This is a genomic window from Chryseobacterium sp. MA9 (assembly GCF_024399315.1).
Lineage (GTDB): Bacteria > Bacteroidota > Bacteroidia > Flavobacteriales > Weeksellaceae > Chryseobacterium.
This window is the reverse complement of sequence record NZ_CP075170.1, coordinates 3,114,263-3,171,933: the sequence shown is the minus strand read 5'-3', so window position 1 is coordinate 3,171,933 and position 57,671 is coordinate 3,114,263. Positions and strand designations below refer to the sequence as shown.

The window sequence follows — 57,671 nt, the reverse complement described above, 5'->3', positions numbered from 1 at the left end:
GAAAATCTTCGATATCATTGTAAAACATTATAAAAAAGAAAAATACAGCACAATTGATGCATTTAAAAATATAGGTTAAGCCATGATCAACATACATAATTTATCCAAAACATACGGAGCAGCAACTGTTCTTAATATTGAACATCTTGAAATTCCAAACGGAGAAACATTTGGTCTCGTAGGAAACAACGGTGCAGGAAAAACAACTCTTTTCAGCCTGATGCTGGATTTGATTCAGGCTACTACAGGATTTGTAAGCATTGACGGAATTAAAGTCAATGAATCTGAAGCCTGGAAAAACAAAGTTTCCGCTTTTGTAGACGATACCTTTCTCATTGGTTATCTCACTCCGGAAGAATACTTTTACTTTATCGGAGAGCTGAGAGGTCAGAATAAAGCTTCTGTAGATGAATTCCTGAAGCCTTTTCACGATTTTTTCAATGGTGAAATCCTGAAGTCCGGGAAATATATCCGTGATCTTTCAAAAGGAAATCAGAAAAAAGTAGGAATTGTAGGGGCTATCATTGGAAACCCTGAGATTATTATCCTGGATGAACCTTTTGCCAACCTGGATCCTTCCACACAGATCAAACTTAAAAACCTGATCAAGGAATTGTCCAAACAGGATGGTGTTACTTTCCTTATTTCCAGTCATGATCTTTCCCATACCACGGAAGTCTGCAACAGAATCGTGGTGGTGAACAAAGGTCTTTTGGTAAAAGATATTCAGACCAACCCGGAAACTTTGAAAGATCTGGAACAATATTTTGCAGATCAGGTTTCAATTTCGGATATTTAATACGTTAAAAGAAGACGTATATGAATTCGATAGAGTCACAGAATGTAACTGATTATCCAAACAGCAATACTATTTTCATGGTTTGGAAACTTAATGACAGTCCGCAATTGAAAGATATTTTTCAGGAACTATGCGCTCTGGTGTTAAATCTTAATAATTCGGTGTTTAACCGTTTTCCAGATAGTAGAGCAAGTTGTGTAATGGGAATTGGTGCAGAAGCATGGAGAAAACTTGAACTTCCAAAACCTCTGCCAAAAGAATTAGTTAATTTTGAAGAAATAAAAGGAATAAAACATACCGCTGTTTCCACTCCCGGAGATCTTCATTTTCATCTGAGAGCAGACAATAAAAGCCTTATTTTCGATATGGCTGTGGAAATATCCAAACTATTGAGTTCGGTGGCCGAAAGCATTTTGGAGATTCATGGATTTAAATATTGGGATGCACGTTCTATTCTTGGATTTGTAGACGGAACGGAGAATCCGCATGGAGACGACCGTGATTATTTTGCAAAAATAGGAGATGAAGATCTTCAGTATAAAGGAGGAAGCTACCTTTTCGTTCAGAAATATCTTCATAATATGGATGCCTGGAAAGGTTTGTCAACAGAAGATCAGGAGAAAGTTATCGGGAGATCAAAAGAAAATGATATTGAAATGTCTGATGATGTAAAACCTTCCAACTCACACATTGCTTTAGCCAATATTGAAGGAGAAAATGGGGAAGAATTGAAAATTGTCAGAGATAATATGCCTTTTGGGAATCCTTCTACTAATGAGTTTGGAACCTATTTTATTGCCTATTCAAGTACATTTACAACAACAAAAAAGATGTTGACCAATATGTTTATAGGCGATCCTTCGGGAAATTATGACAGAATTTTAGATTTCAGCACAGCAGTTACCGGAACGCTTTTCTTTGTTCCTACCAGAAATATGCTTGATGAATTCTCTGGATAAAACAATAAAAAAGGCTGTCTCATAAGTAAGGCAGCCTTTTATCAATTACTTTTACAGAAATTATACCGGATTTCCAGAATTGTATGAATCACACATTCCGTTTTCCACCATACACTCTCTTTTTTTCAATTCACAGGGATTGGTTGTAGGTACGCTGCAACATGCATAATATCCGTTGTATTGTACCAAATACATATCGCAAAGTGGTGTATTTCCTCCCTTAATTGTTTTTAGATTTTCTCTTTTTAATTTTTTCAGATGTTTCATAGTCCTGTTTTAACCTGTTTCAGAACTAAGCCGGAATACCAGTGTCACACATACCGACAGGAGTCAGACACATTGCAGAAGAGTTACAAGGATCTACATTAGGTTTTGTACAACAGGCATAATAACCATTGGCTTCTATTAAATAAAGATTACCAAGACATATAAAGTCTCCTCCTAATACTGCTTTTAAATTTTCTCTGTCTAATTTCTTTAGATTTTTCATGGATTTAGTTTTAAATTAATTATATCTCCAATATAGGAAAAAAAGAAACATGAAATATATCTGACTAAAAAATTGTTTTTCAGTTTCTTATCCTGAATTTTTTTCTTGTTTTTCAGAAATAAAAAAGACTAAACGGTTTGTAACTCTGAGCAAAAAATATCAACTTATTGTATTAAATAGTAAAATATTTTTTTCAAGTTGTAACCTTTTTTTGTTTTGATTGTCTTTAAAGTAGAAACAGTATAAGCATGAAACTTTTGTTCGGAAATAAAAAACCTGATTTGTTGAGCCTCCTGAAGAAACAGGATCCGGCTGCACAGAAGATTTTCTATGAACAGAATGTCAAGAGATTCCTGAGTGTAAGCAAAAGCTATGTGAGCGATTTGTATCAGGCGGAAGATTGTCTCATTAAAGCATTCTGTAAAATTTTTAAGCATATAGAAAGCTTCAGAGGAGAGTCGAATCTGGATAGCTGGGCGAGAAGAATTGTCGTTAACGAATGCCTGAATTTTATCAAAAGCCATAAAACAGTTTTCTATCTGGATGAGATCAATCAATCTTTTCACGAAGATATTCATGAGCCTGAAATTGATTGTGATTTTAATGCTCAGGACCTTTTGGATCAGCTTCCTGATGCCTACAGAATGGTTTTTAACCTCTATGTATTGGAAGGATATTCTCATCAGGAAATTGCTGATACTTTGCAGATTTCAATGGCTGTCAGCAAGACACAGCTGTTCAGAGCAAAAGAAAAATTAAGAAAGATCTACTTTCAACAACAAAAAAAAGTGAAAAATGAAAACGTTTACAGATAATATTGAACATCAGATCAAACATCAGATTGAGGAAAGAGAGATTACTCCATCCCGTGATCTGTGGTCTGAAATAGAGCTTCAAAACAGAAATAATACTCGTCCCAAATCAAAAGTGAACTGGTTTTTAGTAGCGGCATGTTTACTATTATTATTCAGTTTGGGAAGTGTTCTGTTTTTTCTTAATCAGCCTTCAGAGATCCAACCGGAAATGGTAAAGAAAACAGAAAAGAGTGCTACAAAAGAAATCGTAAAAGATCCGATTCAGAATACTGTTCCGCTGGCAGTTGAGAATAATGATAAAAAGGAAATAAAGAAAACGCTTTCCCAAGATAAGGAAGAAGTGATTTCCCCTGTGGCAATAGGGCAGAATAAACTTATTCCCAAAGAAACTCTTCCTCTGAAGAAGCTGGAACTTCCTCAGTTTTCAAATCCTAAACTGATGGCAAAGGCTGATTCTTTAAAAACTCCGGTTAAAAAGAAAAAATATGTAGATCCTTCCACACTTCTTTTCTCAGTAGAACATAAAGATGTTATCGAAAAAACAAAGGATGGAAGTAATGTGGCTACCACTATTGATTTGAATGCCAGATAATTTACCCGCAAAAAAATAAAAATTAATAATATGATCAAGAAATTAATCGTAATGGGGTTGCTATGCTCTATTTCAGCATCATTCCATGCACAAAAAGCTTTGAATATTAACCTTTCTTCTAAAAAAGACACAGAGGTAAGCCCTATTGTAAAAGAGAAAGTGGAAGAATATGCCACGAAAATCAATACCATTATTCAGGAAGAAAAAAAACTGATGGAAGAAGAATTGGTGGTTTTGCAGGCAAGAAACCTTGATAAAGCAGATTTTGACAGAGAAAAAGCTCAGATTGCAGACCGTTATTCTGAGAAAATGGACAAAAGAATAGAGGAACTTGGATTTGATCTGGATGACGTTATTCAGAAACAAGTAAGATATTCACTTCTGAATACAGATGTTACTTCCAAAGAAGAGCTTAAAGAAAAGCTGTTGAAAAAATTCCGTCCCAGCAGAAGCTTTACAGGATATTTCTCTTACGGAATTATGACTTTGACAAATAGCTCTCCGGATAATGAACTGGATAAAAACATAGGATATGCGAATAACCTGGAATTTGGTCTGAAACTGAATTACCAGCTTAGCAGAACAAGCCCGTGGGCGGTTATTTCCGGATTAGGATTCTCGTGGAGAACAGTAAGAGCAGATAACAATATGCTTTTTACAAGAAGTGCAGATCAGGGAGTGGCTTTGGCTCAGTATAACGGGAACCTTGATAAAAGTAAGCTGAGAACAGGATATATCATTGTTCCTCTTGGTATGCAGTATAATTTTTCCAAACTTAAAAATGCAGGAATGGATATCCAGTACAGAAGTTATTACACAGGATTTAAAATAGGAGCCAATGTATATGGAGGTGTGAAAATGTCTACCAACAATATTGTAAAAGGAAATGACGGTGAGACAAGAGACCGCGGAAACTACCAGGTGAATCCTTTTGTGTATGGGGCACAGATTACATTCTCATACAACAGTTTCAGTCTGTTTGTTAAAAAAGATTTCAGCAATTTCTTTAAAGACAGTTATTTCAAAAATGATAAAGCGCTGATATTTGGCTTGGCCATCGGATTAGATTAAATACATTTTGATAACAAAGCGAAAAACTCCGGGAAAAGCTCCCGGAGTTTTTGCATTGTATCAGTTATAGAATCATTATTTTAAACTTCCTACCATATCTTCAGGCTTTACCCACTCGTCAAACTGCTCAGCAGTTAGCAAACCAAGATTGATGGCTTCTTCTTTCAACGTTGTTCCGTTTTTATGGGCTGTTTTAGCAATTTTAGCCGCATTTTCATATCCGATATGAGTATTTAAAGCCGTAACAAGCATTAAGGATTTGTCTACAAGTTCTTTAATTCTCTCATGATTCGGTTCAATACCTACAGCACAGTGATCATTGAAGGAAATACATGCATCAGCAATCAATTGGGCAGATTGCAGGAAATTGTAAGCCATTACCGGTTTGAAAACATTCAGTTCATAATTCCCCTGAGTTCCTGCAAACGAAATTGTCATATCATTTCCTAAAACCTGAGCGCAAACCATTGTTAAAGCTTCATTCTGAGTCGGGTTTACTTTCCCTGGCATAATAGACGATCCCGGTTCATTTTCAGGAATATGAATTTCCCCGATTCCGGAACGTGGACCTGATGCAAGTAATCTCACATCCTGAGCAATTTTATATAAAGAAACAGCCAGTTGCTTTAAAGCTCCGTGAGATTCTACAATCGCATCATGAGCAGCAAGAGCTTCAAATTTATTTTCTGCAGTAATGAAAGGATGATTGGTAAACTGAGCAATATATTCCGCTACTTTTACATCATAACCGTTAGGGGTATTCAATCCTGTGCCTACAGCTGTTCCTCCCAAAGCCAGTTCAGAAAGGTGAGGTAATGTATTTTTTAAAGCTCTCAACCCGAATTCCAATTGAGCCACATATCCGGAAAATTCCTGCCCAAGAGTAAGTGGAGTAGCATCCATCAGGTGGGTTCTCCCAATTTTTACTACATCTTTGAAGGCTTTTGACTTTTCAGCCAACGTATTTTTTAGTTTTTCTACGGCCGGAATAGTTACTTCCACTACCTTTGTATACGCAGCAATGTGCATAGCAGTTGGATAAGTGTCATTAGAAGACTGTGATTTATTCACATCATCATTTGGATGAATTTCAGATTTTTCGCCTAAAGTTCCTCCGTTATTCACATGAGCTCTGTTGGAAACTACTTCATTCACATTCATATTCGACTGTGTTCCGGAACCTGTCTGCCAGATTACCAATGGAAACTGGTCATTAAGTTTTCCCTCCAGAATTTCATCACATACTTTAGCAATCATATCTCTTTTTTCTGCAGAAAGGACTCCCAGATCAGTGTTTGTATAAGCGGCAGCCTTCTTCAGATAAGCAAAAGCTTCAATGATTTCGTGCGGCATTGAACCTTCAGGTCCTATTTTGAAATTGTTTCTTGAACGTTCCGTCTGTGCACCCCAAAGTTTATCTGCAGGTACCTGCACTTCTCCCATGGTGTCTTTTTCAATTCTGTAATTCATATTATTTATTTGATTTTTCTTTTGTTAAAATGAGATCCTTAATGTCATTCATATTGACTAGTACGTCATAGCTTATAAAACATGTAGGGCCAACTGATCTTAAATTTAATTTCATGTTGTCATGCGATGCATCAGATAGAGTTATAGTTCCTGTGGAAAAGATGCAGTCTTCGTAGCGTTGTGAAGAAAATTTAGCCTCTTTAATAGAAATAACAAACTCATTTTTTTCTTTAGTTGTTATATCAGATTTTAAAATTGTAAACCTCTCATTTTGAAAATTAATGAATGAAAATGTAAACGAATTAGGTGTTTTATCCAAAATCTCAAACTTCATTGGTTGGCCTTCAGCTTTTCCGATCCAAATTCCTGAAAGTTGGGATAGGCTTTCTTGCTTTTCCTGAGCAAAACTGTTATTGCTCATAATAAGACATAAAACCAGGACTAAGATATTTTTCATTGAATTAAGAGATACAATTTTAAAACATTTTATTATTAATATTAACGTTCTATAAAGTTAGTTATAAATGAAAAACCCTGCAATTTATAATCATTATAAATATCAATTTAAATGACTGATTTTACTCATATTTTTTTAATGAGACGTATTTTTGCACAAACAAAAATTGAATGGACTTTAGATATCAGGATCCGTATCCAATTCAGAAAGATGATACGGCGTATAAGAAGCTTACATCAGATTATGTAAAGGTTGAAAAGCTGGGTGACAGAGAAATTTTAACAGTTGATCCAAAAGGACTGGAATTATTAGCTGAAGAAGCTATGGCAGACGTTTCTTTCATGCTTCGTTCTTCACACCTGGAAAGCCTTAGAAGAATCATTGATGATCCTGAAGCTACAGATAATGACAGATTCGTTGCTTACAACCTTTTGCAAAACGCTGCAGTAGCCGTGGAAGGAGCTCTTCCTTCTTGTCAGGATACAGGAACAGCTATCGTAATGGGAAAGAAAGGAGAAAATGTATACACAGGAGTAGATGACGGAGAATACTTGAGCAAGGGAATTTTCAATACTTATCAAAAAAGAAACTTAAGATATTCTCAGGTGGTTCCTTTGACAATGTTTGACGAGAAGAATTCAGGGTCTAACCTTCCCGCACAGATTGATATCTATGCTAAAAAAGGAGATTATTATGAATTCTTATTCTTAACAAAAGGAGGAGGTTCAGCCAATAAAACATTTTTATATCAAAAGACGAAATCTTTATTGAACGAAAAATCTCTTGAAGAATTCGTTAAAGAAAGAATCTCTGATCTTGGAACAGCTGCCTGTCCGCCTTACCACTTAGCGTTGGTAATTGGAGGAACTTCAGCAGAAGCCAACCTTGCTGCAGTGAAAAAAGCTTCAGCAAAATATTATGATCATCTTCCAACAGAAGGAAATGAAGCCGGCCAGGCATTCAGAGACCTTGAATGGGAAGCAAAAGTTCAGAAAATCTGCCAGGAAAGTGCAATCGGAGCTCAGTTCGGAGGAAAATACCTTACGCATGACGTAAGAGTAATCAGACTTCCGAGACACGCGGCATCTTGTCCGGTAGGAATGGGGGTTTCTTGTTCTGCAGACAGAAACATTAAAGGGAAAATCACAAAAGAAGGGATCTTCCTTGAGCAATTGGAACAAGACCCAAAAAGATTCTTGCCTGATACACCTCCACACCTGGAAGAAGCAGTTGAGATTAATCTAAATAAGCCAATGCCTGAAATTCTTGCTGAGTTATCCAAATATCCGATCAAAACAAGATTGAAATTGAATGGAACATTAATCGTAGCAAGAGATATCGCTCACGCAAAAATCAAAGAAATTATCGACAGCGGGAAACCAATGCCTGAATATTTCAAAAACCACCCGATCTATTATGCAGGACCTGCAAAAACTCCGGAAGGAATGGCTTCAGGAAGTTTTGGGCCTACCACTGCTGGAAGAATGGATGTTTATGTGGATGAGTTCCAAAGCCACGGAGGAAGTATGATCATGCTGGCAAAAGGAAACAGAAGTAAAGATGTTACCAATGCTTGTCATAAGTACGGAGGTTTTTACCTTGGATCTATCGGAGGACCTGCCGCTATTCTTGCTAAAGACAATATTGTGTCTGTAGATGTAGTAGACTTCCCGGAATTAGGAATGGAAGCGGTAAGAAAAATCGAAGTAAAAGACTTCCCTGCATTCATTATTTCCGATGATAAAGGCAACGATTTCTTCGCAAATCTTGCTCACTAATTAGTTTAAAATTAAAATAAATAATAAAATAGAGCACTGATCTTTTGTGTAAAAAAGAAAAAAGCTTTATTTTTGCCTAAAATCTTTAAGAGAATGATAACGATATTATCAGCATTTTGGCCGTTCTACCAGTTCCTTTGGACTATATTCTTCATTACTATGTTCTTAGTAGGATTCTGGTGTATTTTTATGTTCTTCGGACTAGTAATCCCAATGTGGCTAACTGAAGGTTTGAAAGAGTATTTCGGAAAAGTAAAGCCTTTCGATCCTGAAGACATCAGAAGAAAGCTTATCTCTGAGCAGGAAGGTGTAGAAGTTATCTATAGCGAGCCTAAAGGAAACGGACCTTTCCTTCACGATCACGGACATCATCATTAATTGATTGTCATTGCTTTTTCACCTGAATTCTGAAAAAGTAATATCAAAGCAAAACAACATATATAAAACCGCTTAATTAGTTAGGCGGTTTTTCTATTTATTATTCCTAAGGCTTTCCGGGGACATTCCAAATTTCTTTTTAAAAGCCCGTGTAAAGTTCTGAAGATACTCATAACCACATTCAATAGCTATTTCTTTGATCATAATCTCTTTGTCGGTGATCAGTTTTCTCGCTTTCAGCATTCTGAGTTCCGATATATAATGAGCAATCGTTGTATGATACTGGGCCTTGAATTCCTTTCGGATAATATTCTGATTCATACCAATATACTTTCCGATCTCTTCCGCTTTTATATTTCTGTGGTAATTTTCATCAATGAATTTCCTGATCATTTCAGGAGTCTTTGGAGTGGATTCCAAAATGTTTTTCTCATTAAACTGCTCAAAAATCAAAATCAGAAGCTTAATAATCTTGGCTTCTATAAATAGCTTCTGCATGATTCCTTTCTTGGTGTATCCTAGAATTTCTTTTACAATCATATGCATTTCAACCGTCATGTCCGGCGGTGTTTCTTTATGGAGGAATATGAAATTATTATGAATCATATTTTCCAGAATCTCAGCATTCTCACGATTAAGCTCAGGATTGATGAGGTTAAAAATATATTGATAATTAATCTGAATCTGAAGATACATCAGGATTTCCTGGTTTTCAGTCCATAGCTCAGCAATACTTTCTGTAGGGGAATAATGAAGGATATATTGATTTTTCTTAAATAAAAATTGAGTTCCGCAATCGTGAGCTTTCAAATTAATGCCGTCACTCAGCAGAAAAAGAAGATTAAAGCTGGACTTCCCTTCCAGCATATGAGATTTGAAGGATTGATCAGGACACAGATCTTCCTGTATGATGATTTTGATGTCTTCGGATCTGAACAAAAGTTCACTTTTTGATGGTTTCCTCATACAACACATTTTTACAGCCATGGTACAACTACTTAAAGTAAAAGTTCTTCGCAGGATAACCAAAAGTTCGGAAATGATAACTCAGGGTTAAACAGGAGAGGTACTTTTGCGCAAAATTAAATTAAATTTAGAATAATTAAAAATAATATTTTATATGTTTAAAGATTTACATTTTGCAATACAGAAAATCAGAACGGGATTAACGTTGCTGACTATTGCCGGAAGCTGCGTCTATGCTCAGCAATGGGAAAATGCTGGAGGCATTCAGGATGTATCAGCAGGAGGGAGCAGTTTTAATAATTTAGTTATTGACAACTCAGGAAATTATTATCTGTCATATTATGATGTTTCTGTAGCCAGAGGTTCTGTTCAGAAATTTGACGGGAATTCATGGTCATATTTAGGAGGAAGTGCCGGGGTTACAACTGGAACGGCAACTTACAATTCGTTGTCTATAAGCCCAAATGGAAACAGTCTTTATTATACCAATCAGCTTGGTTATCCAGGCTCAGGAATGGAAGTTCGTCTGTTTACCGGATCGTTATGGTCACAACTTCCGAATGCTACAGACAGTGCTGTAAATTATCAGGCTTCTGCAGTTTCTTCTGATAATATTATATTCACTTATGGATCTTATGGTTCAGGAACGGTAAAAAGATATTTTGGCGGAACTTGGGAGCAGGTAGGAAATGCCGGCTTTTCAGGAGGCGCTGAATTTGCTGAAATGGTCATCGGAACTAATAATATGGTCTATACGTGTAATGTTTCCGGAGGTTTAAAAGTGTATCAAAACAGTACTGATGCAAGCTCAACACAAAACTGGAGTTTGGTAGGCGGAGCTTCTGCAGATGCTTCTTCTTCAGGAGAACAATACAATGCTGATATTGCTTTGGATGGATCTAATACTATTTATGTAGCCTATGTTTCGAACTCAGGAGGAGGCAGAAAAGTGAATGTTAAAAAATTTGACGGAAACTCTTGGGTACAGGTTGGAAATGCTAATTTTTCAGAAGGGAAAGTTCAGCATGTTGCTTTAGCAGTGACGGAATCCGGGAAACCATATGTAGTTGCCAGCCGTTTTGAAAATGATAATTTCCTGAGAAATACAGTTTATAAATTAGATGATTCACAAAACTGGATTGCTTTTGGAGGTGACTTTGTTTCGGATGGTGAAGCAAAATACAACGACCTTGCCATAGATAAAGCGCACAATTATCTTGTTCTTGCTTATTCTGAAAATACCACAAAAGTTAAAAGAATTTCTCTGACAGTAAATCCTCAAACATGCAGCAATACAGACCCCGGAACAAATGTGGGTGATACAGGTTGTGTGAGTTTTATGTATCGTGGTCAGCAGGTTGCTTATTCCACAGTAAGAGGTGCTGACGGAAAAATATGGCTTCAGCAGAATCTTGGAAGCACACAGGTTGCTTCATCTGTGGCTGATGCCAATTCATATGGAGATCTTTTCCAATGGGGAAGATGGGATGACGGTCACCAGCTTAGAAATTCTCAGACAGCACAAGCTCCTTCACCTAATACTCCGGAAGGCATTGGTGCTGCAGGAGGAGTGTATGTTGCGGGGTCTCCGGCATGGTGGGCCGGTTTTGCAAGTTCGGATACATGGGCTGGTGCATCAGTTGCAGATGCTAGTGCATCAGCCGGAGTAGATCCTTGTAAAGCGATAGGAACAGACTGGAAAATGCCTTCTCAGGCAGACTGGACTGCTTTAGTAGGAGCTGAAGGTATTGGTAATCCGGCAACTGCTTACAGCAGCAATCTTAAATTACCGGCAGGAGGATACAGAAGCTCAGGTAATGGCGACTTTAGTTTTGTAGGGCAAAGAGGATATTTCTGGAGTTCTGATACATCAAGTTTAGGCGCGAAATATCTGTATATCGGATCAACTATTGCCAACCCATCAGCAGGAGCAATGAGAGGACAGGGCTCATCAGTAAGATGTATTAAGCCTACATCTTCTTTAAGTACTTCAGAAATTAAGTTGAATAATGCTGTAATAGGAATACATCCGAATCCGACAAAAGGAGTTCTTACTGTTAAATCAGATTCCGTGATTGAAAAAGTAATCGTTATCAATGCAGTAGGACAAAAAATGAACATAGAGTTCTCCGATAATCAGATCAATATGGCTGAACTTCCATCAGGATTATATATCGTAGATTTAAAATTAAAGAATGGACAATCCGTTTCTAAAAAAATTATAAAAGACTAACCGGATTTCAACAGCAAAGATTTTCGTTCAAAAAATAGTTCATTACAATTACTTTTATTGGAGGCTCATGAAATTTTCATGAGCCTTTTTTTAATTTATTTTTTCCTGGAAAATTGAAATATTTGATGAAGACTGCGCAAGAATAGTCGTTATGAAGAAAAATTTATACTATATTCGATAAAAAAATAATAAATGAAAAAGTTTTATTCCGTTGTTTTTGTGCTTGTTACCATGTTTGTTTTTGGGCAGATCAACTATACGATTAGCCCTAATCCGTTCAATGAAACAGATGTTGTTACGCTTACGGTTCCGGGAGATCAGATTGATGAATCCGCCTGGGGAGTTTCCAATAATACCATTTATATCTGGTCATGGTCTTTTGACACTAATTACCAGAACAGTCAGAACTGTCCTACCAATGGTAGCTGGAGTAGCTCCAACGACCTGAATAAACTAAATTATAATGCTGCTACAGATAGCTATTCACTCACTTTTACTCCGACTTCTTTTTTCGGAAGAACAGGAATCGGAAGGTTCGGATTTTTATTAAAAGATAAAACAGGATCCCATCAGACCTCACCGGACATTTTTGTAAATGTGGGTACTTTAAGTTTAAATCTTACCAATCCATTATCCAATAGCCTGACTTCTGTTCCGGCAGGAAACTCTATCATTATTACTGCAACAACAAATACCAACGCAACATTTCAGTTAAAAGCAAACGGAACTGTGGTTAACTCTACAACAACTCCATCACAATCCTATTCTTACAGTTATACAGTTACTCAGGATGCCAGTATGGAACTTATTGCTACAGAAGGAGCTAATTCTAAAACTGCGACATTCATTTTACAGGTTCCCAGAAATGTAATTTCTGAAGCAATACCCAACTGGATAAAACAAGGAATTAATTATCATCCTACAGATCAAACCAAGGTTGGACTTGCTTTATATGCTCCGGGAAAAAGTTTTGTTCATGTCATCGGAAGTTTCAATAACTGGGTGGTGAATGATACCTATTTAATGAAAAAAGATACCACAAATCCTGATCTGTACTGGATAGAATTGATTGGCCTGACTCCTCAGCAACTCTATACTTTCCAGTACAGAACAAATGATCTGAGAAAGGTGGCAGATCCTTATTCGCCACAGATCTTATCTTCTTATGATGATCCGTGGATTTCTGCCTCCACATATCCGAACTTACCTGTATTCCCAGCTGGACAAGGGTTTGAAGTTTCAACGTTTAAAACAGGGCAGGCGGCATATAATTGGCAGGTTACCAATTTTCAGAGACCAGCGAAAGAAGATCTCGTTGTATATGAGTTATTATTAAGAGATTTCACACAGGAAAAGAACTGGCAGTCCCTGATCAATAAAATTTCTTATTTAAAGAATCTAAAAATCAATGCTATAGAATTGCTTCCTATCATGGAATTTGACGGGAATCTTTCATGGGGATACAATACTTCGTTTCATTATGCATTAGACAAAGCGTACGGAACCCCTGAAAAATTCAAAGAATTTGTAGATATCTGCCACCAGAACGGAATTGCAGTGATTCTGGATGTAGCATTTAATCACGCTACAGGGCGCTCTCCTTTAGTAAGACTTTGGAATATAGATCCAGATGGTGACGGTTATGGAAATGTTGCAGCAAACAATCCTTATTTCAATCAGGTTCCGAAACACTCATACAATGTGTTTAACGATTTTAATCATACAAGTCTTTCAACTCAATATTACGTTGAAAGATGTCTTCAGCAGTGGCTGACAGAATATCGAATAGACGGATTCCGTTGGGATTTAACAAAAGGATTTACCCAAAGCTGTTCCGAAAATGACGAAGCATGCACCAATGCCTACCAACAGGACAGAGTGGACATCATGAAGCATTATGCAGACAGACAATGGGCCATTGATCCGAATTCTTATATGATCTTTGAACATCTGGGAACGGATGCAGAAGAACAGCAATGGGCAAACTACAGAGTAGCAGAAGGAAAAGGAGTAATGCTTTGGAATAAACAAACTGATCCCTATAACCAGAATACCATGGGATATAAAGACAACAGTAATTACGACAGAATGAACCATAGTCTTCATGGTTTTACCAATATGCGTGCTGTAGGGTACGGAGAAAGCCATGATGAAGAAAGACTGATGTTTAAAAACCTTGCCTACGGTGCTGCTAACGGAAGTTATGATGTTAAAAACCTTAATACAGCTCTTGAAAGAATGAAAACCTTCGGAGCGACCTTCTTTACCATTCCTGGTCCGAAAATGATCTGGCAGTTCGGTGAATTAGGCTATGAGTTCAGTATCAACAGATGTGCTGACGGCACCATCAATAATGGGTGCAGAACCGATGAAAAACCTGTTGCATTTACCTTGGGATATGATTCCAACGTAAACAGAAAAGCAGTATATGATATATGGGCTAAAATAATCACAATCAGAAATACCCATCAGATTTTTAAAACTAAAACGTACAGTATAGAATCCAATAATCTGACTAATGATCCGGATGGATTGATCACAAGAATTTATCTTTATGATCCGGCTATTACAACCGGAATAAAAAATGTGGTAGTATTGGCCAATTACGCTACATCTGTACAAAACGTTGTTCCTTTCTTTCCTTACACAGGGCAATGGCAGAATCTGATGGATGACACTATTTCGAATGTAGTTTCTACCACGGCCCCGATAACTTTACAGCCGGGAGAATTCAGAATCTTCGGAAATTATGCAGGTGCGCTGTCAACAGCAGATATAAAGACAGTAAATAAACTATCTCTTCAGATTGCAGATAATCCGGTTCAAAACAGAATTGCTAAATTAATTTTTAACAAAGCAAAAAACGGAGAAATTTTGATTTTTGATATGACTGGCAAAAGGCTGGATTCATTTAAACTGAATAAAGAAAACGGTACCTATGAAATGAAGATCACTTATCCGGCAGGAACTTATCTGGTGCAGCTGAAATCGGAAACAGGAACTGCAATTCAAAAGATGATTGTAAAGTAAACGAAAAGGCAGATTTGCAGTATAGCAGATTTGCCTTTTTTGTATATTTAAAAAAATAGTCTACTTTTGCAGTAGATTTATCAAGAAAGGTGGAGGGATTTGGCCCAAAGAAACCTTAGCAACCTGCACGATTCGAGAAGTGTAAAGGTGCTAATTCCAACCCTGAGGGGGGAGATAAGTGAAGTCAATATTCTTATATGAATTCCATTTCTTGAAGTCTTGTATATCTGCGGAAAGATCCGTCAGACTGTTATTATTAATTGGCAAGAACAAAAATGAAAAAATTAAGTACAGCTGTATTATTGCTTGGAGCAATTTTGGTTGCTGCTCAGGAGAATGAGGAAAAAGGAAAACAAATCGAAGATATTATCATCGTTGGAAACCGTAATGTCAAAAGAACCAAACTGGAAACACCGGTTCCTGTAGATGTTATCAATATAGACAAAATCCAAAGGAGTTCTCCACAAATGACTGCTCAGGATCTTCTGAATTATGTTATCCCATCGTTTAATGCAGTGAGACAGTCAGCTTCTGATGGTACCGAACATATTGATCCCGTAACCTTAAGAGGAATGGGACCTGATCAGGTTCTTGTATTGCTGAATGGAAAAAGAAGACACACTACTTCTTTAGTCAATTATCAGAATACAGTAGGAAATGGCTCTGTAGGAACAGATCTGAGTACAATTCCTGTCATTGCTATTGATAGAATAGAAGTCTTAAGAGACGGTGCAGCAGCACAATACGGTTCTGATGCCATTGCGGGAGTGATCAATATTATTCTTAAAAAAAATGCAGGAGCTTCAGCAAGTCTTACGTATGGATTGACTGGGAGAAATGATGGAGATACCTATCAGGCAGGAGCCAACTACGGAACTTCATTAGGAAAGAACAACGGATATCTCAATCTTTCATTACAGTTAAGCCACAGAGGAAAAACCACAAGAACTCAAAATCACGATCTTGATATTTTTGGAAATAATTTTGCTTATGCATTTGCAGATGATCCGGAAGCAGCAAGAGCTGCAGATGATGCGAAGATTAAGGAGCGGGGATTGGCTCGCGATGATTTCAATTTTCAGATCGGAGATGCTCAAATCAGACAGGGACAGCTGTTTTTCAATTCAGAATACCCTTTTAATGATAATTTTAAAGTGTATTCTTTCGGAGGTTTCAGTATCAAAGAAGGAAAAGGATTTGGTTTCAGAAGACTGCCTAGCGAAACATCCAATGTAGTTGCATCCATTTACCCAAACGGATTTCAGGCAGCTCTTGGGTCTCAGGTGTATGATGTTTCTTATGCTGTAGGTGCAAAATATAATGTTAACGATTGGCTATTGGATCTAAGCAATACATTCGGAAGCAATACATTCAATTATAATGTGAGTAATACCAACAATGCTTCTCTCGGGGCAAAATCACCAACACGTTTTTACGCAGGAGCGCATAGCTTCCTTCAAAATGCCATTAATCTTGATGTTTCCAAAAATATAAACCGTTTCAATATCGCATTTGGTGGAGAATTCAGATTTGAACAATACCAGATTAAAGCCGGTGATGAAGCTTCTTATACCCAATATGACATCAATGGAAACGTTGCTACTGAAGGATCAACAGTACTTGGAGCAGGAGGATCTCAGTCCTTTATCGGGTTTTCTCCAAACAATGCATTGAAGAAAGACAGGCACTCCACCGCAGTATATGGCGATGTATCTTATGATTTAGATAAAAAACTGAATATAGATGCCGCTGCAAGATTTGAAAATTATTCAGATTTTGGAAATACCTTGAATGGAAAGCTGGCCATACGATATGAGTTCGTAGAAAATTATGCAGTAAGAGCAGCTGTAGGAACGGGATTCAGAGCACCCTCTCTTCAACAGCAGTATTTTAATAACTCTTATGCCGATATTTCGACCTCTGGTTCCGGAATTGTAACCAAAGGAATTTTCAGAAATGACAGTGATGCTGCAAGAATTCTTGGATTCGATAAACTCAAACAGGAAACTTCTGTCAACGCAAGTGCTGGATTCACTTTAAAACCTGTAAAAGGATTATTTATTACCGTAGATGGATATTGGATAAAGGTAAAAAATAGAATTGTGATTACCAGCAATATCACTGATCCGAAGCTGGATCAGTTTAAGGTCGAAAGCGGAAGATTCTTTGCCAATGCCATTGATACCGAAACAAAAGGAGTAGATGTAGTAGTTTCATATGATTGGATTCTCGGTAACGGAAAAATGAATATTAATCTGGCCGGAAATTATACAGAAACGAAAATCACAGACTTCCATTTTCCGGAAAACTTAGGAACTCCTCAAAATCAATTTTTTGGACCGGATCAGATCAACATCATTGAAACCCTGTCTCCAAAAACAAAAGCCTCATTAGGATTAAATTATGGAATCGGGAAGTTCAATTTTCTCGTGAGAAATACCTATTTTGGTAAAGTAATAAGAGATGGTTATCCATTTGGAGGAGTCCAGGAATTCTCGCCGAAAATAGTGACCGACATCAGTGTTGGGTATGATATCACAAAAAGTATCAACTTTACGGTAGGAGCCAATAACGTATTTGATGTCTTTCCGGATCGTCAGATATATGAAAATTCGTATTATGGTGTATTCAAATATGCACCGGTACAGATGGGAACACTGGGGAATTATTTCTTCGGAAGACTTAATTTTAACTTTTAATCATTAAATGAGCACTGCTTCACATCAGATTGGCTGGAAAACAGCCGCCGCCATCGTTGTTTCCAATATGATCGGAACAGGGATTTTTACAACTCTGGGATTTCAGTTATCCGATATTACCAATACCTACAGTATTTTCCTGTTATGGAGCATTGGAGGAGTTCTCGCTTTGTTCGGAGCTTTTTGCTACGCAGAATTGGGCTCACATTTTAAAGGAAACGGAGGCGATTTTATTTATCTCAAAGAAACCTATCATCCCATATTCGGATATTTGATAAGCTGGGTTTCACTCATCATCGGATTTTCCTCTCCGGTAGCGCTGGCAGCACTGGCAATGTCAAAATACCTTTCCGTATTTGATTATTCCTTTGGAAACGGTTTTGCGATTGCAGCTATTTTCCTGGTTGCGATTGCGTTATCATTTAGTTTAAAAACATCCAGCAGATTTCATAACTTTTTCACTTTCATCAAAATAGCTTTTATTATTGTGTTGGTTATACTTGGTGTTGGACTTTCAGATTCAGCACAGATTGGCAATAGTTTAAACTTCAGTGACAGCTGGAAAAATGAGATCATGCTTCCTGCATTTGCTACGTCTCTGGTATTTGTTACCTATTCCTACACAGGTTGGAATTCGGCTTCTTATATCGCAGGAGAAATAAAAGACGTTCAGAAAAACCTTCCAAAATCTTTGATTATCGGAACTGTTTTTGTGACGGTAAGCTATATTTTGGTGAATTATATTATGCTGAAACATGCTCCTGTGAGCCAGTTGGCAGGAAAAGAAGATGTGATGGGAGAAGCTGCTGTCAATATGTTGGGTCCTGCTTTTGGAAAGATCGTCAATATTTTTATCGCTTTGCAGCTAATTGCAACAATTAGTGGATATTTATGGGTCGGTTCGAGGTTGACCCAGGCTTTTGCAAAACATACGTACATTTGGAAACCATTATCAACGGGCAATACAAAAGGAATTCCTGTAAGAGCTATTTTTGCTCATGCAGTGATTGCTGCCATTATTATTCTAACAGGAAGTTTTAAAGAAATTTTTGTTTATACAGCTTTTATTTTACAGCTTTTTGCAAGCCTGGCCATTTCTACCGTCTTCTTCCTTAAGAAAAAAGACAGGAAAATTTTTAAATCGAATGCTTTCCATATTTTCCCAACTGTTTTTCTATTGTTCAGTATCTATATTCTCTATTTTACATTTGTTCATAATCCTAAAGAAAGCCTTATTGGAGTGGGAATTATAGCCGTAGGAATTGTTTTATATTTAGTTGACAGAAGACTTTCCAGGCAACATCAAAACAAGTCTTAATAGTATAGAAAGGTTAATATATAATTTATAAATTCACCTTTTTACAGTTTTGCTTCCTTTATCCCTAATGCTCAAAAATTTATGATGCTCAGTAATTTTAATTTTGAATTAATAATCCTTATCTTTGCACCCACAAAATTTCTACAATGTCTAAATCATTAATTCCAAAATTAGAAGCTATAAAACAAAGATATAATGAGGTTGCAGACCTTATTATACAGCCTGATGTCATTTCAGACCAAAAAAGATATTCTTCTTTGAACAAAGAATATAGTGATTTGGGGAAAATTGTAAGAGTTTATGATCAGTATAAAGGAGCGCTGGACAGTATTGCAGAATCTGAAGAAATTATCGCAGACGGTTCAGACAGAGATTTGGTAGATCTTGCTAAAGAAGAAAAGCTGGAAGCTCAGGCTAAAATTCCAGGATTGGAAGAAGAGCTGAAAGTATTACTGATTCCTAAAGATCCTGCCGATGACAAAAACGTTATCGTGGAATTACGCGCCGGAACAGGTGGTGATGAAGCAGCTATCTTCGTGGAAGATATCTACAGAATGTATACCATGTATTTCAAAACAAAAGGATGGAGACATGAAGTAACAGATTCTAATGAAGCAGCAAAGGGATACAAGGAATTGATTATGAAAGTGGAAGGAGAAGGTGTTTACGGAATCATGAAATTTGAATCCGGAGTTCACCGTGTACAGCGTGTACCTGAAACAGAATCTCAGGGAAGAGTGCACACCTCTGCCATCACAATTGCTGTTCTTCCGGAAGCTGAAGAAGTAGATTTTGAATTGAATCCGGCTGATATTGAAATGCAGACCTCACGTTCAGGAGGTGCAGGAGGTCAGAACGTAAACAAAGTTGAAACGAAAGTTCAGCTTACCCATAAGCCTTCAGGACTTGTAGTGGTATGTCAGCAGGCTCGTTCTCAGTTAGCTAACCGTGAGTTGGCGATGGAAATGCTAAGAACAAAATTATACGATATCGAATTGCAGAAAGTACAGGGAGATATTGCTGCACAGCGTAAATCTATGGTTTCTACCGGTGACCGTTCTGCAAAAATTAAAACATACAACTATCCTCAGGGAAGAGTTACAGATCATAGAATCAACAAGTCTATGTACAACCTTGATGCTTACATGAATGGAGATATTTCTGAAATGATTGATGCCGTAATCATGGCGGAAAATGCAGAGAAGATGAAGGGGGAAGAAGAAAATTATTAAAATTAAAAGAAATAAAAACTAAGCCTCTGATCCTTCAGGGGCTTTGCTTTTTCAAATAACTAAATATAAAATATACACTATGAAAAACTACAAAATTATTTTGCTGTTGCTGCTTACCATGATGGGGCAGCACCTTATGGCTCAAACTGAAGTAAAGAAACCTAAAGAAGCATTTGAGCTGTTCTTCGGAACTTTTGTGAATAATGACGACGCAGCATTGAATAAGCTGAATGATTATTTAAAACCAACAGTAGAAGGGCAGAATGCTTACCAGGTAGATTTTAAAGAAACTTCAAAAGAAATGATGAACGGCAGTGTAGAGAATTTCCTGTCTGCTTTCCCTAAGGCTACAGCTGCAGCTTGCAAAAAAGAGGCGGAAGAGTACTTCACCGCGATGTTTGGGAATTTTAAAACAGGAAAACTAACTGTTAAAAACGTAAAAGTTGTCCCGAATGAATACGTTGAAGGGCAAAAAATTGCAGAAATAAGTTATTCTGTAAGCTTTCTGGTTCCTTCAAAATTAACCTCCGGGCCAAAGGGTGATATTAGTAAAGTAAAAGCTGAGGATCTGAAAAAATATTTGATTCAGGCGGTTCAGGACTTCAAAAATGCTGATAAAACAGTAACAACCGATCAGAATTTTAATCTTTACGAACTTAAAGAAGGCGATAAAATATACTATTGGAACGGAAGTCCTGATGAGATTGTTACCAATCTTACCGACTTCTATTTTGAAAGCTTCGGAGCAAATGAATAGTTGAAAAACTATCCTGTAAAGAATAAAAAGTCCCAATGTAAAGGGGCTTTTTTTATTTCACATACTTTGCGTATTTTTGAGAAAAACCGATCAGTATGAATTTTAAACCTATATTGTTAACCGCTGGAGTTTTATTTTCAGCATCTTTTTATTCTCAGAAAATGATTTATCCTAAGGCATTAAAAGGAAGCCAGACAGATACCTATTTCGGAAATGCGGTTTCTGATCCTTTCAGAGATTTGGAAAACGATTCGGAACCTACAAAAAAATGGGTAGATGAAGAAGTTGCTTACAGTCAGAATTATCTTTCTAAAATTCCGTTCAGGGATAAAATTAAAAATCAGTTGAAGGAAATCTGGAACTATGAAAAAATTTCAGCCCCTTTCAAAGAGGGAGATTATACCTATTATTATAAAAACGATGGTTTGCAGGCGCAGTCTGTTTTGTACAGAACAAACAACAAGACCAATGCTACAGAAGTATTTTTAGATCCTAATAAATTTTCGGAAAAAGGAACGACTTCTCTTTCCAATCTTTCATTCAATAAAAAAGGGAACCTTGCTGCTTACTCTATTTCTGAAGGAGGAAGTGACTGGAACAAGATTATCATCATTGATGCTGTTACCAAAAAACAGATTGATGAGACTTTACTGGATGTAAAATTCAGTGGAATTTCATGGCAGGGAGATGAAGGATTCTATTATTCAAGCTACGATAAACCGAAAGAGGGAACTGTGCTTTCCGGTATGACAGATAAACACAAAGTATACTTTCATAAATTGGGAACAAAACAATCTGAAGATAAATTGATCTTTGGAGGAGATAAAACACCAAGAAGATACTTAGGTGCAGGTGTTTCTGAAGATCAGAGATATCTGATCATCTCCGCAGCTAATGCTACCAATGGTAATGAATTGTATATCAAAGACCTTCAGAAAGGAGGAGACTTTGTACAGATTGTAAACGGATTTGATATCAATGCCAGTATTGTAGATACACAAGGTGATGATCTTTTCATTTTTACAGACAAAGATGCTCCAAATATGCGTCTTGTAAAAACAACAATAAGCAATCCTGCTCCGGCCACATGGAAGGATGTAATTCCACAAACTGAAAATGTGTTAGGAATTTCTTCAGGCGGTGGATATTTCTTTGCAACCTATATGATTGATGCCATAGATCAGGTAAAACAGTTTGATAAAGCTGGAAAACTGATCAGAGAAATTGCGCTTCCAGGTAAGGGAAATATTTCAGGATTCGGTGGAAAAGAAAAAGAGAAAGATGTTTACTTTTCTTTCAGCAATTATATTACACCGGGAACCACTTATAAATTCAATGTAGACTCAGGAAAATCTGAAGTGTATCAAAAACCTAAAGTGAAGTTTAATCCGGATGATTATGTTTCAGAACAGGTATTCTATACTTCAAAAGACGGTACAAAAGTTCCTATGATGATCAATTATAAAAAAGGAACTAAGCTTGACGGTAAAAATCCTACTATCCTATACTCTTACGGAGGTTTCAACATCAGCTTACAGCCTTCGTTCTCTGTAGTAAATGCTATCTGGATGGAAAATGGCGGTATTTACGCTGTTCCAAACATTCGTGGAGGAGGTGAGTATGGTAAAAAATGGCACGATGCCGGAACAAAACAACAAAAGAAAAATGTTTTTGAAGACTTTATTGCTGCAGGGGAATATCTTCAAAGCAAAGGATATACTTCAAAAGAATACATGGCTCTTTCAGGAAGATCAAATGGAGGATTATTGGTTGGTGCAACAATGACGATGAGACCGGATCTTGCTAAAGTAGCCTTCCCGGGAGTTGGTGTTTTGGATATGTTGAGGTATAATAAATTTACAGCCGGAGCAGGATGGTCTTATGACTATGGTACTGCAGAAGACAGTAAAGAAATGTTTGAATACCTTAAATCCTATTCTCCTGTACACAATGTAAAAGCAGGAACTTGCTACCCATCTACTATGATCATTACCAGTGATCATGACGATAGGGTTGTTCCTGCTCACTCATTCAAATTCGGTGCAGAGCTTCAGGAAAAACAAGGATGCAAAAATCCTATCCTTTTAAGAATTGAAAAGAACGCAGGTCACGGGGCGGGAAGAGCAACAGATCAGGTAATCAGTGAAAATGCAGATCTTATTTCATTTGCTTTATTTGAGATGGGAATAAAGAAATAACTCTAAAAAAATATAGTATTTATAAAGCCAGCTTTTTTGTTGAAAATTAGCTGGCTTTTTTATGGAGTTATTGTTTATATTCCTTATTTTTATGACGGATATTAAAAGTTTATTAATTCTAAATTAATTAAGTAATTATGAAAAAAAGAATTTTACTGGTTTGTGCTTTGGCCGCTGGGCTGTCTAGCTTTAATGCACAGAGGTGGGAGCCGGCTTCACAAAGAACGTCTCAAATCAGAAAAGAAGTGGAAGTACAGTATTCTTACAGATTTGACTTGCAGTCTCTTAGGAATATTTTAAAAGATGCCGTAGAAACAGGAAAAGGAGCTCAGGCTGTTGTAGTTTCTCTACCTACAGCAGAAGGGAAAATTGAAAAGTTTGCAGTATATAGTGATCCTGTTATGGAAAAATCTATGGCAGACAGATATCAGTTAGGATCTTATGTAGGGGTAGGGATAGATGATCCTGGTAAATATGTAAGATTCAGTACTGCGCCTACTGAAATGCAGTCAATGATTATCAAAGACGGAAAGTTTCAGTTCATAGAACCTATTACTACAGATAAACAGATTTATGGTGTTTTCTATAAAACAAACAGAACAGAAAGCGAACACGGATTTGAATGTGCTACAGAAGAAAAGAATTTTAAAGACATAAAAGCATTAGAAGCTAATGGAAAAAAGACTCTTTCTAACGTAGGAATAACCAACAGACCATCAAGTACAAAATTCAGAACTTACAGATTGGCAGTTTCTGTTACAGGAGAGTATACCCAATATTTTATGAATTTGGCAGGTGTACCAGCTACAGCTACAGATGATCAAAAGAGAGCCCCGGCATTGGTTGCTATTAACAATACGATGAGCCGTGTGAATGGAGTATTTCAAAAAGATTTTGGAATAAAATTATTGGTTCAGAATTTCCCAAATATTATCTATACAGATCCAAATACAGACCCTTATTCAATTGCTGATGATGGCGTAGATGGAGCTTGGAATCTGGAACTTCAGAATGCTATGACAGCTGAGGTAACCAATGCAAACTATGATATCGGACACTTATTCGGTGCTTCAGGAGGAGGTGGAAATGCCGGATGTATCGGTTGTATATGTGTCGATCCAACCACTAGTGTACCTGCGGGTAAAGGATCAGGATTTACTTCACCATCTAATAATATTCCAAGTGGAGATTCTTTTGATATTGATTATGTAGCTCATGAAATGGGGCATCAGCTAGGAGGGAATCATACATTTTCAAATAAATCGGAAGGAAGTAATGTTAATGTAGAACCAGGAGGAGGAACTACTATTATGGGATATGCGGGGATTACAAGTGATAATGTTCAAATGTCTTCAGATGCCTATTTCCACTATAAATCCGTGGATCAGATTTTAACGAATTTAGAAGGTAAGCCTGCAACATGTGGTACGTCAGAAAATATTACTAATAATACACCACCTGTAATAGCGGCACTTACGTCATATACAGTTCCTAAAGGAACCGCCTATTATCTTGATGCATCCGCAACAGATGCAGAAGGAGATGCTATTAATTACACATGGGAACAGACAAATAGTGTTACCGCCCTAGCTTCAATTTCCGGAGATACAGGATGGGGATACAATACACAGGGTGCTTTGACAAGATCCCGTTTTGGAACAGCTAGTGGAAGAAGATATTTCCCAAGCCTTCCTCTAGTGATGAATGGAATTCTTACGAATAAAACAGACGCAGCAAATAATCCAAACCCAAACTGGGAAACTGTATCTTATGTTCCTAGAACTTTAAGTTATGCCGTAACTGTTAGAGATCAAAATGCACAAAGACCAATGCTATCTTCTTCAGAGGTTAATACAGTTATTGGTAATGATGGTCCTTTCAAATTTAATGGACTTACTGCATCATCGGTACTGTATAAAAATGCTAATAACGTTATTCAGTGGGAAGTAGCCAATACAAATACAGCTCCTTATAACTCACCTAACGTAAAGATTGATTATACTTCAGATAATGGAGCAACCTGGACAGACTTAGTAGCTTCTACACCTAATACAGGTAGCTTCACAGTGCAGATGCCAAATACAATTACGACACCAATTAAGTTGAGAGTATCATCAATTGGTAACGTTTTCTATGCTGTTTCTCCTCAGGTTACTGTTGCAGATGCACCTACTTCTACAACTGCTGCTCCAACAGGGCTTACAACAATAAGCACAGAGGTGTTTAAGACAACAGCCAGAGCATCTTGGAATAGCGTACCTGGAGCAACTTATTCTGTTAACTATAGAAAACAAGGCGTTTCAAGCTGGTCAAATACAACAAGTACAACGAATTCAGTTGTATTAACAGGTCTTGAAGATGAAACAAATTATGAAGTACAGGTAGCAGCTGTGGTAAATAGTGTTCCTGGTGCATTCTCTAATAATTATGTATTTAAAACAAATGGCTTAAAGACTGGAATAGATTACTGTATAATGAATTCGGGGACATCGTATGTCGGAGCAATCAGAAAAGTAACAATATCAAACCTTGTTTATGATGATCCTTCATTAAGATCATATAAAGATTTATCTGAGGATCCTAGTAAGATTGTTAATTTGGTTCAGGGAACAGCATACGCTATTACACCTGTAGTGAGACAAGCATTTAGTAACTCGAATGTTCCTTTAAATCTTTCTGTTTGGATTGATTATAACAGAAATGGAGTGTTTGAGATATCTGAAAGAGTAATTACTGTTTCAGGAGGAGTTCCTCCAGGTAGTGTAAGTTTTGGAGCACAAAACTTTACAGTGCCTTCAACAACATATGCTGGAGATAAGCTTTTAAGAATGAGAATTGTTACTAAGTATAATACTGCTGCTTTAGCAAGTGCATGTGGAGACATCTCAACTGGAGGAGGTTCAGTAATGGATCTGCCTGTGAAAATTACAGGTACTCTTGCCGTAAACGAAACAAAAGATGTAAAATCAACTGAAATTTCAATTTACCCGAATCCTGCAGATACTTTCGTAGAAGTGAAAAACCTTAAAGGAAAAGCAGATTATAAAATCTATACTGCTGACGGAAGATTAGCTCAGGAAGGACAGATTGATGGACAAAGAATTAATGTTGCTTCATTAATCAAAGGTATGTATGTAATCACTATCAAAGATGATAAAAATACTTACAATACGAAGCTTATCAAAAAATAAGCAGACGATATACCAATAAGAAAGGCCGGGCATTTGCCCGGCCTTTTTCTTTCCCTAAAAACTGGAAAAACAGAACGTTAACAGAAGTTTCATGTTTCGTTCAAAAAAATTAACTTTACGGAGACAAAAATAATTGGAATGCGAAAGACAATTTCTGTGAAAAAACCGGATTTTAGTGTATCACCTCAGGAAAGAGAGATTTACAATTTTGAAAAAGACGGGCTTGAACTCAAATCATCCTATGAGAAAAAAGATGTAAAAGATGAATCCTTAACACAGACTTCTCCAGGAATTGCTCCCTATCTGAGAGGACCGTATTCCACTATGTATGTTCAAAAACCATGGACGGTCCGCCAATATGCAGGGTTTTCTACTGCCGAAGAATCCAACGCTTTTTACAGAAGAAATCTTGCTGCAGGTCAGAAAGGACTTTCAGTAGCATTTGACCTCGCAACACACAGGGGATATGACTCTGACCATTCAAGGGTGGTGGGAGATGTAGGAAAAGCAGGAGTTGCCATCGACTCTGTGGAAGACATGAAAATCCTTTTCAATGAAATTCCACTGGATCAGATTTCAGTATCCATGACAATGAATGGAGCCGTACTTCCCATTTTGTCTTTCTATATCGTAGCCGCAGAAGAACAAGGCGTAAAACAGGATTTGCTTTCGGGAACTATTCAGAATGATATTTTAAAAGAATTCATGGTAAGAAATACTTACATCTATCCGCCTGCACCTTCCATGAAGATCATCGCAGATATTTTTGAATACACTTCGCAAAATATTCCCAAATTCAATTCTATTTCTATTTCAGGATACCATATGCAGGAAGCAGGTGCTACACCAGTACTTGAAATGGCATACACACTGGCAGACGGACTTGAATATGTAAGAACAGGAATAAAAGCAGGAATGAACGTAGACGATTTCGCACCAAGGCTATCTTTCTTCTGGGCAATCGGGATGAATCATTTCATGGAAATTGCTAAAATGCGTGCTGCAAGATATATCTGGGCAACCCTTTTAAAACAGTTTAATCCTCAGAATCCAAAATCTCTTGCATTAAGAACCCACTCCCAGACTTCTGGATGGTCTCTGACAGAGCAGGAACCTTTCAATAATATTACAAGAACAGCTATTGAAGCTTTATCTTCAGCATTAGGAGGAACACAGTCACTGCACACTAATGCACTGGATGAAGCTATTGCCCTTCCTACAGACTATTCTGCAAAAATTGCAAGAAATACACAGATCATTCTTCAGCAGGAAAGCGGAATATGTGATGTGGTAGATCCGATGGGAGGAAGCAACCTTGTAGAAAGCCTTACTCAGCAAATGATCGAAGAAGCGATGAGGTATATTGATGAGGTAGAACAGGAAGGAGGAATGACCAAAGCTATCGAAGCCGGAATTCCAAAAATGAGAATTGAAGAAGCTGCAGCTAAGAAACAAGCGAAAATCGACAGTGGAGAAGAATTCATTATCGGAGTGAATTCATTCAAATCCTCATTAAAACAAGACCAAATAGAAATCTTAGATATTGATAATACAGAAGTCCGCAGAAAACAGATCGAAAGACTGAATACTATCAAAGCTGAAAGAAATACCGATGCTGTTGACCAAATCCTGAATGAAATCCGCGAAAGCGCCAAAACAGGAAAAGGAAACCTTCTAGCATTATGTATCGAAGCAGCAAGAAGAAGAGTTACCCTTGGCGAAATGAGTGATGCCATGGAAGAAACCTTCGGAAGATATAAAGCAAATATTAAAACAATTTCTGGTGTATACGCAATGAATGCCGGTAAAAACGAATATTTTGAAAAAGCCCTTAATCTGACTCAGAAATTTGAAGAAGAAGAAGGACGCCGCCCAAGGCTTATGGTAGCTAAAATGGGACAGGATGGGCATGACAGAGGAGCAAAAGTAGTAGCAACAGCATTTGCCGATATGGGATTTGATGTGGATGTGGCTCCATTGTTCCAGACACCGGAAGAAGTAGCTAAGCAGGCCGTGGAAAATGATATTCATATTTTAGGAGTATCTTCATTAGCGGCCGGGCACAAAACATTAGTTCCGCAGGTAGTGGAAGAATTATCCAAACTGGGAGCAGATGATATTACCATCGTTGTAGGAGGAGTAATTCCCCAACAGGATTATGAATTCCTTTATGCCAATGGTGCTGACTTTATTTTCGGACCTGGAACCAACCTTCCGAAATGTGCAGTGGAAATTCTGGAAAGATTTTTAGAAAAATAAACAGAAAAGTTTTAATTTCAACATAGAAATTAAAACGTAACCTATGAATCTGAAAAATATGTAGCAAGAATAGACTTTTCCGATCATCTGAACTATTGGAATTTTGACTTTCCCGCACTCATGATCACCGATACTTCTTTCTTCAGAAATAAAAACTACCATGAAACCACAGATACTTTGGAAACATTAGATACAAAGAGAATGACAAAAGTGATTGATGCCATTTTTCTCAGCATTATTCACCTTAAGTGAAAAAAATATTTTTGATTTTCAGAAAAATTTATATATTTGCACCTGAAAATCAAGTTTAACCAATTAAAACAACGAAGCAATGTTCAGAACAAATCAGAATTCTACAGTTGGATTGCCACTTATGGTGGTAAGGCTTCGCGGTTTGGTACATTCTTAGAATAACAGTACAATACAATATCAAAACCCGAAGTCGTAGAGATTTCGGGTTTTTTATTGCGCAATATTTCAAACTCCCAGGTTTACCCGAAATCTTTTTTTAGTGTCATTACAGACAAAATAGGATGAGTTATACACCCTCAAAACTATTGCTGTCTATTATTAATCCATTCAACTAGTATTTTAGTTGATTAAAAGTTGTGTGAGATAAAAATGAACTTTTACTATCTCACATCAGACTTCTGTGAACAATGGAAAATGATAACCTTCTGTTTTCCCGGCTGAGAAGCGTGAGAAGCAGAAAAAGAACAATTAGAAAAGATGTAGAAAAGCAGATAAGAAAAAAATATCAACTTAGTGATGAACTTTGGGACATAAGACGAAATACCCCATGGATTCCTTTGGATAAACCTTATCAAAGAGGATTTGTAAGATTCTTTGCGGTAAGGGAAGATGTAATGAGATCTAAAGATGGAGATTTCTTTGAAGAAATTTTGAAGAAGATCAATACTTACATGTATTCTGAAAGCCGTCAGTTTTTGAAAAAGAAAAGAAAATTCGGGCGAAGAATATATGTAGCGAAAGAACAAAAGCTCAAACAGATCTCTTCATATTCCTGGAATGATCCAAAATTTGGTCTTACGCCAAGGGAGAGACAGTATTTTTTGAAACAGGAAGAATACTGTTCTGGCCGGAAGACTTATGTGCCTTACTACGAATTTACCGAATCCTGGAGATTTATCCTGCGTACAAGACCCAATATGATTACCCACTATAAGCCTGTAAACTTTGAATTAGAAAAAGAATGTGCAGAACTGGACGATTATTTGGGGCAGTATAAAATTGTAGGAATTATCCACAAAACAATTTATGGCAGATCATATCCATGGAAAAGGAAAAGAGAAGATATTCCACTTATCAAAAGCAGGAAATATGTTACCTGCACAATGTCTGCAACAGAGATTGCAGAAAGCTTACAGGACTTATAGGTCCAACTGTTATTTAAAACTAAAACAATGGGAAATTTAAAACTAAAAGGAAAAGATATATTAAAACTGGGCTATCCAAATAATCAAAGCGTAAACGTAGCATTGGAAGTCATGAAAAGAAATTTTGCAACGAAAAATATTCATCACGTAAAATCTCTTTTAAAGGAAATCCTGCTGAATCCGGAGAATTTTGAAAAAGATCTCACCTTCGGACAAATTGCAGAAACCCTTCTTTCATCCAAAAAAACAGAAAAAAGAATGCTGAATTCACAGCGTGCTGCATTTCAGATTTTTGGAAACAATATTTCAGAAGAGGCAAAAAATCAGTTATACACTGCTTTGAAACTGCCTATTTCTACTCAGGGAGCATTAATGCCTGATGCCCACAGCGGGTACGGACTTCCAATAGGAGGAGTTCTGGCAGTGGAAAATGCAGTAATCCCTTACGGAGTAGGAATGGATATTGGCTGCAGAATGAGCCTCAGCATTTTGGATACACCCGTTTCATATCTTGAAGGAGCAAGAGATAAATATGAAAAAGCTCTTGCCGAACATACAAAATTTGGAATGTATGAAACGCATAAATCTCACATAGATCATGAGATTTTCGAAAGAGATACATTCGATATGATCCCGATCTTAAGAAGATTAAAGGGAAAAGCAATCAAACAGATGGGATCCTCGGGCGGAGGAAATCATTTTGTAGAATTCGGAGAAGTGGAAATCACCGAAGAAGACGAACAGATTGGCCTGCCGAAAGGAAAATATCTGGGAATCTTATCTCACAGCGGTTCGAGAGGTCTCGGAGCAGAGATCGCACAGTATTACTCAAGAGTGGCAACAGAACAGTGCCCGTTACCAAAAGAAGCTCAAAACTTCGCCTGGTTGGACCTTAGCACACACCTTGGACTGGAATACTGGACAGCGATGAATCTTGCCGGAGATTATGCTTCAGCCTGTCATGACGATATCCACAGAAGGCTGGTAAAAGCAGTCGGTGGAAGAGTAAAAGCCAGAATTGAAAACCATCACAACTTTGCTTGGAAAGAAATCCATAACGGTAAAGAAGTGATTGTTCACCGCAAAGGAGCTACTCCTGCCAATGAAAACGAACTGGGAATGATCCCAGGATCTATGACAGCAAAAGGATTCATTGTTCGCGGAAAAGGAAACCCGGAATCTCTGAATTCAGCATCACATGGCGCCGGAAGAGCCCATTCAAGAGGAGAATGCAGAAGCCTTTTCACTCAGCATGATATTAAAAAAGAATTAAAGCTTAAAAATGTCATACTGATGGGCGGAAATGCAGAAGAAGCACCTATGGCCTATAAAGACATCAACGAAGTGATGAATGCACAGAGCGAATTGGTAGATATTCTGGGAACTTTCCAGCCAAGAATTGTGAGAATGGACAGATAATTAATCTAATATTTTACAGCCTTATAGGTTTCCAAAACCTATAAGGTTTAAAATGTTCAATAAAAAAACAAAAAATGGGAGCACCACATAACATAAAAAGATACGGTGAAATCTGGCCGGAATTCAGAATCCAGTCAGGACTCGAAATTTTAGATAAATTAAAAGAAAAAGTCATCATATCAGGTGGCTGGGCATGGCATTTCATGTCTGAAACAGGACATACAGAATACAAACATGCTCATGACCACAAGGATATTGATGTTTTTGTAAAAAAAGAGAATATAGCAGAAGTAGTTATCATTCTTCAGCAGGAAGGATTCCAGAAAGTCTGGACCCGATATGACCATCTGCCGAGTGAGGAAAACTTTCGCAGGTATGAGAAAACAGTAGAACTGGAAAACGAAAAATTTCACAGAATTACCATAGATTTCTTTGAAAGAGATGACCTTGAAACTATCGAAACCCATGGGTTTACCGTTGTGAAACCTGATATTTTACTTTCATTTTACAGAAATATTCATTCCAGTGACAAATGCTGGGCAGTAATGGCTGCAAAAGATTTATTACAAAAGGGGATAGATCCGGTAGGGCACCCTTTATTAAGCAAAATGCCAACATAAAAAATGGAAAAATTAATACAGATCACTTCAGGAAGAGGTCCTTTAGAATGCCAATGGGTAGTAGCAAAGGTTCTGAAGACCTTTCTTGAAGAGGCAAAACAAAATACAATAGAATACGAAATCATTCATCGTGAAAATGGTGATGAAAACCTGACATTAAAGTCTGTGACCATACTTTTAAAAGGAAAAGACCTAACCTTATTTTTAAAAAACTGGCTGGGAAGCATTTGCTGGACAGGAAAAAGTACATTCAGGAAATTGCACAAAAGAAGCAATTGGTTTATCGGAATCTTTGAACTTGAAGATGTAAAAATGATAGATTTCAATGAAAAAGATATCCGTTTTCAAACAACGAGAAGTCAGGGAAGCGGCGGGCAAAATGTAAACAAGGTGAATACTGCTGTACGCGCCACTCATATCCCTACAAGAGAAACAGTGTTTGTACAGGACTCGCGCTCACAGCTGGAGAATAAAAAATTATCCGTTATCAGACTCAAAGAAAAGGTAATGGCTGGTTATATTCAACAACTGGAAAGAAAGCTGAAAGAAACCTGGTCTCTTCAGATGCAGGTAGAACGTGGAAATCCGGTTCGGACATTTTCAGGAACAGATTTTAAAAAGAATTATGAAGACAGGACGTTCAGAAAACAAAGGAATGTCTTAAAAAATGAACTCAAAAACTACAGAAATGACCTTAACTAAAAGTAAATATTATTTTGAAGCATTAGACTACTTTCCATTCAATCTTTCTGAATGCCTGGATGCGCTTAACTATGCTTTGTCTTATGAACCTGAAGATGCCGACAGCCTTTGTCTGATGGGAAGAGTATATTCAGAAGAATTGAAGGATTATGAAACAGCTAAAAATTACTTTGATGAAGCCATGCAGAGTAACATTGGAAATATCAATACTCCCAAATATTACATTGAATGTCTTTTGAATAATGAAGATTATAAAGAAGCAGAAAAATTAATTGAATTTGCTCTTAAGATAAAAGGAATTGATAAGGCTGAAATCCTGAATTGTAAATCTTTCTTACTGGAAAGAAAAAACGAGTATAAATTAGCCTTGGAAGTGCTTAAAGAAGCCAAACAATTCACTTGCTGCAAAACTACGCTTGAAGTACTTGAAGAACGAGAAAAATTTGTGAGAGCAAAAGCAGCCAGAGCCAGAACAAGAAAAAAGACGGAATAATCTGTTTTAAACCATATTTAAAAAAAATAAGCTTTCGTTAGAAAGCTTATTTTTTATTTACAGAGATCAAATAGTCATACACCATTTGATGCTGGTCATCAGTCAGTTTAGCCTTTGGAGCCATTCTGCTTAAAGTGTTGATCCATCCCTTGTCGTCATGCTTGGTAGGTTCTGGCAGCTTATGACATTTTGCACAGGAGTTTTCAAAAATGGTTTTTCCCTGTGTCAACTGCTCAGATGACGTATACTTTGGCCCTGTTACAGCCACACTTTTTGGTCCGCAGGATACCAGAAATGCTGATGCTGCGATACCAGTTAAGATGAGTTTTTTCATACTATATTTTTGTTTGATGATTACTTCTTCACAGAAACAATATAATCATAAACCCATTGGTGCTGCTCATCCGTCAGTTTTGCCTTTGGAGCCATAGAATTCATGATTCCTACCCATTGTACAGGATTATGTGAAGCAGGATCAGGTAACTTATGACATCTTCCACAAGAGTTTTCGAAAATAGTTTTCCCTTGAGCAATCTGTTCTGCAGTAGATGTTGAAGTTCCTGCAGTAGTAGCGGATGTAGAAGCTTTCGGCGTACAGGAAACCAGCAAAATAGCAGTAAACGAAGCCGCAGCAATGAGTTTTTTCATGTTTCTTCTTTTTGATATATAACAAATGTAATAAATTCCTTAAGCCTTTGATACAGGGCGTTCTAGTTTTAATTTAGAAGAAATAAAAATTAAATTCGTGAAAAATCGGTAATTCAGAATGAAGACAATTTTAAGTCTTTTGCTTCATCATTGTAGGCCAGCTATTGATCATTCCCATTTTAATTATTAATTTTGAATTAATGAAATTTTCTACAGAAGAGCTAATAGAAGGAATACAGTCAGGAAACAAACGCCTGATTGCAAAAGCTATTACATTGGTTGAAAGTAAAAAAGCAGAGCACAGGGTACAGGCAGAAGACCTTTTGAAGAAGATCATGCCCCATACCGGAAACTCTGTGAGAGTGGGAGTAACAGGAGTTCCCGGTGCCGGAAAATCCACTTTTATAGAAAACTTCGGCCGGTTGGTTATTGCACAAGGCAAAAAAGTGGCAGTTTTAGCTATAGATCCAAGTTCTGCAATCAATAAAGGAAGTATTTTAGGAGATAAAACCAGGATGGAAGAACTTGCGAAAGAAGAAAATGCGTTCATACGTCCTTCCCCAAGCTCAGGTTTTCTGGGCGGAGTAGCCAATACTACTTTTGAAACAATGATGATCTGCGAGGCCGCGGGCTACGATTATATTTTAATAGAAACCGTAGGAGTAGGTCAGTCAGAAGTTCTGGTAGCAGATATTACCGATGTTTTCTTATTCCTTAAAATCATTGGAGGAGGAGACGAACTCCAGGGAATAAAACGCGGTATTATGGAAATGGTAGACCTTATTTTCATCAATAAAGTAGATCAGGACAACCTCCAGAAAGCAAAAAATACAAGACTGGAATTGAAAAGAGCGCTGGATTTTATTCCACCGAAAGAAAAAGGCTGGAAAATTCCGGTTTTATTAGGTTCTGCCCTTCATAACGAAGGATTACAGGAAGTTTATGATGCAATTTTCGAATTTATTGATCTGAAAAAGAAAAGCGGTCGTTTTGAAGAAATCCGTGTTCAGCAGGCTGAGAAACGGTTTGAATATTGGGTTCAGGAATATATTTTATCCCTGATGAAGAAGAGCGATGCCGTGGAAGAAGCTTATCATATGCACAAAAAAAATGCTTCAGCTATGGTTTCCAATCCAAGTACTGAAGCAAAATTATTTGTTGAAAAATTTCTATCTAATGAAAACAGAGATTAAGGTTTCTCTTTTTCCTGTTTTACCTCAGTTTTAGAAATATATCCGTCATAACTAATCGGTTGTCTGTCGTTACTTCTCATAGAAACGAAAGCCTTGCCGTTTTTGAAAATTTCAATATTCACTTCATCAATAGTTCTTACATCATTAGGCTTGAACTTTAAAGTCCATTTTCCTTTTTTATTCTGAGTTTTACTTACGGTAAAATCTTTTGAGGTAAATCTGTAGCTGTTATCGCTGGTATTTCCATAAGATGGGTTGAATACCCTTCCGAAATAAGGCAGCACTACATCCAGCGTATTTTTACTTACATCAATGGTGTAATCTCCGTTCAGGTTAAGTATTCTTGTGGCGGTAGCATTAGGCATTGAATTCATGACATTGATAACGTCATAATTCGTAGGATTGGCTCTTTCTGCATGGAACGTAAACTCCTGAGAATTGATTAACGTATCCACTGTTTTCGGATCTGATGAACCCTGTGAAGCACAGCTCTGAAAAAAGAACAGAAATCCAAAAATCATCAGTAAAGAAATATACTTTTTCATAATGATATAATTATTACATTTAAATAGCAAAATGTATGCAAATATATTCTTTCTGAATTATTTTGGAATAAAAATTGTTAAGGTTGAATTATTAACACTCAAACTATGAAAGTTACACATCTATTAGGAATGGGAGCTATTGCTCTGTCGGCTGTTGCCTGTACTACAAACCCGATTACTGGAAGATCGTCTTTACAGCTGGCCAACAACTCGGAAATTTTAACAATGTCTTCGCAGGAATACAAGACGACATTGTCTAAAGGTAAGGTGATTACCGGTACGGCAGATGCAAAGAGAGTGGTAAATGTAGGAAACAGAATTAAAAGCGCTGCAGAAAGATATTATCAGAGTATAGGAAGATCAGCAGATCTTGCGAGCTACAGCTGGGAATTTAATCTTCTGCAAAGCAGCGAACTGAATGCCTGGTGTATGCCTGGTGGTAAAGTAGCCGTCTATACCGGAATATTACCGGTTACAAAAGACGATAACGGACTTGCCGTAGTAATGGGACATGAGGTTTCCCATGCGTTGGCAGGCCACGGAAATGAAAGAATTTCTCAGGCAATGGTGGCCCAGTACGGAGGTGCTATCCTGGGAGGAACAATCTCAAATTCACAATGGGCCAGTGTTTTCCAGAAGGTATATCCTATCGGTTCACAGGTGGCGTTATTGAACTACGGAAGAGGTCAGGAATCAGAAGCTGATGAAATGGGGCTTTACCTGATGTCTATGGCAGGATATGATCCAAGAGCGGCAATCCCTTTCTGGAACAGAATGGAAGCGGCATCTACAGGAGCAAGACAACCAGAATTCTTGTCTACCCACCCGAATCCGGAAACAAGAATTTCAGATATCAATAAGGATCTTCCGAAAGCTTTAGAATATTATAAGGCTGCGGGAGGAAAAATATAATTAGAATTTTAATCTTGAATAAGGCCTTATTAAATTTTTAGTAAATTTGGTAAGGCTTTTTTATGTAACCACCTAAACACAATATTATGAAGAGTTTATCAATTACCGGACTTATACTTTTGGCTGTTTCTGCATTACTTTTCTATTTAACTACTGACTTTGCCGTAGAACAAATAAAAATTTCCCACATTATGGGCATAATGGCAGGAGTAGGAATAGGGCTTATCATTGGAGGAATGGTAGGCTATGTAAGCAAAGGAAGTGCTATAAAAGCGGAACAGAAGAAAAAAGAATTCAAACAGCTTCAGAAAGACAAAGAAGAGCTTGAAAAACAGGCTGCAGATATTGCAAAACGCCAGGCTGAACTTGAAGAACAAAATAAAAACCCTCAAATTTAATTTGAGGGTTTAAAGTTGTTATTTCAATATCTGATTAGAATTTATATCCTAAACCTACCATAAACAGGTTAGGTCTGTTATCATATCTGATTTCCGAACCGGAAACTCTGTTGATAAAGTTTCTTTCGTCTTTACTGAAAGCTCCTTCATATCTTGCATTTACAATAAGCTTTTTGATTTCAAGCTGTGCTCCAAACTGATAACCTACTGTAAAGTCATTTTTAGCATTTTCTTTGAAATCGTTGTAAGTATTATCTTTATTTAAATTAAAGCTCCCAACAGGTCCTACAAAAACACCTAACATATTTCCCAAAAGGTTATATCCTAAAAGAACCGGAACATCTATACGGTTGCTTTTAACATCAAAAGTAGTGTTCTCTGTAGTAAACTCATTTTTGAAGTGAGTATAATAGATTTCCGGCATCACAAACAATGAAGTAGGAAGACCTACTTTTAATGAAAGGCCGACATTGAAACCTACATTATTTTTACCTGTTCCGTCAATGGCATCATTCACTGTTCCTTTAATATTGGACCATGAAGGTGAGCCGGTAGGAAAAATTAAGTTAGCCTTACCTGCCAGTGAAATCTGTGCAGAAGCCCACATTGAAAATCCTATTAACGCTATACTAAGTACCTTTTTCATTATCGTCTATTTTTGTAGTTGTAGTTTCAATCGTTTTATTATTCTCAAGTAAATATTCTCTCAGCTCTTTAAACAGTTCTGAAGAATAAACGAAATCAATCAGATTTTTATTGCCTGCGGTAATCAGGATGTCTTTATTCCCTTCCCATTCTTTGATTCCCAGCCTTAGGTATACAATTTTCTCGCCAATCGTCATTACAGAGTTCATGTCGTGAGTATTGATGATGGTTGTTGTATTATATTCTTTTGTGATTTCGTAAAGAAGATCATCAATTACCTTTGAGGTATAAGGATCAAGCCCGGAATTGGGCTCATCACAGAACAGGTATTTGGGATTGTTGACAATCGCCCGGGCAATAGCAACTCTTTTCTGCATTCCTCCTGAGATCTCTGAAGGGTATTTTTTATCTGCCTTATCAAGATGCACTCTTCCTATAACTTCAAAAACCCTTTTCTTTTTTTCTCTGTAGGTAAGATTGGTAAACATATCAAGAGGAAACATAATATTCTCTTCCACAGTTAAAGAATCAAATAATGCACTTCCCTGAAATAGAGTCCCGATTTCTGAACGGAGATGTTGTTTTTCATCTCTGTTCATGGTATTGACATCCCGGCCGTCAAACAGAATTTCTCCTGAAGATGGCATATAGACATTCAATAAACTTTTTAAAAAAACGGTTTTCCCGGAACCACTCTGCCCAATAATTAAGTTTACCTTTCCTTTATCAAATGAAGTTGAAATTCCCTTAAGTACTTCAACATCACCAAAACTTTTCTTAAGATCTTTTACCTCAATCATCAGCTTAATATTAATTGGGTTAAAATTAATTCAGAAATGATAATAAATACCATTGTCCATACTACTGCCTGCGTACTGGCTCTTCCCACTTCCAGAGATCCTCCTTTCACAAAATATCCGAAATAGGAAGGAACTGTTGCAATGATAAAAGCGAAAACTATAGTCTTGCTAAATGCATAGTAAATAAATAAATTAGGCATATACATTTGAATACCAACAATATAGTCGTTTTCCGTCCAGTTTCCTGTTAAAATCCCGGCAATATAACCTCCACCAATACCAAATACGATACTGATAGCAATAAGAAGAGGATTAAACAGCATACAGGCAATAATTTTAGGAAGTATCAGAAAATTGGGTGAATTTACTCCCATGATGTCCAATGCATCAATCTGCTCAGAAACTCTCATTGTTCCAATACTGGAAGCAATATATGAACCTACTTTACCCGCCAGAATCAGACTGATAATAGTAGGGGCAAATTCCAAAACCAAAACCGCCTTCGTAGCATATCCCACAAATGAAGGTGGAATAGGAAAAGAAGAAGCATCAAAGTTATTGAACATCTGAATAGCCACTACAGCTCCAACGAATATGGATGTGAAGATGACAAGTCCGAAAGAATTTACTCCCAAATCATTAATTTCTCTCATGAACAGCTTCCAGAAAACCCTCATTTTCTGAGGCTTCCGCAGGGATTTTCCCAAGAGGATCATGTATTCCCCTACTGCTGTGAAAAACTTTTTTAACATAGTGCTAAATTAGACTTTTTTATTTAATTAGGCTAGAGTCAAGAATAAGACTAAAGCCTGGTTTTGTGTTAAAATTATTTCAATATTGGTCTGAACCTGTTCTTTATTTTGCGTTTTTATCTCCACCTATAACCAGGAAAATGGTTTTTAAAATAATCACCAGATCGAGTACAAAACTCCAGTTTCTTACATAAAAAGCATCGGCCAGGACTCGTTTTTTCATCTCTACTTCCACATCTCCGAAGTCACCCCGAAGTCCATTTACCTGTGCTAATCCTGTGATACCAGGGCTTACCATACTTCTTAAGCTGTATCTCCCGATTTTTGGTTTATAATAATTATCAACGGAAAGCATATGAGGACGCGGCCCTACCACAGACATTTCTCCTTTCAGTACATTGATAAATTGTGGAAGTTCATCAAGACTGGTTTTTCTTAAAAACTTACCCACTTTGGTAATCCTTGAATCATTTACCGATGTGGTTTTGGTTGTGGATTCATCATTCACAACCATTGTTCTGAATTTAAAGCAACTGAATACCTCTTCATGGAAACCATATCTTTTCTGAAGGAAAAATACGGGACCTTTGGAGGTTGCCTTGATTAAAACCGCAATGATCGGGAATACCCAGGAGCAGATAAAAACCAGCATAACAACAGAAAACACAATGTCAAACGTCCTTTTCATCAGGAAATTAGAATAATAATCCAAAGGATATCTTGCCTGGTTAAGGACCGGCTGGGTTTGTATATATCCAAGATCATACAGGAAAAAATCGCTTTGTGTGATACTGGGAATCAATGAAATATGAATTTTATTATCCTCTGCCAATTTGAAAATCTCATTCTCAATCCATTCACTATAAGAATTTTCCATCGATAAAAACAAAGTATGAATCCCGTTCTTTTTCCAGAAAGTAACCAGTTCATTGATATTGATATCAGAATTTTCATATTCAAATATTCTGTATCCGTAGTCTTTACGGTCTGTAAAAATATTTTTCAGGATCTCCGTGGAGTGGCTGTCTCCTAAAAACATCACATTCCTGTAATTGGCTCCAATGGATCGTAAATATTTGATTGCGAAATAGATAAAAGATTTCGTCAGAAATATGAAAATAAAAAGATAAAATGAAAGCCAGTATATATCCGAATTGAAAAATACATTTTTACTTACCTTTCCTATAAGCAGTACGCCAAGTATAAAAAAGAGGAAGTGGATTAAAAGGCGTTCAAGAAACAAGGTATAAGTAAGGTTCCTCGGAATGTTGTATATTTTTGTCCTACCGCTAAGAAGCACCCAGAACAAAAACAACAGAATCAGAGAAAAAATATTCTGATACCAGGTTTCTTTATGGTATTTTAAACTTTCGTTTCTGCTTATAAAAAAGAATATGAAGATAGATGCAATAACCATGAGGTCAAGCAACATAATGATCGATTTCAGGTATCTAGAGTATCGAATTCTCTGCATCTATCGGTATTATAGCGGATAAGCCCAGCTAATTTAAGCTTTTTTACGGGATATTCAGATATTTGTGAGTCTGAACTGAAGCCCGCCATTCCGGATGTTCCAGGATGAAATCTGTGATCTTAGGATACATATCATCTCTTTTGCTCCATTCACTCTGAAGATAAAGCTTACAGTTTTCAGAAACTTTTGCAGCCTGTTCCTGTGCAAACGTAAAGTCATGCTGATTGAAGATAATGACTTTAAGCTCATGGGCTTTTTGATAGATTTCTTCTTTAGGCAGTCCCGTTTTCTTTGGCGAAAGGGTGATCCAGTCCAATTGCCCGCTCATAGGATAAGCTCCTGAAGTTTCAATATGCACTGTACATCCCAGCTCTTTCAATCTGGAAGTCAGTACTTCTAAGTTCCACATTAGGGGTTCACCACCCGTCAGAACAATTGTTTTACAATGTTTTGCAGCCATTTCTGCAATTTCTACTGTATTCATTAGAGGATGGAGTTCCGGATCCCAGCTTTCTTTTACATCACACCAGTGACATCCTACATCACAACCTCCCAACCTGATAAAATAAGCGGCTTTTCCGGTGTGTGCTCCTTCTCCCTGCAAAGTGTAAAAATGCTCCATTACAGGGAGCATTTTACCTTCTTTTAATAAAATATCTTCTTCTTTATTCATCTTAAAATTAGTCGTTATAGACCGAAGTTTTGTAAGCAATGATGGTGTTTTTCATCAACATCGCTCTTGTCATTGGGCCTACTCCTCCAGGTACCGGCGTAATCCAGCTTGCTTTTTCTGCGCAGCTGTCAAAATCTACGTCACCTGCAAGGTAATATCCTTTTGGAGAATCATTATCTACTCTGGTAATACCCACGTCAACAATTACTGCTCCTTCTTTAATCATATCTCCTTTTAAGAAATGAGGATCTCCCAAAGCGGTAATTACGATGTCTGCTTTTCTCGTATATTCTTCAATGTCTTTCGTATATGAGTGTGTAAGGGTAACGGTAGAGTTTCCAGGGAAGTCTTTTCTTCCCATCAGAATACTCATTGGTCTTCCTACAATTTTACTTCTTCCGATAATTACACAGTCTTTCCCTTTAGTTTCAATATTATATCTTTCTAATAATGTTAAAATACCGAAAGGAGTCGCCGGTAAGAAAGTATCCATTTCAAGAGCCATTTTTCCAAAGTTTTCAGGGTGGAAACCATCCACGTCTTTTCTTGGATCAATTGCGTTGATAATTTTTTCCTGATCAATTTGATCTGGTAAAGGCAACTGAACGATAAATCCGTCAACCGCTTTAGATTTATTAAGCTCGTCAATTTTTTCCAATAGTTCAGATTCCGAAACTGTACTTGGAAATTTAATTAAGCTGGATTGAAATCCTACTTCCTCACAGTCTTTAACTTTAGAGTTTACATAGGCTTTGCTTGCTCCATTATTTCCTACAAGAATAGCTACCAAATGAGGTGCTCTTCTTTTGCTTGCGAGAATCTTTTCTACTTCAACCTTGATCTCTGCTTTAATTTCCTTGGATACTTTAAGTCCGTCAAGAATTTCTGCCATTTTTACTTTTTTACTTTATAGATTTACTTTTACTTTCTTTTTACTTACTATTTGTTGTCCTTATAGTAATTAATCAATCCGTTGGTTGAGCTGTCATGAGAGCTTACCGCTTCATTATTCTCAAGCTCAGGAAGGATTTTATTGGCTAATACTTTTCCTAATTCCACTCCAAACTGGTCAAAGCTGAAAATATTCCAGATTACTCCCTGAACAAAAATTTTGTGTTCATATAAAGCAATCAACTGGCCTAATGAAAAAGGAGTTAACTCTTTGAATAATATGGAGTTCGTAGGTGTGTTTCCGTGGAAGACTTTGAAATTGATCAGTCTGTCTATTTCTTCATCAGATTTTCCTGCATTTCTAAGCTCTTCTTCAACCTCTTCTTCAAGTTTTCCGAAGGCAAGTGCTTCAGTCTGAGCGAAAAAGTTAGCTAATAATTTATCCTGATGATCCGATACTTTATTCGGACTTTTTGTATAGGCAATGAAGTCTGCCGGAATCAATTCTGTTCCCTGGTGGATCAATTGATAGAATGCGTGCTGACCGTTTGTACCTGGCTCTCCCCAGATGATCGGCCCTGTTTCATATTCTACGAATTCACCGTTTCTGTCTACACATTTTCCGTTACTTTCCATATCTCCCTGCTGAAGATAAGCAGCAAACCTATCCAGATATTGAGAGTAGGGTAAGATTGCATACGTAGTTGCTGCATAGAAATTACGATACCAGATTCCCAGAAGTCCCATTAATACAGGAACGTTTTCAGAGAAATCTGCAGTCTGGAAGTGCTGGTCAGTATCAAAAGCACCTCTTAGAAGCTGTTCGAAGTTTTCATATCCTACAGAAAGTACAATACTTAATCCGATAGCACTCCAAAGAGAATATCTTCCGCCTACCCAGTCCCAGAACTCAAAAATATTTTCTTCTGCAATTCCGAACTTCTTAACTTCTTCAATATTAGTAGATAAAGCAACAAAATGCTTTGCTACATCTTCCTGTTTTCCGGCCTTCAGGAACCAGTCCTTTGCTGAGTTTGCATTAGTCATTGTTTCCTGAGTCGTAAAGGTCTTGGAAGCAATGATGAATAAAGTGGTTTCAGGATTTAAATTCTTCACCACTTCTATGATATGATTTCCATCCACATTGGAAACAAAATGAACGTTTAATCTTGTTTTAAAATGCTTTAAAGCCGAACAAACCATCACAGGACCCAAATCTGACCCCCCGATACCGATGTTTACTACATCTGTGATCTCTTTTCCGCTGAAACCTTTGTGCTCTCCTGAAATAATTTTTTCAGAAAAAGATTTCATGTGATCAAGAACTCTTTTGATCTGTGGTTTGATATTTTCTCCGTCCACAAGAATTTCACGGTCTGAGAAATCTCTTAATGCCGTATGCAGCACAGCTCTTCCTTCTGTTTCGTTTATTTTATCACCGGAGAACATTCTGGAAATGGCATCTTTTAACTGACTTTCTTCAGCCAATTGTAATAAAAGATCCTTCGTTCTTGAATCGATTAAATTTTTAGAATAATCAAAAAGATAGTTGTCCTTTTGCAGGGAAAATTCATTAAAACGGTTCGGATTATATTGGAAAAGAGTCCTAAGGTCAAAGTCATTTCCACCGAAGTGTTCGTCAAGTGCTTTCCAGCTGTTAGTTTGTGTTGGATTTATTTTTGATAGCATATTACAGAATTTTTATCGTTCAGAAAATCATGTATCGGATGAAAATAGCTCATAATCCATAATGATTTATTTCTGATTTGCAAATTTACGGAAAAATAAAACCTCAGATAAATTTGAAGACGATAAATAACATTTTTTTAAAGAACAAAACCTCAGAGTTCATCTGAGGCTTTATAAAAAGTGTTTTGTGATAAGAATTTAAGATCTTATTCATCCATTTCGTTCAGGATGTTTTCCAGTTTTTTGGCGCTTCCTCCATAGATATATTTTGTCCATAGAACGATACTTGTAATGACTCCTAAAGTCCCTAGCAGTACGGCGATGATTAATCCTTGTTGATGAGAAGCGGTGAGTTCTGTTAAAGATTTTCCCTGCTCTTGCATTGTGTTATAAATGACAAGTCCTATTGTTACCAGAAAATGAGGGAGCAATAAAAACCCGAAAGACTGGTATCGCTCCATATTTAGTCGCAGTTCATGGTATATCTTCCAAAGGCTGTTTTTGGTGTTTCCGGTGTAGAGTTCCGTCTGCTTATAGAATTTATAAAATCCTAACAGATAATAAGATGAAATAACCACCATCATTGTATAAGACACATAATAAATAATGTACTGTGAAGATGGAAATTTAAACTGGAGAGGAAAAAATGCGATTAGAATAATAGCAAGAATCTGCATGGGAAATTCTCGTTTCATATTTTTCTGAATCTTTTCTATAGGGTGTTTGCTTTCCTTTAACTGTTCTATGGTATCAGGAATATGGACGTCGCTGTCTTCTTTATTCCATTGTTCTTTTAATTGATCAAAATTCATAGCCTGATTTTTTTATGATTTGCTGTATTTTTTCTTTTGTTCTGTTGAGTTTTACGCGGGCATTGCCTTCGCTGAGACCTAAGTTATTTCCTATTTCTTTGTGAGACATTCCTTCCATGAAATAAAATATGACGGCTTTTTCTAAAGGGTTAAGTTCCTGAACGGCAGTGTAGAAGATTTCCAGTTGCCTGTCCTTTGCGGGATTATAATCTTCCTGTTGTACTTCAAAATGAGAGGGAGCATCTGTATGGTTATTGGATCTCTGTTTTTCCTTTTTTAAATACGTAATCGCAGTATTAATGGCAACCCGGTACATCCAGGTGGAAAATTCACTGTTTCCTTTGAAGTTCTGATAGGATTTCCAAAGCTGGATAAGAATCTCCTGCTGCAGGTCTTCGCGGTCTTCTATAGAATCTGCATAGATCCGCGAGGTTTTATATAAAATACCTTTGTGCTGGTTGACAAGCTTTAAAAAAGCAGTTTCAGTGGGATTGCTCACAGTCTTTTCATGGTTTGGTTATGGTTATAAACTTGATATAGGTTTTACGGTGTAGCCTTTTGCCTGAAGAAGAGGAATAATTCCGTTTTTACCCATAAGATGAGATCCTCCGACAGCAAAGAAGGAACCTTCTTTTTTCATCATTTCCGGCATTATTTTTACCCAATTTTGATTTCTGTCAGTCAGCATTGCTTTTTCCTGTTGGGAATTCATAAATCTTTCATCCTTGAAAAGACTGTAAAGAGATTGTACATTTTCATTTTTAAAAGCTTCGATCATTTGTCTGAATAGTACTTCATACTCATTTCCCATTTTAAGTTGGGCGATGGTGCTTTTCAGATCATAAGCTTTGTTAATGGATTTCATCTGATCCTCTACTTTTTCCAATCCTCTGATGCTCTTCTTGTCTTTTATTGCTTTCTGCAGGAGTTCCATTTCGTAAAGCTTTATTTCAGTTTTAGGGCAAGGAATAGCTTTGGTAGAAAGCAGAGCATAAAGAGCCTGAGGGCTTGAAGAGTCGATGCTTTTCAGATCTGTTCCGTAATTGACGAGAATAGTATTCAATTCTTTAGCTTCATCGGGAGAAAGCTGATCAGATATTTTTTTATCGGTCTGAAACATTTTTTGCAGTGATATCATTTCGGCAGGATCTGTATAATTGATTTCCATGACAAAACTGTCAGATTTCTCAAGAGCTTTCAATACCTTAGGTTTTATTTCAAAATCTTTACCGCATAAGATATGAAAAGTTCCGGTAATGTAAGAAGGTTTGGAAAGGCCGTTTCCTGAGACTTCCCAAAGCAGGCTGTTGTCTTTTCCGGTGTCTGTATTCTGTGCTTTTGCAGTCATCGAGTTCATGGATAATAATGCTGCGAATCCAAGTTTTATTAAATTTTTCATAGTATTAATTTTTTTGATTTTCTGTTCTTTTAATCAGTAGGTAAAACAAGAGTTACAATCGTTACAGTTTTTTTTCAAAAAAAATAAAAACCTCCTGAAAACAGGAGGCTGTAAAATCTAAAATTATGATGATAACCAATTGGTTAGGATAGCTTTTTTATTCCTGAATTTTTGGCTGTTCAGGTTTTGAAATTTTTCTTTTTCTTAGGAAATAGATCAGAGCAGCTGCAATTAATAAAAGAGGCCATACATTGATAAGAGCCACTATGATTCTCTGAATCAGATAGAATCCGTACACAAAACCATCTTTTGCATCATAGATAAAATTGTATTTATATTTATTATCAATGCTTGTGGTGTTGGTGACAGCAATTTCAGCAATACGCAATTGAGGTTCTTTGATGTAGATGTCAATGGTGCTGTATTTAAGATCATCCGTCATATTCATACTTTGCAGCTTTTGAAGATTCCCTTCAGACATATTCTCATCGTCCAGCGTTACTTTATCTTTATTTGTTTTAAGCTTATTAATATTCTCAGAAGTTTTTTGATTTCTTTTTCCTTCCAGTTCAGAATATTTGATACTGGCTGTCACATCTTCTGCATTGATGGATCTTGAATTAAGAAATAATTTGTTTGTATTGATTGCTGTTAAAAGTTCACCGAGCTTTTCCGTAGGAATGCGTACCTGCATTCTGTTCTCCGACTGGTATTTTTTGACCAGCATAGCTTCTTCATTGGAAGTGTTGTAGGTGTTTTCAGAAACCACATTACTTTGAAGATTACTATTGGTCACAAATCCTCCAAGCTCCTGTACCGATTTTTCAATAGCGATGGTTGCATTGTACACATCTTTTACTTCCATACTCACATCTGCAGTCTTGATAAACTGCTTGTCTTTTACTTTCATATCTGCGACCGATGAGATACTGTCTGATACAACAGCCACTGCTGAATCTGTAGTAGAATAGGCTTCAAGATCTGTAGAAGAAACTTCGCCTTTTTTACATGAATAAATACCTAGTAAAATAACAGCAGATAGAGATAATTTAATGTAAGTCGTTTTCATAGCGTTGATTTTTATTGTTTTCCTAAAGTCAAAGTTCAGTCAGGATCTTTTGTAATGCTTGAAAATCAAAAGTAAAAAGCTTGTAAATAAAATATGATGTTTTAATTGGTTGAAATTAAGTGTTTTGTAAAATAGAGAAGAACCTGGCCCTTTGCTTTCGGAGCAATTTTTGCTTATCTTTTACAAACCAAAACTACAATCTATCACTATGTCAAATACCTTTTCCAAAATCAGAAACGCAATAGGACTATTCACATCCATAGATTTTGATCAGCTGAGTGCCATTTCTCAAAAGGTGGATCTTTCAAAACTGATGCATAATTTCTCAAAACTGGATGATAAACAGCTTTCCGGGCTCATGAAAATGCTGGATCCGGAAAAGAAAAAGAAAGAACTTCCACCTATTGATGGAGACTTTTATGATATCTACCATACCCTTACTCCTGAACAACGTGAAATTCAGCTTAAAGTAAGAGCATTCATGGAAAAAGAAGTAAAGCCTTTGGTGAATCATTACTGGCTCAGAGACGAATTTCCTTTTGAACTGATCCCGAAATTCCAGAAGCTTGATATCTGCGGTGTTACTTATGAAGGCTATGGCTGCCCCGGAATGCCTTTCCTGATGGAAGGTGTTATAGCGATGGAAATGGCGAGAGTTGATGCCTCTATTGCTACATTTTTCGGAGTACAATCCGGGCTGGCAATGGGTTCTATCTATATCTGCGGATCTGAAGAACAGAAGCAAAAATGGCTTCCACAGATGCAGAAATTTGAAAAAATAGGAGCTTTCGGGCTTACAGAGCCGGAAGTAGGTTCCGGTGCTGCAGGCGGACTTACGGTAACCTGTAAAAAAACACCAGAAGGCTGGGTTCTGAATGGTCAGAAAAAATGGATCGGCAATGCCACTTTTGCAGATCTTATTATTATCTGGGCAAGAGATCTGGACAGCGGTGAAGTGAAAGGGTTTATTGTAGAAAAAGATAATCCGGGATATTCCGTAGAAAAAATCAAGGGAAAAATGGCTTTAAGGATTGTTCAGAATGGATTGATTACTTTAAAAGACTGTCTTGTAACCGAAGAAAACCGTTTACAGAATGCCAATTCCTTTAAAGATACCGGAAAAGTACTGAGAATGACCAGAGCAGGAGTAGCATGGATGGCCACAGGCTGCGCACGCGGAGCTTATGAAAGTGCTTTGGATTATACCCGAAAAAGAGAACAGTTTGGAAGACCTATTGCTTCATTTCAAATGATTCAGGGACACTTAGTAGAAATGCTGTCAAATCTTACTGCTATGCAAACGATGGTTTTCAGATTGTCCGAAATGCAGGATGAAGGAATTTTAAAAGATGAACATGCTTCTCTAGCTAAAGTTTTCTGTACTCTCAGAACAAGAGATATTGTTTCCAGAGCAAGAGAGGTGATGGGAGGCAACGGAATTCTGCTGGAGTACGATGTCGCCAGATTTGTTGCCGATGCAGAAGCTATTTATTCTTATGAAGGAACGAAAGAAATCAATTCATTGATTGTAGGACGCTCCATTACAGGCTTTAGTGCTTTCGTGTAGGGAGTAGGTAGCAGATGATAGGTTATAGGTGGCTGAAGTGTGTTTCAGACTGATTAACAACAGTAAATTTTAATTGATCACTATAAGAACTACAACCTGCAACCTATTATCTGAAGCCTTAAGAAACTAAATGTTTATATTTTTCCTTGTTGTCAATAATCATCCAAAGATTGATCAGGAACATCACCCCGGCAATACCCATTCCCATTGGAGATTTATCCATAGTGAAAACATGAGTGACAATTCCTACCATGACAGGTAAAATAACAATAGCTCCCAGTGCTCTTGTCTTTGGAAAAATGAATAATAATCCGCCAATGACTTCAACGATGCCCACTAGTGGCATCAGCCAGCTAATTTCTCCAAAAGCTGCGAAAAGTTTCATCTGCTCCGGAGTGGGTTTCTCCATAGGCATATAATTAAAAAACTTGTTTAATCCGGCATTAATAAACATAAGCCCGAAAAGTAAGCATAAAATGAATTTTATTATTTTCATGATTGATGATTTAATATCAAATGTAAAATAAAAATAGGATATGTTGGGTTTTATTTAACATAAAATATGAAATCAATTGTTAATGTACGTTAATTAGTGCTTTTGTATAATTTTTATTGTATATCTTCGGGATGCAAATTAAAACTAATAACTCATGCAAAAAAATCTTAAAAAATTAAGCCGCACGGATTTAAGAGAAATCCAGGGAGGAGCAGGTATTGGAAAATGTGATATTGGCCCAATAGGGTGTCCATGTAAAATTCCACCAGGAGATCCTTGTTTAGGTGGCCCTGGAGGAGATCCGGGAGGCCCGACTTATGGATACTGTCCGGACAGTCAGTCCTATATCCTATGTACAGATACTTGTCCAAATGGAACGAGTCCTTTGTGTCCTCTTTCATAACAAAAATAAAAAAAGACTGTCTTGAAAAAGGCAGTCTTTGTTATTTAAAATCCAAAGTTTAAGTATTCAAAGTTGGAGTGATATTAATTATTATCCTTTACCTATTACTTATCACTTATTATTCATGATCAGTCCATTTCCTTCAGTGTAATATTCTTGGAAATCTTATAAGTTTTCTTCTTCTTATGAGGTCTCGGTTCTTCCCCAAGCAACCTTCCCCAAGGTTTAAGATCGTCTACTCTTTCACAAATAATCTTAATAATGGCAATTGCCGGTATACACAGGAACATGCCTGCAATTCCCCAAAGATGCTCTCCTAAAAGAATACCAATAAAAGAAAACAAAGCATTAATTTTTACTTTAGAGCCCACAACAAATGGCAGAACAATATTTCCATCTACAGCGTGAATGGCGATATATCCCAAAGCAACATAAATACAGGTAGAAGGAGTAGAAGTTGCAAAAGCTATAAAACAGGAAATTAAAAGTGAAATAAAAATTCCAAGATATGGAATAACGTTTAATAATCCAGTAAGAACTCCTAAGAGGATGGCGTATTTCACCCCCAGAATTGTAAGGAGAATGGATGTTAAAATTGAAACAATAATCACCTGAAGAAAAAGCCCGAAGATATATTTCTTGGTCATGATACGAATCTCATTTACAGCTTCCTGTACACTTGATTTATGTCTTTCGTTGAAAACGGTAACGATAAAGTTATTTAAAAGCCTTCTGTAATTTAAAATAAAGATAAAAAACAGGGTGAAAAATATAATAAAGCCGAATCCCGTGGAAAAAATTCCAAAAGTAAATCCTAAAATAGCGCCTGAAGAAGACAGAAGCTTATTCAATCCTTGGTTGATATAATCTACCTGTTCATCTACTTTCACATTAAACGTTTTGGAAACCCAGTGCTGCAGACCATTGAAAACAGTTGTAAACTGCTCACTGAGATGAGGGAGGTCCTTACTGAAATCTGATAGCTGATTGGTGAAAAAGTAAATGATTCCGCCTAAAATAATCAGCATAATGAACACTGAGGTCATTGTGGACATTGATCTTGGAAGTCTTAACTTTCTTTCCATAAAAGTAGCCGCCGGCAAAAACAGCATAGCCATAAGGAATGCAAGGAAAAACGGAGCTAAAATAGTCTGTCCCAATGCCAGCAGGTAGCCAAGACCGATGATGGAAATTACCACAAGTGTAAGCTTGACAAGGAAAGGAAGTCTAAGAAAATTCATAATCTAAAAATCTGCAGTGTGGAATAAAAGTAAGAAAACCCAACTGAATTGAAAAATTTTTTATCCAATCCTTCGGAATTTTCTTCTATTGTATCAAATTTTATTCCACGTAATGAAGAAAAGGATGTATTTGTTTATAAAACAGAAACACGCCCTGGATATCAGAACGTGTTTCCCTATTGAGAAGTTAATATGTTATAAGTTGTTTATTCTTCAATGGCGATATCAATGACTTCTTCCATTCTGCTTACGTAATGTACTTTAAGACCTTTTAAATAATCTTTTTTGATCTCTTCCACGTCTTTTCTGTTGGCTTCACAAAGAATAACATCTTTAATTCCGGCTCTTGTAGCGGCAAGAAGTTTTTCTTTGATTCCTCCTACAGGAAGTACTTTTCCTCTTAGAGTAATTTCTCCCGTCATCGCAAGATGGGGTTTTATCTTCTTATTTTTAAAAGAAGAAACCATTGAAGTCAGCATAGCGATACCTGCAGACGGTCCGTCCTTAGGTGTTGCCCCTTCAGGAACGTGTACGTGAACATTTTTCTTGTCCAGTTCCTCCTGAGGAATTCCCAGTTCGTCATGTTTAGCTTTAATATATTCAAGAGCAATAGTAGCAGATTCTTTCATTACCGTTCCAAGATTTCCGGTCATCGTCAAAGAACCTTTTCCATTGCTTAGAATACTTTCAATATAAAGAATATCTCCGCCTACACTAGTCCAGGCAAGACCTGTTACAACTCCCGGGACTCCAGTGATCTCAGATAAGCTTTTCGGTCTTGGAACTCCCAGAATTTCATCTACTTTTTCAAGCGAAATTTTTGGATCATATTCTTTTACCAAAGCCGTCTGTAGTGCTACCCATCTTCCAATGGCAGCAATTCTTTTCTCCAGAGTTCTTACACCGCTTTCAGAAGTATGGGCTTCTATAATATGCTTAAGCTCTGCGTTTCCAAGTTTGAATGATTTTGCATCCAGACCATTTTCCTCCTGCTGTTTCTTGATTAAATGTCTTTTCGCAATCTCAATCTTTTCCTCCAAAGTATAACCGGCAATCTGAATGATCTCCGTTCTGTCTAAAAGAGGCGTCTGTATCGTTGAAAGAGAATTGGCTGTAGCAATAAACATTACTTTTGACAGATCATAACCCATTTCAAGGAAATTGTCATAGAAAGACTTATTTTGTTCAGGATCAAGAACTTCTAGTAATGCTGAACTTGGATCCCCATGAAGACCCTGTCCTATTTTATCAATCTCATCGAGAACAATTACCGGATTTGAAGTACCGGATTTTTTGATAGACTGTAAAATTCTTCCCGCCATAGCACCAATATAGGTTTTTCTATGTCCGCGGATTTCACTCTCGTCATGAAGACCACCTAATGATAATCTCACGTATTTTCTTCCTAGAGCATCTGCAATAGACTTTCCTAAAGAAGTCTTACCAACCCCAGGAGGCCCTACTAGTAATAAGATGGGAGATTTCATGTTGTTTTTTAGCTTTAAAACAGCCATGTGCTCCAGAATTCTTTTCTTGATATCTTCCAGCCCAAAGTGAGCCTTGTCAAGAACTTTTTCGGCCTTGGCAATATCAAAAACATCTTTTGTATAGGTTTCCCAAGGGAGATCCGTAAAGAAATCCAGATAATTTCTCTGTACATTATAATCCGGAGAATTAGGATTCTGACGTTGCAGTCTGCCGATTTCCTTCTGGAAATGCTCTTCTACTTCTTTGTTCCATTTTTTGGTTTTAGCCTTGGCAATCAGATCTTCAACATCACTTTCAGGTCCTCCGCCCAATTCTTCCTGGATGGTTCTGATCTGTTGATTCAGAAAATATTCTCTCTGCTGCTTGTCAAGATCCTTGGAGGTTTTCTGATGAATCTGACTTCTCAGTTCCAGTTTTCTGAAATCCTCATGCATCATTTCATAGCATTGATTAGCTCTTATCATCAGACTTTTCTCTTCAAGAAGCTTTTGTTTTGCAATTGAAGAAAAATTGGCATTGGTGCAGATGAAATTAAGAAGATCATCATTGTTATTGATATTTTTGATCGCGAAGTTCGCCGCATTAGGAATATTCGGGTCCAGTTCAATAATCTTTAAAGCAAGATCCTTGATGTTCTCAAGTAATGCTTCATATTCCTCCTGGTTTTTAGGACGCGTATCTTTTAATTTTGATATTTCTGCTCTGAAATAAGGTTGGTTTTCAATGATCTTTTTAATCTTGAACCGATGGAACCCTTTCGTGATTGCTGTAATATTTCCTTCCGGAAGCTTAATGATCTTGATGATCTTTGCTAATGTACCGGTAGTATAAATATCTTTTTCGGAAGGTTGTTCCATATCCGAATTTTTCTGGCTTACAATTCCAATGAAATCCCCGTTCTTCTGTGCTTCCTCAAGAAGCTGTATAGAGTTTTTTCTCCCTGCGGTAATAGGAATTACTACATTAGGGAACATAACCATATTTCTTACGGGAAGTATCGGGAATATTTTCTGTTCGGAATTTTTATCAGTCTCTGCGAAGTCGGAAAGATTGATTTCTTCAGCTACGATATCAAATCCATCGCTGATCATTTCTTCTAAACTAATATCTTCAAATTCTGTCATAGTCAATCGAATGACAAATTGTCATTTTCGTTTTTTATCGTTAAAGGGATTTTTTATAATATGCTCTGAAAACGTGTGGCATATTATAATATTCTAAAAATGCACAATACTTATGCCATTTGTTTTTTACTTAAAAATACGGTCAAAATTTCCTTTTTTAGATAAACTTTGCATTAAAAATCAAAATAAAGCAGTTCTGTTTCTGTAATTTCTTAAAAATGTGTATTTTCGCAAACTGATAAAAAACTATAATTTATAAAATGGCAATTTTAGGACAGATTAGGAGTAAGCCTTGGCTTTTAATGGGAGTAATAGCCTTAGCGCTTTTGGCGTTCCTGGTGAACCCCGATAGTATCGACAAGGTTTTTGGTAAGAATCCTGACGTTTTAGGAAAAGTAAATGGTGAGAAAATCACCCGCGAAGAGTTCAATGATCAGCTTTTCGTGTTGCAGCAACAGGCTGATCAGCAAGGGCGTCCGAAAAACGGTCTTGAAGAGCAGGCTTGGCAGTTACTTGTACAATCTAAACTTATCAAACAACAGTTTGAGAAACTAGGCTTTGAAATGACTGATGATTATTTCTGGAATCAAATCCAGTACGATCAGATGTTTGCTCAGAATCAACAGTTCTTTGATGAGAAAGGTAACTTTAAAACTCAAGAGCTTAAAAAAGAAATTGAAACATTAAAAAACACCAATCCAGAAGGATATAATCAATGGTTGAAAACTAAAAAGACGATTGAGTACAGACTAATGGCAAGACAGGTGTTTACCAATATTTCAGCAGGTATCACTACCGGTAAGAAAGAAGCAGAAGAATTGATGAAGCAGAGAGATCAGCTTGCTGATATCGACTTTGTGAAAGTGGATTATGCAGCGTATCTTCAGAAAACAAAGATCAATGTTACAACACAGGATCTGGCAGACTACATCAAGCAGCACCCTGTAATGTTCAAAGCTGAACCAAGCAGAAATATCGGTGTCGTATATTTTCCATCAAAACCTAGTGCAGCAGATGATGCAGCAACCTTGAAAGAAATTACAAAATTATATTCAGGAGGTACAGATGCAAGCGGAGGTACTGAAAACTTCCAGAATACGAAAAATGATTCTATGTTTGTAATGGCAAATTCTGATGCACCGTTCAATCCTCAGTATATGAATCCTGCTCAATTGCCGCCAACGATCAAAGATCAGATCACAGCAGCAGCAGTAGGTCAGACTTTTGGTCCTTATAAAGAGCAAGACGTTTATGTAGTTTCTAAACTTATAGGTAAAAGAGCTTCAGATTCTACTTTATCAAGACATATCCTTATTGCATTCAAAGGAAGTCCTGCAGGTGAAGGGGTAACAAGAACTAAGGAGCAGGCTAAGAAATTGGCAGACTCTATCGGAGCTATTGTAAAAGCAACTCCTGCTAAATTTACAGAATTCCTTAAGCTTTCAAGCGATCCGAATTCTGCAGCACAGGGAGGAAGCTTAGGATGGACAACTCCTGAAACACCTTTTGTACCTGAATTCCTTGCTTACCTTGCAAGCAATCCTAAAGGAGCTACAGGCGTAGTAGAAACACAGTTCGGTTACCATATCATCAATATTGAAGATAAAAAATCAGGATCAATGGGGTATAAAGTTGCTAACCTTGTGAAAGCAATCAAACCTTCAGATGCTACTGAGGCTGAATCAGACAAAAAATCAAGAAAATTCATTCAGCAGGTTCAAGGGAAATCTTTCAACGACTTCGTGAATATTGCTAAAAAAGGGAATTACCAGTTCTCTAATCCAAAAGCAGCAAAAAGATTTGAAGGTCAAATTCAGGGCTTAGGTACTGAAAAAGATGCAGAAATCCTTACTTGGGCTTTTGATAAGAAAAGAACTAAAGGAGATACTGAACTATTTACTGTAGATGGAACAGGCGATAAAATTGTAGTTTATCTGAACGGGAAACAAGATGCAGGTCTTGCTGATCCGGAATCTGTAAGAGATCAGATCGAAGTTGTAGTTAAAAATAAATTGGCGGCAAAACAAATTTCTGATAAGATTACAGCGGCAAAAGCTTCTAGTTTAGATCAGGTTGCTAAATTATTCGCAGCTCAAAAACAGTCTGCTCAGGTAAATCTATTGAACCCTTCAGTAGCTGGTGCTATGGAACCTAAAGTTGCCGGTGTAGCATTCGGTGTTGCAAAAGGTAAGCTTTCTAACCCGGTTGAAGGAGGAACAGGGGTTTATGTTTTGATCAAAAAATCAGAAACTGTAAACAAACAGCCTGGAGATCTTAAACAATTTACAGAGTCTCTTACTCAGAGAAGTTCTGGAATGTTCGGACAGGCTTGGATGAAAAGTCTTCAGGACAATGCAGATATTGAAGATTTTAGAATTGAAATCTGGGGTAAACTTGGAAATCAGCAACAATAAGAAATTCATTTCAATGATATAAAAAGCGACAAATTTTTTTGTCGCTTTTTTTTGTATTTAACGCAGAACAATATTGGAAAAGATTTATTTAAAATGTGTTATATTTGCTTATTAGAAAAAAATTAGCAAGTGAAGTTCAGTAAAGAATTAAAAGCTGGTGTGATCACACTTCTGGCTATTGTAGGCTTTGTGGTGTTGTTTCAGTTTATGAAAGGGAAAAGCCTTTTTACTACCGATAATATATTTTACGCAAAATATGATAATGTGGAAGGCCTGGCGCAGTCTTCGGCTGTTTCTATAAACGGGTTGAAAGTAGGGCAGGTGGATAAAATTATTCCTCTGACCTCAAAAGACGGTAAAATTAATTTTGTTGTAAAAATTACAGTAGATAACAAATTTGAATTTTCAAAAAATTCATCATTAGAAATCTTTGAACCAGGATTAATGTCTGGCAAAGAAATGAGAGTAAATCTTACATACGGAGGTCCTACTGCAAAGGATGGTGATACCCTGAAAGGTGCTTTCAAATTGGGAACACTGGGAAGTCTTTCTTCTCAGGTAGGTCCGGTAAAAGATCAGCTGCAAGTGGTTCTGCACAGAGTAGACTCTTTAATGGCGAATGCCAATCAGGTTTTTGATGCTCAGAACAGAGCCGAAATAAAAGCCTTGTTATCCAATCTAAATAAAACAGTGGGAGCATTACAGGCTACAGCAGGAAGTGTAAATACCCTTGTAGGACATAATGACCCAAAACTGCAAAAGGTATTGGATGACGCAAGCCTTACCATGCAGAGTGGTAAAGTAACCCTGGATAAATACGGAAATCTGGCTCAAAGCATTGATACAAAGCAATTGAATGCAACTATCGCCAATTTGGATGCTACGGTAGGGAAATTGAATCAGGTGATTGGTGGGATAGACAAAGGAGAAGGAAGTTTAGGTAAACTGATGAAAGATGATCAGCTTTACAATAACCTGAACTCAGCTTCTTCCAACTTGAATACATTAATAGAGGATATGAAAGCGAACCCGAAAAGATATATCAACTTCTCGGTTTTCGGTAAAAATAATAAAGACTAATAACCCTTATGCAGTACATCGATAACATTATTTTTCTGATTTTATTAGTGGCCGGATTTGGTTTGTTTGCCAAAAGCCTGCAGAAGATCTACAGAAATATCAGGTTGGGTCACGAAATCAATAGAAACGATAGAAAAGGAGAACGTTGGGAAACTATGGCCCGTGTAGCAATGGGGCAGAGTAAAATGACGGCACGTCCTGTTGCAGGAGTTTTGCACCTTTTTGTATATGTAGGTTTTGTGATTATTAATATCGAATTAATAGAAATCGTTGTTGATGGAATATTTGGGACACATCGTTTCTTATCAAGCATTTTCGGACATACATTTTATAGCTTCTTTACCGCAACACTGGAAGTTTTAGCCCTTTTGGTGGTGATTGGCGTTGTCATTTTCTTTATTCGTAGAAATTTTTACGGAGTGAAAAGATTGACAATGAAAGAGCTTTTCGGATGGCCGAAAAATGATGCAAACTGGATTTTGATCATTGAATTCGCTTTGATGATGGCTTTCTTTATGATGAATGCTTCAGATTTTATTTTACAATCGAGAGGTGTTTTTCCTGAACATGGAAGCTTCCCGATTAGTGAAATGACATTGGTTCCGTTTTTGGAAATCTTCAATTTTGATAGCGGA

Annotated in this window: 53 protein-coding genes and 1 riboswitch (2 of these 54 running past the window's edge); of the genes, 31 read left to right on the top strand and 22 right to left on the bottom strand. The window is 37.0% G+C overall.

From position 1 onward, the window contains the following. The 3 genes in view from KIK00_RS14390 to KIK00_RS14380 are tightly spaced (at most 20 nt apart) and all read left to right on the top strand, a layout consistent with a single transcriptional unit that may run on beyond the window. A protein-coding gene (locus KIK00_RS14390; RefSeq protein ID WP_255813069.1) for a DUF5687 family protein crosses the window boundary here: on the top strand, positions 1-79 show its end. It extends 1,388 nt beyond the left edge of the window; the window shows 79 of its 1,467 coding nt (coding positions 1,389-1,467); the start codon falls outside the window, past its left edge; it ends in the stop codon at positions 77-79. Positions 80-82: 3 nt separating this feature from the next. Beyond that, positions 83-799, top strand: coding sequence for an ABC transporter ATP-binding protein (locus KIK00_RS14385; protein ID WP_255813068.1), 717 nt, complete (start codon positions 83-85; stop codon positions 797-799). A gap of 20 nt (positions 800-819) precedes the next feature. After that, positions 820-1,758: a Dyp-type peroxidase gene (locus tag KIK00_RS14380; RefSeq protein ID WP_255813067.1), complete on the top strand. Its 939-nt coding sequence runs from the start codon at positions 820-822 to the stop codon at positions 1,756-1,758. A gap of 60 nt (positions 1,759-1,818) precedes the next feature. Here KIK00_RS14380 and KIK00_RS14375 read toward each other — a convergent pair whose 3' ends face one another. Both KIK00_RS14375 and KIK00_RS14370 read right to left on the bottom strand, forming a co-directional pair. Further along, complete coding sequence (locus tag KIK00_RS14375; protein ID WP_255813066.1) at positions 1,819-2,025, bottom strand: hypothetical protein; 207 nt, start codon at positions 2,023-2,025, stop codon at positions 1,819-1,821. A 25-nt stretch (positions 2,026-2,050) separates the two neighbouring features. Further along, entirely contained in the window at positions 2,051-2,248 is a 198-nt protein-coding gene (locus KIK00_RS14370) for a hypothetical protein (protein ID WP_255813065.1), read from the bottom strand. 248 nt (positions 2,249-2,496) lie between these two features. Here KIK00_RS14370 and KIK00_RS14365 point away from each other — a divergent pair, with 248 nt between their 5' ends. The 3 genes from KIK00_RS14365 to KIK00_RS14355 are packed head-to-tail and all read left to right on the top strand — an operon-like array spanning position 2,497 to position 4,726. Continuing rightward, on the top strand, positions 2,497-3,063 hold the full coding sequence (locus KIK00_RS14365; RefSeq protein WP_255813064.1) for an RNA polymerase sigma factor: 567 nt from the start codon (positions 2,497-2,499) through the stop codon (positions 3,061-3,063). Next, positions 3,044-3,655, top strand: a complete 612-nt coding sequence (locus KIK00_RS14360) for a hypothetical protein (RefSeq protein ID WP_255813063.1) — start codon at positions 3,044-3,046, stop codon at positions 3,653-3,655. The genes KIK00_RS14365 and KIK00_RS14360 overlap by 20 nt, the downstream gene beginning before the upstream one ends. A 30-nt stretch (positions 3,656-3,685) precedes the next feature. Next, positions 3,686-4,726 carry a porin family protein gene (locus tag KIK00_RS14355; RefSeq protein ID WP_255813062.1) on the top strand — a complete coding sequence of 347 codons (1,041 nt, stop codon included), beginning with the start codon at positions 3,686-3,688 and terminating at the stop codon, positions 4,724-4,726. Positions 4,727-4,801: 75 nt separating this feature from the next. Here the strand turns inward: KIK00_RS14355 and fumC are convergent, their stop codons facing one another. Continuing rightward, positions 4,802-6,196 (bottom strand): class II fumarate hydratase, encoded by a 1,395-nt coding sequence (gene fumC / locus KIK00_RS14350; protein ID WP_255813061.1) that lies wholly within the window; start codon positions 6,194-6,196, stop codon positions 4,802-4,804. Position 6,197: 1 nt separating this feature from the next. Further along, positions 6,198-6,653 carry a hypothetical protein gene (locus KIK00_RS14345; RefSeq protein ID WP_255813060.1) on the bottom strand — a complete coding sequence of 152 codons (456 nt, stop codon included), beginning with the start codon at positions 6,651-6,653 and terminating at the stop codon, positions 6,198-6,200. A gap of 170 nt (positions 6,654-6,823) precedes the next feature. Between KIK00_RS14345 and KIK00_RS14340 the strand changes: the two genes are divergently transcribed. Together KIK00_RS14340 and KIK00_RS14335 are read left to right on the top strand one after the other, a co-directional pair. Further along, positions 6,824-8,431: a fumarate hydratase gene (locus KIK00_RS14340; protein ID WP_255813059.1), complete on the top strand. Its 1,608-nt coding sequence runs from the start codon at positions 6,824-6,826 to the stop codon at positions 8,429-8,431. 93 nt (positions 8,432-8,524) lie between these two features. Next, positions 8,525-8,809, top strand: a complete 285-nt coding sequence (locus KIK00_RS14335) for a hypothetical protein (RefSeq protein ID WP_170872059.1) — start codon at positions 8,525-8,527, stop codon at positions 8,807-8,809. A gap of 93 nt (positions 8,810-8,902) precedes the next feature. Here the strand turns inward: KIK00_RS14335 and KIK00_RS14330 are convergent, their stop codons facing one another. Continuing rightward, positions 8,903-9,775, bottom strand: coding sequence for a helix-turn-helix transcriptional regulator (locus KIK00_RS14330; RefSeq protein WP_255813058.1), 873 nt, complete (start codon positions 9,773-9,775; stop codon positions 8,903-8,905). A 154-nt stretch (positions 9,776-9,929) separates the two neighbouring features. Here KIK00_RS14330 and KIK00_RS14325 point away from each other — a divergent pair, with 154 nt between their 5' ends. The 15 genes from KIK00_RS14325 to KIK00_RS14255 all read left to right on the top strand — a co-directional run bounded on the left by KIK00_RS14325 (position 9,930) and on the right by KIK00_RS14255 (position 33,323). Beyond that, the gene (locus KIK00_RS14325; RefSeq protein ID WP_255813057.1) at positions 9,930-12,008 is read left to right on the top strand and encodes a T9SS type A sorting domain-containing protein; all 2,079 of its coding nucleotides are present in this window, start codon (positions 9,930-9,932) and stop codon (positions 12,006-12,008) included. Between the two features lie 192 nt (positions 12,009-12,200). After that, positions 12,201-15,038: an alpha-amylase family glycosyl hydrolase gene (locus KIK00_RS14320; protein ID WP_255813056.1), complete on the top strand. Its 2,838-nt coding sequence runs from the start codon at positions 12,201-12,203 to the stop codon at positions 15,036-15,038. 74 nt (positions 15,039-15,112) lie between these two features. Next, positions 15,113-15,219: riboswitch (SAM riboswitch) on the top strand. A gap of 94 nt (positions 15,220-15,313) precedes the next feature. Beyond that, on the top strand, positions 15,314-17,737 hold the full coding sequence (locus tag KIK00_RS14315) for a TonB-dependent siderophore receptor (RefSeq protein WP_255813055.1): 2,424 nt from the start codon (positions 15,314-15,316) through the stop codon (positions 17,735-17,737). 7 nt (positions 17,738-17,744) lie between these two features. Continuing rightward, complete coding sequence (locus KIK00_RS14310; protein WP_255813054.1) at positions 17,745-19,055, top strand: APC family permease; 1,311 nt, start codon at positions 17,745-17,747, stop codon at positions 19,053-19,055. 146 nt (positions 19,056-19,201) lie between these two features. Next, positions 19,202-20,287 carry a peptide chain release factor 1 gene (prfA, locus tag KIK00_RS14305; RefSeq protein ID WP_047377286.1) on the top strand — a complete coding sequence of 362 codons (1,086 nt, stop codon included), beginning with the start codon at positions 19,202-19,204 and terminating at the stop codon, positions 20,285-20,287. Between the two features lie 79 nt (positions 20,288-20,366). Beyond that, complete coding sequence (locus tag KIK00_RS14300) at positions 20,367-21,044, top strand: hypothetical protein (RefSeq protein WP_255813053.1); 678 nt, start codon at positions 20,367-20,369, stop codon at positions 21,042-21,044. A gap of 95 nt (positions 21,045-21,139) precedes the next feature. Beyond that, positions 21,140-23,242, top strand: a complete 2,103-nt coding sequence (locus KIK00_RS14295; protein ID WP_255813052.1) for a prolyl oligopeptidase family protein — start codon at positions 21,140-21,142, stop codon at positions 23,240-23,242. A 137-nt stretch (positions 23,243-23,379) separates the two neighbouring features. Next, complete coding sequence (locus KIK00_RS14290; protein WP_255813051.1) at positions 23,380-26,433, top strand: reprolysin-like metallopeptidase; 3,054 nt, start codon at positions 23,380-23,382, stop codon at positions 26,431-26,433. Positions 26,434-26,571: 138 nt separating this feature from the next. Then, positions 26,572-28,692 (top strand): methylmalonyl-CoA mutase, encoded by a 2,121-nt coding sequence (gene scpA, locus KIK00_RS14285; RefSeq protein WP_255813050.1) that lies wholly within the window; start codon positions 26,572-26,574, stop codon positions 28,690-28,692. A gap of 120 nt (positions 28,693-28,812) precedes the next feature. Then, entirely contained in the window at positions 28,813-28,944 is a 132-nt protein-coding gene (locus tag KIK00_RS14280) for a hypothetical protein (protein ID WP_255813049.1), read from the top strand. A gap of 407 nt (positions 28,945-29,351) precedes the next feature. Next, positions 29,352-30,089 (top strand): hypothetical protein, encoded by a 738-nt coding sequence (locus KIK00_RS14275; protein WP_255813048.1) that lies wholly within the window; start codon positions 29,352-29,354, stop codon positions 30,087-30,089. A 27-nt stretch (positions 30,090-30,116) separates the two neighbouring features. Beyond that, positions 30,117-31,508, top strand: coding sequence for an RtcB family protein (locus tag KIK00_RS14270; protein ID WP_255813047.1), 1,392 nt, complete (start codon positions 30,117-30,119; stop codon positions 31,506-31,508). Between the two features lie 74 nt (positions 31,509-31,582). Continuing rightward, entirely contained in the window at positions 31,583-32,128 is a 546-nt protein-coding gene (locus KIK00_RS14265; protein WP_255813046.1) for a nucleotidyltransferase family protein, read from the top strand. A 3-nt stretch (positions 32,129-32,131) separates the two neighbouring features. Beyond that, on the top strand, positions 32,132-32,830 hold the full coding sequence (gene prfH, locus KIK00_RS14260; RefSeq protein WP_255813045.1) for a peptide chain release factor H: 699 nt from the start codon (positions 32,132-32,134) through the stop codon (positions 32,828-32,830). After that, positions 32,817-33,323, top strand: coding sequence for a hypothetical protein (locus KIK00_RS14255; protein WP_255813044.1), 507 nt, complete (start codon positions 32,817-32,819; stop codon positions 33,321-33,323). Before prfH ends, KIK00_RS14255 begins: the two co-directional genes overlap by 14 nt. A gap of 46 nt (positions 33,324-33,369) precedes the next feature. Here the strand turns inward: KIK00_RS14255 and KIK00_RS14250 are convergent, their stop codons facing one another. Both KIK00_RS14250 and KIK00_RS14245 read right to left on the bottom strand, forming a co-directional pair. After that, positions 33,370-33,657 carry a c-type cytochrome gene (locus tag KIK00_RS14250; RefSeq protein ID WP_255813043.1) on the bottom strand — a complete coding sequence of 96 codons (288 nt, stop codon included), beginning with the start codon at positions 33,655-33,657 and terminating at the stop codon, positions 33,370-33,372. 20 nt (positions 33,658-33,677) lie between these two features. Continuing rightward, entirely contained in the window at positions 33,678-33,971 is a 294-nt protein-coding gene (locus KIK00_RS14245) for a cytochrome c (RefSeq protein ID WP_062676044.1), read from the bottom strand. Between the two features lie 200 nt (positions 33,972-34,171). On the opposite strand from KIK00_RS14245, the gene meaB reads away from it, so the two are divergent. Then, positions 34,172-35,164, top strand: coding sequence for a methylmalonyl Co-A mutase-associated GTPase MeaB (gene meaB, locus KIK00_RS14240; RefSeq protein WP_255813041.1), 993 nt, complete (start codon positions 34,172-34,174; stop codon positions 35,162-35,164). Here meaB and KIK00_RS14235 read toward each other — a convergent pair. Further along, on the bottom strand, positions 35,161-35,709 hold the full coding sequence (locus KIK00_RS14235; RefSeq protein ID WP_047377298.1) for a DUF4251 domain-containing protein: 549 nt from the start codon (positions 35,707-35,709) through the stop codon (positions 35,161-35,163). The two genes, meaB and KIK00_RS14235, sit on opposite strands and share 4 nt — an antisense overlap. A 105-nt stretch (positions 35,710-35,814) precedes the next feature. Between KIK00_RS14235 and KIK00_RS14230 the strand changes: the two genes are divergently transcribed. Both KIK00_RS14230 and KIK00_RS14225 read left to right on the top strand, forming a co-directional pair. After that, positions 35,815-36,621 (top strand): M48 family metallopeptidase, encoded by an 807-nt coding sequence (locus KIK00_RS14230; protein WP_255813038.1) that lies wholly within the window; start codon positions 35,815-35,817, stop codon positions 36,619-36,621. Positions 36,622-36,707: 86 nt separating this feature from the next. After that, positions 36,708-37,019, top strand: coding sequence for a hypothetical protein (locus KIK00_RS14225; protein ID WP_149835431.1), 312 nt, complete (start codon positions 36,708-36,710; stop codon positions 37,017-37,019). Positions 37,020-37,053: 34 nt separating this feature from the next. On the opposite strand, the gene KIK00_RS14220 is transcribed toward KIK00_RS14225, so the two are convergent. From KIK00_RS14220 to KIK00_RS14170, 11 genes are all read right to left on the bottom strand, one after another. Then, positions 37,054-37,665 (bottom strand): outer membrane beta-barrel protein, encoded by a 612-nt coding sequence (locus tag KIK00_RS14220; protein ID WP_047377301.1) that lies wholly within the window; start codon positions 37,663-37,665, stop codon positions 37,054-37,056. After that, complete coding sequence (locus KIK00_RS14215; protein WP_047377302.1) at positions 37,649-38,464, bottom strand: ABC transporter ATP-binding protein; 816 nt, start codon at positions 38,462-38,464, stop codon at positions 37,649-37,651. Before KIK00_RS14215 ends, KIK00_RS14220 begins: the two co-directional genes overlap by 17 nt. Beyond that, complete coding sequence (locus tag KIK00_RS14210; protein WP_047377303.1) at positions 38,464-39,216, bottom strand: ABC transporter permease; 753 nt, start codon at positions 39,214-39,216, stop codon at positions 38,464-38,466. Before KIK00_RS14210 ends, KIK00_RS14215 begins: the two co-directional genes overlap by 1 nt. Before the next feature lie 103 nt (positions 39,217-39,319). Next, positions 39,320-40,690 carry an exopolysaccharide biosynthesis polyprenyl glycosylphosphotransferase gene (locus tag KIK00_RS14205; RefSeq protein WP_255813035.1) on the bottom strand — a complete coding sequence of 457 codons (1,371 nt, stop codon included), beginning with the start codon at positions 40,688-40,690 and terminating at the stop codon, positions 39,320-39,322. Positions 40,691-40,733: 43 nt separating this feature from the next. After that, entirely contained in the window at positions 40,734-41,363 is a 630-nt protein-coding gene (locus tag KIK00_RS14200) for a 7-carboxy-7-deazaguanine synthase QueE (RefSeq protein ID WP_255813034.1), read from the bottom strand. Between the two features lie 7 nt (positions 41,364-41,370). Beyond that, on the bottom strand, positions 41,371-42,255 hold the full coding sequence (locus KIK00_RS14195; protein WP_047377306.1) for a bifunctional 5,10-methylenetetrahydrofolate dehydrogenase/5,10-methenyltetrahydrofolate cyclohydrolase: 885 nt from the start codon (positions 42,253-42,255) through the stop codon (positions 41,371-41,373). A gap of 47 nt (positions 42,256-42,302) precedes the next feature. Further along, entirely contained in the window at positions 42,303-43,943 is a 1,641-nt protein-coding gene (gene pgi / locus KIK00_RS14190) for a glucose-6-phosphate isomerase (RefSeq protein ID WP_255813033.1), read from the bottom strand. A gap of 206 nt (positions 43,944-44,149) precedes the next feature. Further along, the gene (locus KIK00_RS14185; protein ID WP_255813032.1) at positions 44,150-44,755 is read right to left on the bottom strand and encodes a hypothetical protein; all 606 of its coding nucleotides are present in this window, start codon (positions 44,753-44,755) and stop codon (positions 44,150-44,152) included. After that, complete coding sequence (locus tag KIK00_RS14180; protein ID WP_255813030.1) at positions 44,745-45,254, bottom strand: RNA polymerase sigma factor; 510 nt, start codon at positions 45,252-45,254, stop codon at positions 44,745-44,747. Before KIK00_RS14180 ends, KIK00_RS14185 begins: the two co-directional genes overlap by 11 nt. A 24-nt stretch (positions 45,255-45,278) precedes the next feature. Further along, positions 45,279-46,154, bottom strand: coding sequence for a TraB/GumN family protein (locus KIK00_RS14175; RefSeq protein ID WP_255813029.1), 876 nt, complete (start codon positions 46,152-46,154; stop codon positions 45,279-45,281). 157 nt (positions 46,155-46,311) lie between these two features. Further along, positions 46,312-47,223, bottom strand: coding sequence for a DUF4349 domain-containing protein (locus KIK00_RS14170; protein ID WP_255813028.1), 912 nt, complete (start codon positions 47,221-47,223; stop codon positions 46,312-46,314). Between the two features lie 208 nt (positions 47,224-47,431). Here KIK00_RS14170 and KIK00_RS14165 point away from each other — a divergent pair, with 208 nt between their 5' ends. Beyond that, on the top strand, positions 47,432-48,790 hold the full coding sequence (locus KIK00_RS14165; protein WP_255813027.1) for an acyl-CoA dehydrogenase family protein: 1,359 nt from the start codon (positions 47,432-47,434) through the stop codon (positions 48,788-48,790). 118 nt (positions 48,791-48,908) lie between these two features. On the opposite strand, the gene KIK00_RS14160 is transcribed toward KIK00_RS14165, so the two are convergent. Beyond that, entirely contained in the window at positions 48,909-49,286 is a 378-nt protein-coding gene (locus KIK00_RS14160; RefSeq protein WP_255813026.1) for a DoxX family protein, read from the bottom strand. A gap of 154 nt (positions 49,287-49,440) precedes the next feature. On the opposite strand from KIK00_RS14160, the gene KIK00_RS14155 reads away from it, so the two are divergent. Next, a complete protein-coding gene (locus tag KIK00_RS14155) occupies positions 49,441-49,689 on the top strand; it encodes a hypothetical protein (protein WP_255813025.1) in 249 nt (82 codons plus the stop codon). 128 nt (positions 49,690-49,817) lie between these two features. Here the strand turns inward: KIK00_RS14155 and KIK00_RS14150 are convergent, their stop codons facing one another. Together KIK00_RS14150 and lon are read right to left on the bottom strand one after the other, a co-directional pair. Continuing rightward, a complete protein-coding gene (locus KIK00_RS14150) occupies positions 49,818-50,930 on the bottom strand; it encodes an AI-2E family transporter (RefSeq protein ID WP_255813024.1) in 1,113 nt (370 codons plus the stop codon). Between the two features lie 206 nt (positions 50,931-51,136). After that, on the bottom strand, positions 51,137-53,542 hold the full coding sequence (gene lon, locus KIK00_RS14145) for an endopeptidase La (RefSeq protein WP_255813023.1): 2,406 nt from the start codon (positions 53,540-53,542) through the stop codon (positions 51,137-51,139). A gap of 260 nt (positions 53,543-53,802) precedes the next feature. Here lon and KIK00_RS14140 point away from each other — a divergent pair, with 260 nt between their 5' ends. From KIK00_RS14140 to KIK00_RS14130, 3 genes are all read left to right on the top strand, one after another. Next, on the top strand, positions 53,803-55,956 hold the full coding sequence (locus KIK00_RS14140; protein WP_255813022.1) for a peptidylprolyl isomerase: 2,154 nt from the start codon (positions 53,803-53,805) through the stop codon (positions 55,954-55,956). A 129-nt stretch (positions 55,957-56,085) separates the two neighbouring features. Further along, entirely contained in the window at positions 56,086-57,036 is a 951-nt protein-coding gene (locus KIK00_RS14135) for an MlaD family protein (RefSeq protein ID WP_255813021.1), read from the top strand. A gap of 8 nt (positions 57,037-57,044) precedes the next feature. Beyond that, a protein-coding gene (locus KIK00_RS14130) for a (Fe-S)-binding protein (protein WP_255813020.1) crosses the window boundary here: on the top strand, positions 57,045-57,671 show its start. Its footprint extends 711 nt past the window's final position; 627 of the gene's 1,338 nt are visible here — the first part of the coding sequence; it begins with the start codon at positions 57,045-57,047; its stop codon lies beyond the right edge, outside the window.

What these genes read in the sequence shown, in the direction of transcription:
- KIK00_RS14385 (WP_255813068.1), top strand. Translation starts at nt 83, where the DNA reads ATGATCAACATACATAATTTATCCAAAACATACGGAGCAGCAACTGTT.
- KIK00_RS14380 (WP_255813067.1), top strand. Translation starts at nt 820, where the DNA reads ATGAATTCGATAGAGTCACAGAATGTAACTGATTATCCAAACAGCAAT.
- KIK00_RS14375 (WP_255813066.1), bottom strand. Translation starts at nt 2,025, where the DNA reads ATGAAACATCTGAAAAAATTAAAAAGAGAAAATCTAAAAACAATTAAG.
- KIK00_RS14370 (WP_255813065.1), bottom strand. Translation starts at nt 2,248, where the DNA reads ATGAAAAATCTAAAGAAATTAGACAGAGAAAATTTAAAAGCAGTATTA.
- KIK00_RS14365 (WP_255813064.1), top strand. Translation starts at nt 2,497, where the DNA reads ATGAAACTTTTGTTCGGAAATAAAAAACCTGATTTGTTGAGCCTCCTG.
- KIK00_RS14360 (WP_255813063.1), top strand. Translation starts at nt 3,044, where the DNA reads ATGAAAACGTTTACAGATAATATTGAACATCAGATCAAACATCAGATT.
- KIK00_RS14355 (WP_255813062.1), top strand. Translation starts at nt 3,686, where the DNA reads ATGATCAAGAAATTAATCGTAATGGGGTTGCTATGCTCTATTTCAGCA.
- fumC (WP_255813061.1), bottom strand. Translation starts at nt 6,196, where the DNA reads ATGAATTACAGAATTGAAAAAGACACCATGGGAGAAGTGCAGGTACCT.
- KIK00_RS14345 (WP_255813060.1), bottom strand. Translation starts at nt 6,653, where the DNA reads ATGAAAAATATCTTAGTCCTGGTTTTATGTCTTATTATGAGCAATAAC.
- KIK00_RS14340 (WP_255813059.1), top strand. Translation starts at nt 6,824, where the DNA reads ATGGACTTTAGATATCAGGATCCGTATCCAATTCAGAAAGATGATACG.
- KIK00_RS14335 (WP_170872059.1), top strand. Translation starts at nt 8,525, where the DNA reads ATGATAACGATATTATCAGCATTTTGGCCGTTCTACCAGTTCCTTTGG.
- KIK00_RS14330 (WP_255813058.1), bottom strand. Translation starts at nt 9,775, where the DNA reads ATGAGGAAACCATCAAAAAGTGAACTTTTGTTCAGATCCGAAGACATC.
- KIK00_RS14325 (WP_255813057.1), top strand. Translation starts at nt 9,930, where the DNA reads ATGTTTAAAGATTTACATTTTGCAATACAGAAAATCAGAACGGGATTA.
- KIK00_RS14320 (WP_255813056.1), top strand. Translation starts at nt 12,201, where the DNA reads ATGAAAAAGTTTTATTCCGTTGTTTTTGTGCTTGTTACCATGTTTGTT.
- KIK00_RS14315 (WP_255813055.1), top strand. Translation starts at nt 15,314, where the DNA reads ATGAAAAAATTAAGTACAGCTGTATTATTGCTTGGAGCAATTTTGGTT.
- KIK00_RS14310 (WP_255813054.1), top strand. Translation starts at nt 17,745, where the DNA reads ATGAGCACTGCTTCACATCAGATTGGCTGGAAAACAGCCGCCGCCATC.
- prfA (WP_047377286.1), top strand. Translation starts at nt 19,202, where the DNA reads ATGTCTAAATCATTAATTCCAAAATTAGAAGCTATAAAACAAAGATAT.
- KIK00_RS14300 (WP_255813053.1), top strand. Translation starts at nt 20,367, where the DNA reads ATGAAAAACTACAAAATTATTTTGCTGTTGCTGCTTACCATGATGGGG.
- KIK00_RS14295 (WP_255813052.1), top strand. Translation starts at nt 21,140, where the DNA reads ATGAATTTTAAACCTATATTGTTAACCGCTGGAGTTTTATTTTCAGCA.
- KIK00_RS14290 (WP_255813051.1), top strand. Translation starts at nt 23,380, where the DNA reads ATGAAAAAAAGAATTTTACTGGTTTGTGCTTTGGCCGCTGGGCTGTCT.
- scpA (WP_255813050.1), top strand. Translation starts at nt 26,572, where the DNA reads ATGCGAAAGACAATTTCTGTGAAAAAACCGGATTTTAGTGTATCACCT.
- KIK00_RS14280 (WP_255813049.1), top strand. Translation starts at nt 28,813, where the DNA reads ATGATCACCGATACTTCTTTCTTCAGAAATAAAAACTACCATGAAACC.
- KIK00_RS14275 (WP_255813048.1), top strand. Translation starts at nt 29,352, where the DNA reads ATGGAAAATGATAACCTTCTGTTTTCCCGGCTGAGAAGCGTGAGAAGC.
- KIK00_RS14270 (WP_255813047.1), top strand. Translation starts at nt 30,117, where the DNA reads ATGGGAAATTTAAAACTAAAAGGAAAAGATATATTAAAACTGGGCTAT.
- KIK00_RS14265 (WP_255813046.1), top strand. Translation starts at nt 31,583, where the DNA reads ATGGGAGCACCACATAACATAAAAAGATACGGTGAAATCTGGCCGGAA.
- prfH (WP_255813045.1), top strand. Translation starts at nt 32,132, where the DNA reads ATGGAAAAATTAATACAGATCACTTCAGGAAGAGGTCCTTTAGAATGC.
- KIK00_RS14255 (WP_255813044.1), top strand. Translation starts at nt 32,817, where the DNA reads ATGACCTTAACTAAAAGTAAATATTATTTTGAAGCATTAGACTACTTT.
- KIK00_RS14250 (WP_255813043.1), bottom strand. Translation starts at nt 33,657, where the DNA reads ATGAAAAAACTCATCTTAACTGGTATCGCAGCATCAGCATTTCTGGTA.
- KIK00_RS14245 (WP_062676044.1), bottom strand. Translation starts at nt 33,971, where the DNA reads ATGAAAAAACTCATTGCTGCGGCTTCGTTTACTGCTATTTTGCTGGTT.
- meaB (WP_255813041.1), top strand. Translation starts at nt 34,172, where the DNA reads ATGAAATTTTCTACAGAAGAGCTAATAGAAGGAATACAGTCAGGAAAC.
- KIK00_RS14235 (WP_047377298.1), bottom strand. Translation starts at nt 35,709, where the DNA reads ATGAAAAAGTATATTTCTTTACTGATGATTTTTGGATTTCTGTTCTTT.
- KIK00_RS14230 (WP_255813038.1), top strand. Translation starts at nt 35,815, where the DNA reads ATGAAAGTTACACATCTATTAGGAATGGGAGCTATTGCTCTGTCGGCT.
- KIK00_RS14225 (WP_149835431.1), top strand. Translation starts at nt 36,708, where the DNA reads ATGAAGAGTTTATCAATTACCGGACTTATACTTTTGGCTGTTTCTGCA.
- KIK00_RS14220 (WP_047377301.1), bottom strand. Translation starts at nt 37,665, where the DNA reads ATGAAAAAGGTACTTAGTATAGCGTTAATAGGATTTTCAATGTGGGCT.
- KIK00_RS14215 (WP_047377302.1), bottom strand. Translation starts at nt 38,464, where the DNA reads ATGATTGAGGTAAAAGATCTTAAGAAAAGTTTTGGTGATGTTGAAGTA.
- KIK00_RS14210 (WP_047377303.1), bottom strand. Translation starts at nt 39,216, where the DNA reads ATGTTAAAAAAGTTTTTCACAGCAGTAGGGGAATACATGATCCTCTTG.
- KIK00_RS14205 (WP_255813035.1), bottom strand. Translation starts at nt 40,690, where the DNA reads ATGCAGAGAATTCGATACTCTAGATACCTGAAATCGATCATTATGTTG.
- KIK00_RS14200 (WP_255813034.1), bottom strand. Translation starts at nt 41,363, where the DNA reads ATGAATAAAGAAGAAGATATTTTATTAAAAGAAGGTAAAATGCTCCCT.
- KIK00_RS14195 (WP_047377306.1), bottom strand. Translation starts at nt 42,255, where the DNA reads ATGGCAGAAATTCTTGACGGACTTAAAGTATCCAAGGAAATTAAAGCA.
- pgi (WP_255813033.1), bottom strand. Translation starts at nt 43,943, where the DNA reads ATGCTATCAAAAATAAATCCAACACAAACTAACAGCTGGAAAGCACTT.
- KIK00_RS14185 (WP_255813032.1), bottom strand. Translation starts at nt 44,755, where the DNA reads ATGAATTTTGATCAATTAAAAGAACAATGGAATAAAGAAGACAGCGAC.
- KIK00_RS14175 (WP_255813029.1), bottom strand. Translation starts at nt 46,154, where the DNA reads ATGAAAAATTTAATAAAACTTGGATTCGCAGCATTATTATCCATGAAC.
- KIK00_RS14170 (WP_255813028.1), bottom strand. Translation starts at nt 47,223, where the DNA reads ATGAAAACGACTTACATTAAATTATCTCTATCTGCTGTTATTTTACTA.
- KIK00_RS14165 (WP_255813027.1), top strand. Translation starts at nt 47,432, where the DNA reads ATGTCAAATACCTTTTCCAAAATCAGAAACGCAATAGGACTATTCACA.
- KIK00_RS14160 (WP_255813026.1), bottom strand. Translation starts at nt 49,286, where the DNA reads ATGAAAATAATAAAATTCATTTTATGCTTACTTTTCGGGCTTATGTTT.
- KIK00_RS14155 (WP_255813025.1), top strand. Translation starts at nt 49,441, where the DNA reads ATGCAAAAAAATCTTAAAAAATTAAGCCGCACGGATTTAAGAGAAATC.
- KIK00_RS14150 (WP_255813024.1), bottom strand. Translation starts at nt 50,930, where the DNA reads ATGAATTTTCTTAGACTTCCTTTCCTTGTCAAGCTTACACTTGTGGTA.
- lon (WP_255813023.1), bottom strand. Translation starts at nt 53,542, where the DNA reads ATGACAGAATTTGAAGATATTAGTTTAGAAGAAATGATCAGCGATGGA.
- KIK00_RS14140 (WP_255813022.1), top strand. Translation starts at nt 53,803, where the DNA reads ATGGCAATTTTAGGACAGATTAGGAGTAAGCCTTGGCTTTTAATGGGA.